The following is a 57,252-nucleotide window of genomic DNA, read 5'->3' as shown; positions in this document are numbered from 1 at the left end:
CCCTCGGGGTGGGCGCATGGATCCTCTACATCCCCTGGGTCACCGCGGTCCACGTGGCTCGCCTTCTGCTGATCCGCAGCTGGGATTCCGAGGCTCGCGGTTTCTCGGCACGAAACCTACTGCGGCGCAGAGTGGATCGCGTCGCCCCCTGATCGCAGGCGACAACGCCCGCGCCCATGGGGCGTCAGGCACGTCGCATGTAGACCCGGAGCGTCAACGGTGCGACGACCGCGAGAACGCACGCCGCACCGAGCAGCGACCATGCGATCTCGGCGCCGAAACGCCCGTCGGTCATCTGACGCACCGCCGACACCAGGTGCGAGACGGGGTTGACGTGGGCGAAGGCCTGCATCCATCCGGGCATGGTCGTCACCGGCACGAGGGCGTTCGACATGAAGGTCAGTGGCGTGAGGACCAACATCGACACCCCCTGCACGGTCGACGCCTTGTCCATCAACACCCCCATGAGGGCGAACACCCAACTCAGCGCGAAGGCGACGACCACGACGAGCAGGCAGGCGCCAATCGTCCCGATCACGCTGGCGGGACGGTAACCCATGATCAGTCCGACGATGATCGTGATGGTCGTGCCCACGACGTACCGCACCATGTCCGACAGCAGCGACCCGGCCAACGGCGCGATCCGTGCGATCGGCAGCGAGGTGAACCGGTCGAACACCCCTTTGTCCATGTCCTCGCGCAGCTGGACCCCGGTGGTCACCGATGCGGCGAGCACCACCTGCACCAGCACGCCGGGGATCAGGATCGGGAGGTAGCCGACGACGTCGCCGGCGATGGCGCCGCCGAAGATCGACGAGAACATCACGGTGAACACGATCGGCAGGATGATGACGTCGAACAGCAGCTGCGGGTTGTGTTTGATGCGCAGCAGCCCCCGCGCCGCCATCGTCAACGACTGCGACACCGCGTCGGCGAGGGTCACGCGGACGGCGATGGGGGCGGCCACGGCGTTGGTGGTGATGACGCTCATGCCGCGTCCTCCTCGGCGTCGATGGAATCCGGCGCGGCGGGACGGTCCGGCCGCGCGGTGAGTGCGAAGAAGACGTCGTCGAGACTGGGACGGGCGACCGACATCTCGGCCACCTCGACCCCGGCGGCGCTCAGCGCCACGAGGATGGTGCCGACCAGGGCGGTGTCGTCGATGGGGACCGACAGGGTCATCACACGGTTGCCGGAGCCCCGGCCCGGCTGCGCCTCGCCCGCGGTCACGATGGTCGACGTGTGCCGACCGATCACCCCGGCCGCCACCGCGTGGTCGCCCGGATCGGTGAGGGTCAGCAGCAGGCTCGACGAACCGACCGAGGACTTCAGTTCGTCGGCGGTTCCCTCGGCGACCATCGTCCCCCGGTCGATGACCGCGATCCGATCGGCCAGCTGGTCGGCCTCCTCGAGGTACTGCGTGCTCAGCAGGACGGTCGCGCCGTCGTCGACGAGCGACCGGACCGTCTCCCACATCTGCACGCGGGTACGCGGATCGAGTCCGGTGGTCGGTTCGTCGAGGAAGATCAACGGTGGACGCGACACCAGACTGGCCGCGAGATCGAGTCGGCGTCGCATGCCACCGGAGAAGGTCTTCACGATGGTCGAGGACGACTCGGTCAGCGCGAAGGACTCGAGCAGTTCGGCAGAACGCACCCTGGCGTCGGCCCGTGAGCGACCCAGGAGGCGGGCGAAGATCATCAGGTTCTCCCTGGCGGTGAGATCCTCGTCCACCGAGGCGTATTGACCCGTGAGACCGATCAACGAACGGACCTCGGTCGCGTGCGCGACCACGTCGTGACCGAAGATCCGCGCCGAGCCGACGTCGGGACGGAGCAGCGTCGCGAGCATCCGGACCAACGTCGTCTTGCCGGCACCGTTCGGACCGAGCACCGCGTACACCGATCCGGGCGGGACCGTGAGGTCGACACCGGAGACGGCCACCTTGCCGCCGAACCGCTTTCCCAGTCCCATCGTCTCGATGGCCGCGACATCGACATCGCTCACGATGTCCCCTCCCTGTCCACGTCGACGAGCCCGCGGGTTCGGTCGACCTCCGGTGGCGTGTTGGTGGGAGTCTATCCAGGGCACGGCATCCGTCCACGGCCTCCGCAGCGGGCACCGATCGCGCGGGCGCGTCAAAACCGCAGTGATCGAATCGATTTCACGGCTGTGTAACACCCCGGACATATATGGCACGTGCGTACCGCCGATCCGAGATCTCAAATACCCCTGCGATGCTGGGCTTTTGGCGCGCGGTGCACCTCTCGGCGTGGTGCCCGTCATCACGACCGCGGCCAGTGAGCAAGCACACTGGTTACTCGAGTGAACAATCTCCGCGGGCCGCCCTAGACTTGACCCATCGACTCCCCGGGTCGCCCCCAGCGGCACCACGGGGCTCTTTCGCCCGACGACGCGCGAGTGTGTCGACCCGACCCCCGCCCACGTCGCACATCGCGAATACCGAGAGGTGACAGTGGAATTCACCGAACTGGCCGACTACCCCCTCCCCGCGGGTGAGGTGACCGAGTGGATCCCGCGACTGATCGGCCGCGAGTGCGCCGACCGCACCTGGAGCGACGATCCGAGGCCGCTCAGCTATCTCCACGAGGAGTACTGCACCCGCGGCAGCATCGCCCGCAGCGCGCGCAGCGACGACGAGGGCCACCCCGGGTCGTGGCTCGGAGCGGTGTTCGTCGTCCCCCACCGCCACGACCGGGCCGCACTGGGACGGGCGCTGACGACCTGGATGCGCACCCACGAGGTGTTCCGCACGACGGTGGAACGGTCTCTCGACGACGACGGCCCGGTGTTGCGTCGACGTGGCACCGACCTCGATGTCGAGGTGACCGAGACGTCCGTCGGCACGCTGTCCAGCGGCACCGAGGTCCACCACCACCTGCTCGGACGGTTCGAGACGTTGTCGCCGCTGCACTGGCCGCACTGCGTTCTCGCGACCATCACCCCCGCCGGCGCCGACACCGGCGCCGACCATCTCGACGACCTCCCCGAGATCGGTGACGACGAGTTCCTCCTGGTGTTCGGCGCCGACCACTCGGTGATGGACGCCTACTCGATGTTGTTGGCGATCGGTGAGATCCAGGGACTGTATGCCGCCGAACTGGCCGGGACGCCGACGCGGCCCGCCGAGGTCGGAAGTCACGTCGACTTCAGCGAGCAGGACCGCAGACGTGGTGAGGATCTCCACGATCGACACGACGCCGTACGGACGTGGGAGGCGTTCCTGTCGCGCGAGGGCAACCGGTTCCCGGGCTTCCCGTTGCCGGTCACCGACGACCCTGTCACCGCACGCGCCCTCACCCGGCGTCGGAATCAGAGCGGGATGTCGTCGTGGGTGCTGTCGGCGGAGCAGGCCGACGACATCAACCGGTGGGCGCGCGCATCCGGCCACTCGATGCAGACGGCGGTGATGGCGGCGCTCGCGGTGGCCGTGCGCTCGCTGTCGGGTCAGGAGTCGATCCGGTTCGCCATGCCCATGCACACCCGCAGCGACACCCGGTACTCGTCGTCGATCGGATGGTTCGTCGGCGTCGTCCCGATCGAGATCGATCTCGCCGGCGCGCAGACGCTGGAGGAATGCCTCACGACCACCGGAGCCGCCATCGCCGACCGCAAGTCGTTGGCGCAGTTCCCGTTCCCCCGCGTCGCCGAGATCACCGGCATCGACGCGACGCCCCGGTTCGTCGTGTCCTACATCGACGCGAGGTACGTCCCGGAATCGTCGCACTGGTCGCGGTGGGGGGCACGCACACTCCGGGGTTCCGCGGACTCCGACGACGAGGTGTACCTGTGGATCGTCCGCTCCCCCAAAGGCATCTCGGTGTCGGCGCGGTTCCCTGGCAACCGGGTGGCGACGGAGAGCGTGCACGGCTTCCTGCACCGACTCAACGCCGTGCTCGCACTTCCCGTCGGACGCCGTGCCCGCCACGACACCGTCGGTGCCACCGACGTCTCGGCCGCGGGGTGATGACCCGGTGATGATCGACATGCTCGCCCACTGGAACCCCGGGCGAGGGACGGTGATGGAGGTGCTCGCCACCGAGGAATCGCGCGCGGCTGCCGCTGCCGCGCAGGCACATCCGGCGCCGGCGTCGTTCCTGCAGGAGAACCATCTGCGCGGGACACGTGCCGCCTCCGACCGCGGCGACCGGCACTGCGCCTACCTCACGGCCACCACCGAGGTCGACGGCGACTTCGACGCAGCAGCCCTCGTCGGTGCGCTGCGGCGCTTCACCACCCGCCACGACGGGCTGCGATGCTGGTTCGACGTCTCCGACGGTGTGGTCACCCGCCATCTCGTCGACGCGGACGACGTCGACTTCCGTGTCGAGCGTGTGGGCGAGGTCGACGACTATGGATACCTGACCGGGGCGGTGGACTCGAACCGCTTCCGCGACCACGTGACCGCCCGGTTCGCGCGCGAGGCGAACGCCCTGCACTGGCCCGGATTCTCCGTCGGGGTCGTCGTGCGACCACACGATTTCACGGTGTACATCGGGTGCGACCACGCCCTGAGCGACGGTGTGTCGCAGGCGTTGGCGCTGGCCGAGGTGGCCGACCTCTACTACTCCGAACGCGACGGGACCGACGTCGGCCCGTTCACCGACGCCCCGACCGGATCGGCGCTCGCCTATGCCGTCGCCGAGCGGGAACGTGCCGCACGGTTCACACCCGAGTCCCCCGAGGTGCAGGCGTGGTGTTCGGCGGCCGCGCCCACCGGAGGAGGGATGCCCCGGTTCCCCATCGATCTCGGCCTGGCCGACGGGGAGAGCGCACCGGTGAAGCCCGTGAAGTTCGACGTCCTCGACGCAGCCGGTGCCGCCGAGTTCGAGGAGATCTGCCGTGCACACGGGGCGCGGATGATCGGCGGCATCACCGCGGTGCTCGCGATCGTCGATCGCGAACTCGCCGGGGTCGACGACTACTTCACGATCACCGCCCTCGCCGACCGCGCCCTCGCCGACGTCACGCTGACCCAGGGCTGGTTCTGCCGATTCGCACCCGTCGCCTTCGGCGTCGACACCGCGCGCACCTTCACCGACCTGGTCGGCACGGCACAGTCCGCCTGCGAACGCGGCGCCGCGTGCTCCGAGGTCCCGGTGCCGACGGTGATCGGTGCACTGCTCGCCGCCGGGACCGCACCCGAACGGGTTCTCGTCACGCCACAGCTGTTGTCCTACATCGACTTCCGGCGGTTCCCGATGGCGGGCACACCGGCCTACGACCGCGGGATGCAATCGACCGGGGAGGGTCGGACGGCGAATGCCTCGATGTGGTTCAACCGTGACGACCGCAGCCTCTACCTGGGATCACAGATCCCCGACACGCCGCGCGCCGCGACGGTGCTCGCCGCCCACCACCGCCGCATCCGGGAGATCTTCGCCGACATCGTGTCGACCGGCGACCACGTGATCGGCGCCGTCGGCGACGCCGGTGTGAAGAGGTCGTCGCTTGCGCGTCACCACGATTGACCGATTCGCGCCGGCTCCGGGCACCGTCGTGCAGTGGGCGGTCGACGCGACCGCGAGCACCGGTGTGGTGTCGGCGATCCCACCGTCGTTCAACCAGAGCCACCACCTGGCCTCCGCGGCCGCCGATCCGGCCGGGGAGAGCACCTGGCTCGCGGCCTCCTTCGACGTCGACGGGCCCGTGGACCTCAAGGCGATCGAGCGCGCCTTCCTCTCCCTCATCGCCCGCCACGGCACCCTGCACAGCGGATTCGTCCGCGACGGCGGACGTGTCATCCGGCATCTGCACGATCCCGCGGCCCTGCGGGTGATCGTCACGGCCCCGAGAACGCTGACCACCGTGTCGGCGGTGCGCGGTGCGCTGCGAGAGGGACTGCGCCACGCCTGCACGCCGTTCGGCGGACCCGGTTGCCACCTCGCGACCATCGACCGCGCCGATCGCTCGACGATCCTCTGCGGCTTCGATCACGCGCACGTCGACGCGTACTCGATGGCCATCGTCGTCGACGATCTGGCGCGTCTCTACGCCGGGTACCGCGCCGAACCGGGTGCGTTCGACCCCCGCATCCTGCCGCCGGCGGCCAGCTTCGTCGACTACTGCGCCGAGGAGGCCGGCGACGACCGCGACTTCTCCCGACATCCCGGAATGGATCGCTGGGTCGAGTTCTTCGCCCGCCACGACCGCCGACCACCGGAGTTCCCGCTCGACCTCGGACTCGCGCCGGGTGCACGGGCGCGCCAGGCGGTGGATGTCCGCACGCTCCTCGGGCCGCGCGACACCGCCACCTTCGCCGCGTCGTGCGCGGAGTCAGGGTCGAGCGTCTACGCCGGGATCCTGTCCGCCATGGCCCATGCGGTGCATGATCTCGGTGGCGGCTCGGAGATGCCCGTGCTGTTCCCGATGCACACCCGGCGATCCCGCCGGTGGGAGAACGCGATGGGCTGGTTCACGACCAACGCCCCGGTCACGATCACCGTCGAGACCGACCTGCCCGCGACGATCGCCCGGGCCGGGCCGGCGGTCCGCGAGGCCGTCGCGCTCGGGGAGATCCCGATCCCCCGGGTGCTCGAGACGATCGGCGGTCTCCGGGCCGGTCGGACCGACATCTTCATGGTCTCCTACGTCGACTACCGCCGGCTGCCCGGCGCCCACGCGCACGATCTCCTCGATGCCCACCACATCTCCAACGTGACCTCGGCCGACGACGCGCAGTTCTGGATCTCGCGCACCGAGAGCGGACTCGCCCTGCGCACCCGCTACCCCGACACCGCGGTCGCCCGGGCGACGATGGACGCGTTCCTCGGCGGCGTGGGTCGACATGCCGCGGCGGAAACCCTGCGACAGAGCACAGCCAACCGGGCGACATGACTCGCGGGCGTGTGACGTCCGACGAGGGTGACCACTAGGCTCGGTGGGCAAGCAGCGCTCGATCATCTTCTAGACCGCGGGAGCCTCGCAGTGACAGTCCCCACCGATCCCCATCCCGGCTTCGCCGCCTACGCCCATCCCGAGCGGCTGGTGAGCACCGAATGGCTCAGCGCCCACATCGGCACCGAGGGCCTCAAGGTGGTGGAGTCCGACGAAGACGTGTTGCTCTACGACATCGGCCACATCCCCACCGCGCAGAAGATCGACTGGCACCTGCACCTCAACGATCCGGTCACACGCGACTACATCGACGGTGAGCAGTTCGCCGAGCTCATGCGCAGCAAGGGAATCCGTCGCGACGACACGATCGTCGTCTACGGCGACAAGAGCAACTGGTGGGCGGCCTACGCCCTGTGGGTGTTCACGCTGTTCGGCCACGCCGACGTGCGCCTGCTCGACGGGGGCCGCCAGGCCTGGTTCGCCGAGGACCGCGAGACCAGCTTCGACGTCCCCGACCTGCCCCGGTCGGACTACCCCGTCGTCGAGCGGGACGACACCACCATCCGTGCGTTCGCCGATCAGGTGCGCGACGTGCTGGGCACCGAACCGCTGATCGACGTGCGGTCGCCGCAGGAGTACACCGGCGAACGCACCCACATGCCGGAGTACCCGCAGGAGGGCGCGCTCCGCGGTGGCCACATCCCGACGGCGGTGTCGATTCCCTGGGCCAAGGCCGCCGCACCCGACGGGCGGTTCCGCGGTCGCGCCGAACTCGAGGAGATCTACGGCGAGTTCGCGCCCGACCAGCCGACCATCGCCTACTGCCGCATCGGCGAACGCTCGTCGCACACCTGGTTCGTGCTCACCCATCTGCTTGGTTTCACCCTCGTCCGCAACTACGACGGTTCCTGGACGGAGTGGGGCAACGCGGTCCGGGCGCCGATCGTGACCGGCCCCGAACCCGGCACCCGGTGACGCTGCCCGCCGCGCTCGCCGAGATCGTCGACGATTTCGGCGCGCTCGCCGAGTCCGATCGCGTCACCCTGCTGCTCGAGTTCGCGAACGAGTTGCCGGCCCTGCCCGGGCACCTTCAGACCGAGGCGATGGAACCGGTCCCGGAGTGCCAGTCGCCGGTCTACCTGTCCGTCGACGCGTCCGACGCCACCGCGGTGCGGCTGTATTTCAGCGCGCCGCGCGAGGCGCCGACCACCCGCGGGTTCGCGTCGATCCTGCACCAGGGACTCGACGGCGCGACCGCGTCGGACATCGTCGCGGTCCCCGGCGACTTCTACACCGACCTCCATCTCGACACCGTCGTGAGCCCGCTGCGTCTGCGCGGGATGGCCGGGATGCTGGCGCGCATCAAGAGCCAGGTCGCCGCACAGACCGCGACCGACCCCGCCTAGGTCCCGGAGCGCCGCCGGAGTGAAGTTCACCCAGATGATGGACCAGCCGGTGGAACCCGGTGGTCTCGTCGAGTGGTCGGCGCAGACCCCCGGTGGGTTCGCCCACTGGCACACCGATCCGCGGCCCACCTCCCACAACCACGAGCTGCACCTGCGCTCGGCCCTCGAATATCGCTGGCGCACCCGCCGCGAGGGTGGTCGTGAGTCGTGGTTGGGTCTGGCCATCGAGTTCGACGAACCGATGTCGGTGCCCGCGATCCGCGCCGCACTCACCCGGTGGATCGATCGTCACGAGGTGTTGCGCAGCCACGTCGTGGTCAAACACACCGGGATGCAACGGTTGTCGACGCCACCGGGGTCGGTAACGCTCAAGATGGGGCGGGTCGGCTGGTACACCGAGGCCGGCCCGTTGCTCGACCAGCTCGCCGGGGCCTTCGACCGGGCCACCGCGCCGCTGCAGTGGCCCGCATACCTCTTCGCGACCGTGGCGCGCGAGAAGACCTTCACCCTGCTCTTCGCCGGCGACCACTCGCTGCTCGACGGCTATTCGCTGATCCTCGCCCAGCACGAACTCATCGAGCTCTATCACACCGCCCGCGAGCGGCGCGACGACCGACTCGGCCCCGTCGGGAGCTACGTGGACTTCAGCGCCCACGAACGACGGGTCGCCGACGAGGCCGACGCCGACCACCCCGCGGTCGCGGCGTGGCGGGACTACCTCGCCGACAACGGCAACGAGATGCCGCGCTTCGACGTCTCGGGCGAGTCGCACACCCGGCCCGCGCAGGACGACGCGCCGAGCACCTCTCCGGAGGAGGGCAGGGCAACCGCCGAGGATCCCGGCGACGCCACGGGGCCACCGCAGTCGTCGGTCACGATGGAGCTGCTCGACGACGACGAGGCCAACCGGTTCACCGCCGTGTGTTCGGCGGCGGGCGGGAACCTCTTCGCCGGCATCCTGGCCGCGCTGGCCATCGCCTACCGCGAATGCGGCGGCGGCGTGTTCCGCGCGATCACCCCGCGCCACACCCGCGACGAGGGACGCTGGCTGGGGTCGCTGGGGTGGTTCGTGTCGACCACACCGCTACGCCTCGACACCTCCGGCCTGGTGGCCTTCGACCAGGTCGTCGCCCGCGCGACCGGCGAGCTGCGCGCCACCCGGACCGCGGCCGGACTGCCGTTCCTGCGGGTGGCCGAGCTGCTCGGCTACACCGGTGACCCCAAGTTCGTGGTGTCGTTCATCGACACCCGCCACGCACCCAACGCCGCCGCCGCCGACGCCGGCGCGGCGCGGGTCCTGCGCTCGCACAGCTACGCCGACGACGAGGTCTTCATCTGGGTCAACCGGACACCGTCGGGCGTGCGCATCTCCGCGCGGTTCCCCGCCCTCGGACGCACACATTCCGAGGTGAGCCGATTCCTCATCGAGTTCGGCAGGGTGGTCCGTGAAGTCGGCGACCGCAGCACCTTCGCGCAACGCGAGGACTGACAGGACCGATCAATCGCTCGGTGCGTTAGGGTGCTCTTCGGGGTCCGCCGGGAAGCCTTGCAGACGCCCCGACGACGACGCCCACCACGAAGATCCCCCGACACGAAGATCCTCAGTACGCAACAGGAGAAACAGTGCCCAGTCATGCCAGCTCGGTGATCAGCAAAGTCCTCGTCGCCAACCGGGGCGAGATCGCCGTCCGCGTGATCCGCGCGGCGCGTGATGCGGGACTGGGAAGCGTCGCGGTCTATGCCGAGCCCGACGCCGACGCGCTGTTCGTCAAGCTCGCCGACGAGGCGTTCGCACTCGGCGGTCAGACCTCGGCCGAGTCGTACCTGGTGTTCGACAAGATCCTCGACGCCGCGCGCAAGTCCGGTGCCGACGCGATCCACCCCGGGTACGGCTTCCTGTCCGAGAACGCCGACTTCGCCCAGGCCGTCATCGACGCGGGCATCACCTGGATCGGTCCGTCGCCGCAGTCGATCCGCGACCTCGGCGACAAGGTCACCGCCCGCCACATCGCACTCAAGGCGAACGCGCCGATGGCCCCGGGCACCAAGGACCCGGTGAAGGACGCCTCGGAGATCGTCGCGTTCGCCGAGGAGCACGGTGTCCCCGTCGCGATCAAGGCGGCGTTCGGTGGTGGCGGCCGCGGCATGAAGGTGGCCTACACGATCGCCGAGATCCCCGAACTGTTCGACTCCGCCACCCGCGAGGCCGTCGCCGCGTTCGGTCGCGGTGAGTGTTTCGTCGAGCGCTACCTCGACAAGGCCCGCCACGTCGAGGCCCAGGTCATCGCCGACCAGCACGGCAACGTCGTCGTCGCGGGTACCCGTGACTGCTCGCTGCAGCGGCGTTTCCAGAAGCTCGTCGAGGAGGCGCCCGCGCCGTTCCTCACCGATGAGCAGCGCGCCAAGATCCACTCCTCGGCCAAGGCCATCTGCCGCGAGGCCGGCTACTACGGTGCGGGCACCGTCGAGTTCCTCGTCGGCTCCGACGGCCTGGTCTCGTTCCTCGAGGTCAACACCCGCCTGCAGGTCGAGCACCCCGTCACCGAGGAGACCTCGGGCATCGACCTGGTGCGTCAGCAGTTCCGCATCGCCGCGGGCGAGGAACTCACCATCACCGAGGACCCGACCCCGCGCGGCCACTCGTTCGAGTTCCGCATCAACGGTGAGGACGCCGGTCGTGGCTTCCTGCCCGCCCCCGGACCGATCGCGGTGTACAAGGAGCCGACGGGCCCGGGTGTACGTGTCGACTCCGGTGTGGTGCAGGGCGATGTCATCGGCGGCGGCTTCGACTCCATGCTGGCCAAGCTCATCGTCACCGGTGAGACCCGCGATCAGGCGCTCGAGCGTTCACGTCGCGCCCTCGAGGAGTTCCAGGTGGAGGGCCTCGCGACCGTTCTGCCGTTCCACCGCCACATCGTGTCCAACCCCGCGTTCATCGGCGACGGGGAGGGTTTCGAGGTCTACACCAAGTGGATCGAGACCGACTGGGACAACCCGATCGAGCCCTACACCGGCGGACAGCCGATCGACGACGACGAGGTCGCACCGCGTCAGAACGTGATCGTCGAGGTCGGCGGTCGTCGCGTGGAGGTGTCACTGCCCGGTGACCTCGCCCTGGCCGGATCCAACGGTTCCGGCGGCGGTGGCGCGATCCGCAAGAAGCCCAAGTCGCGTACCCGCACCAAGGGCGGCAACGTCGCGGTGTCGGGTGACGTGATCGCCGCACCGATGCAGGGCACCGTGGTCAAGGTCGCCGTCACCGAGGGCCAGGAGGTCACCGCCGGCGAACTCGTCGTGGTCCTCGAGGCGATGAAGATGGAGAACCCGGTCACCGCCCACAAGGACGGTGTCGTCACCGGCCTGTCGGTCGAGCCGGGCTCGGCGGTCACCCAGGGCACCGTCCTGCTCGAGATCAAGTAGCGCGACACCTCGCGGCGCCCGACGGGCTGACCGACACCATGGAGACCGTCGAGATCAACGCCGGCGCCTGGTATCTGCGCGGGCTGCGCGACGACGACCGGGTCAGCGACGTGTACGCACTGCGCGACACCGGCATCGACTGGCCCGACGACGCCGCACCTGCGCGGTTCGTGACCGATGCCGCACGCACCTGGGCCGACGAGTCGCGCTTCGTGTGGGCGGTCTGCGAACCGACCACCGGTGAGCTCGTGGCCGCGGTGTGGTCCGATCCGGTCGACGACACGCGGGCGACGGTGGGCGGCTCGGCGCGTCCCGGACGCGACGACGCACTGGCCGCGGGCATCACCGTGGTCACCCGCTTCGTCACCGGGGCGCTGGGACTCGAGGTCGACGACACCCCGAACCCGCCCGGCGCATCGACCGATACCTGACCGAGACCGGTCGCCCCCGATACCGTGATCACCGCGGTGGGGCCACGACCGGGCCGCGCATCGTACGATCGACTCGACGACGTGGGGTGACACCCGTCCCGCGTGCCGCGATGTCTCCTCCACGTGCACCTGCGTGACGATCGAAAGGCTCCATCAGTGTTCTCGAGGACTCCTCGTGTGCGAACCGCGCCGCTGCGCGTCGCCGTGGTGACCGCCGCGCTCGCCGTCGGTCTGCTCGCCCCCCTGTCGACCGCGTCGGCCGCACCCGCCGACCTGCCCGCACCCGGCGTCACGTCGGCCGACGGCTCGTCGCTGGTGTCGGTGACCCCGGTCAACGACCGTCAGCTGACCATCGAGGTGCGCTCGGCGGCCATGAACCGCGTCGTGCCGCTGTCGGTGATCCTCCCCCGCGATCGCTCGGTGGCCCGCCCGACGCTGTACCTCCTCAACGGTGCCGGCGGCGGCGAGGACGCGGCCACCTGGGAACGACAGACCGACGTGGTGAAGTTCTTCTCCGACAAGAACGCCTACGTGGTGACGCCCAACTCCGGCGCCTACAGCTACTACACCGACTGGCAGCGCGACGATCCGGTGCTCGGCCGCAACAAGTGGTCGACCTTCCTCGGCGTCGAACTGCCGCAGGTGTTCGACAAGGCCTTCGCGACCAGCGGCCGCAACGCCATCGCCGGCATCTCGTCGTCGGGGTCGGCGGTCCTCGACCTCGCCATCGAACACCCCGGGGTGTTCTCGGCCGTCGGTTCCTACAGCGGGTGCGCGGCCACGTCGAGCCCGCTCGGCCAGGCGTATGTGCGCCTCGTGGTCGAGACGCGCGGCGGCACCACCGCCACCAACATGTGGGGCCCGTACGCCGGGCAGGGCTGGCGCGATCACGACGCCGTGCTCAACGCCGCGAAGCTGCGCGGGACCAGCCTCTATGTGTCGGCGGGCAGCGGCATCCCGGGCAAGTACGAGAACCCGGCGGGCGTCCGACCGGGCAACGACCTCGCCTCGCAGATCATCCTCGGTGGCCCGATCGAGGCCGCCACCGACGACTGCACCCAGCAGCTGCGCACCCGTCTCGCGCAGCTGAAGATCCCCGCCACGTTCCACTTCCCGGGCACCGGCACCCACTCGTGGGGCTACTGGGAGGACGAGCTGCACCGGTCGTGGCCGCAGCTCGGCCGGGCCATCGGCGCCTGACCGACAACAGCACAGACGACACGACCGCCGGGCCCCGAGGGCTCGGCGGTCGTGTCGTCTGTGCGCGTGCCTACTTCGGCGCGAGGAGTCCCTTGGCCACGTGGGTCACCTGGATCTCGTTGCTGCCCGCGTAGATCATGAGCGACTTCGCGTCGCGGGCGAGTTGCTCGACGCGGTACTCGGCCATGTAGCCGTTGCCGCCGAAGAGCTGCACGGCCTCCATGGCGACGTCGGTGGCCGCCCGCGACGAGTACAGCTTCATCGCCGACGCCTCGGCGAGGCTGATCGATTTCCGGTCCTTGCCGCGCTCGAGGGCGCTGAAGATCATGTTCTGCACGTTGATCCGCGCAATCTCCATCTCGGCGAGCTTGAGCTGGATGAGCTGGAACTGCCCGATGTTCTTGCCCCACAGGGTGCGGTTGCGGGCGTAGTCGACCGACAGGCGCAGGCATTCGTTGATGATGCCGAGCGACAGCGCGGCGATACCGACGCGCTCCATGGTGAAGCCGGCCTTCGCGCCCTCGCCGCCGCGGGTGTCGGCGCCGGTGTCCTCGGTCTCGCCGAGCAGACGGTCCGGCGACACGCGCACGTTGTCGAAGAACAACTCACCGGTGGGTGAGCTCATCATGCCCATCTTCTTGAACGGCTTGCCCTGGGTGAGACCCTCCATGCCCTTGTCGAGCACGAAGGACAGGACCTTGCGGTCGCGGATCGGGGTACCGTCGCCCTCGTCGAGCTTGGCGAACACGACGATGGTGTCGGCGTAGGGACCGTTAGTGATGAACGTCTTCTGGCCCTTGAGGATGTAGTCGTCGCCGTCGCGCTTGACGGTGGTCTTCATGCCGCCGAGAGCATCGGAGCCGGAGTCGGGTTCGGTGATGGCCCAGGCACCGATCTTCTCGAGGGTCACCAGCTCGGGCAGCCAGCGCTTCTTCTGCGCCAGCGTGCCCTTGGACCGGATGGTGCCGACGGTCAGCTGACAGACACCCAGCGACGCGATGATGCCCAGGCTGACGCCCGCGAGCTCGGTGTTGAGCAGCATGAAGGTGCTGTCACCCATGCCGCCGCTCACGGCACCGGGTTTGGCCTCCCCGGTCGCCTCGGACTCGAGTTCCTTCTCGAGGCCCTCGCGGGCCATCTGATCGACGCCGAAGGTGGTGTACAACTTCCGCGCGATGTCGTAGGGCGGGAGCACGCCGGTCTCGAGCTCGTCGAGGTGCGGGCGCACCTCCTTGTCGATGAAGCCCCGCAGAGCGTCGCGGATCATCAGATCCTCGTCGGACCACTCGTACATGCCCACTCCTCCTCGTGCCATCCACGACACAAAAAATGAATTCTGTTTCAGTTCCGCTCACCAGGGTGACAGTTACATCCGCGGATGTCTACAACCCGGCGCGCACGATTCCGCCCGAGACCGTGTGCAGCGAGGCGGGACGGACGTCGACCGCGAAGTACCCGGCCACCCCGGCCGTCCCCAGATGGGCGACGACGGCCTGCACGACGGGCTTGGCCACGACGACGACCGTCGAGGGTGGAGGCGGAGTCGACGGCGCCTCGGCCGGCGATCCGATGTGGTGTGCGAACCACGCGGCGACCCGCGCGACGAACGCGGCGACACTCTCGCCCCCGTGGGGGGTACTCGTCACGTCGGAGAACCAGAGTGCGAGCGCCTCGACCGGTATGTCCTCGGGAAGGCGGCCCGTCCACGACCCCAGGTCGACCGAACGCAGCCTCGGGACAACGTGCACGCGCTCGCCCAGGGCCCGAGCGGTCTGGCGAACCGACGCCTCCGGTCCGCTGAGGACCACGTCGGGAACGGCGCCAAGGGACTCGCCGAGTGTGCGCGCGTCGCGCCGACCCCGGTCGTCGAGATCAGACGACTCCGCACCGAACCGCAGGGCGCGGTTCGGTGCGGAGCGAGCGGCTGCGACGAGCCGGATGGTCAGCGGACCTGCGCGGCGTCCGGCCGGGTGCCCTGCGCACCCGTCGACCGGCGGGACAGGCGGGTGAGGACCACCGCGAACACGAGCCCCAGCACCGCCCAGAGGATCATCTGGTTCGCGATCGAGTAGAACCGGAATGTCCCGACCACGTCCCCGGGGAAGCCCGGGAACACGATCGTGCCGTCCGGCGACCTCAGGGCGGTGGGGACCTCGTCGAAACTCGGCAACACCGCCATCGCGACACCGACCACCGCCAGGTAGCCGACCGTCGACACGATCAGCGCGTAGAGACCGCCGATACGCGGCAGCAACCAGAACGCCAGCACCACGGCGGCGATCGCGACGGCCAGCGACACGAGCGTCATCGTCAGGTAGGACCCGCTGCGCGAGCCGATGGTGTCGTCGTTGCCGACGGCGGGCGGGTTCGCCGGGTACTTGCCGAACGGCACCAGGTACACCGCGACGAAACCGCCGAACGCCAGCAGACCGGCCACCAGGCGCGGGTCCACCAGCGGGTACCGCCGACCGACGTAGGCCCACAGCACGGTGAACACGACCGCGAAGATCGCACCCATCGCCAGGCCGAAGACGATCGAGCCGACGCCGGCTCCGATGTTCTCCTGCACCGACCGGGTGAACACCTCACCGTGCTCATGGGCCCCGTGCTCCCCGGCGAGCATCTCCTCGGCGTGGCTGCGACCCGACTCGTAGTCGATGGCCTTCGCGACCTGCGGTTCGATGAAGATGCGGGCGAACACGAACGCGAACAATCCGGCGACCAGACCCGAGACCAGGCCTGCGCCGATGAACTTCTTCTCCATGGAGTTGTCGGTTTCCTTCTCTGCGACCGGGAGGGGATCAGTGGCAGGGGAAGCCGAGGAAGTGACGAGCGTCGTGGACGAACTCGTGGACGTGGGTGTCGGCGCCGAAGACCGAGACCGCTCCCTGGTCGTAGCCAAGGAAGTAGTAGGCGAGCGCGGCGACCGCGGTGGTGGCGGTGAGCCACAGCGCGGTGTTGATCACCGAGACGTCGGGGGTATCGAGGACCAGCGGGCCCGAGGCCCTGCGGGTGGCGACGGATGTGGTGGACATGGATCTCCTCTCGCGGGATGACGCGTCCCGCGTGGTGTGGATGGGATGACCGTGCATCGGATATCTGACTCGAGTCCCCTGACCTGCAGGGGACCACACAGTGGCGCGACCGTTCCGGAATGTCACCGGATTCTCCGTGTGCTCGGCTGGGTGAACTGTATGGGTGGCGATCGCCGCTGGTCAACACCAGTGCGCTCCGGTGTGGCGCCGGTCGACCTCATCAGACGGCAGACGCGGGCTGTCGGACCGGTGGTGGATCATGGACCGATGACCACATCCACGGACGTCGAGGTGCTGGAACGCTTCAGCGCGCCGACCCGTGACTGGTTCACCGGAGCCTTCCGCGAACCCACGCCCGCCCAGTCGGGGGCGTGGAGCGCGATCGCCGACGGGTCACACACCCTCGTCGTCGCCCCCACGGGGTCCGGCAAGACGCTCTCGGCGTTCCTGTGGGCGCTCGACCGGCTCGCCCGCGAGCCCGCTGCACCGGCGACACCCGCCGGATCCACGACGTCGACGAAGGACGGGGCGGCCAAGCGGCAGACCAGCGTTCTCTACATCTCCCCGCTCAAGGCACTCGCGGTCGATGTCGAACGCAACCTGCGTGCACCGTTGGCGGGTATCACGCGGTCGGCGGCGGCCCTCGGTCTGCCGGTACCCGAGATCACCGTCGGGGTGCGCTCCGGCGACACCCCGACCGCGCAGCGTCGGCTCCTCCTCAAGACCCCGCCCGACATCCTCATCACCACGCCCGAGTCGCTGTTCCTGATGCTCACCTCGTCGGCCCGCGAGACGCTGACGTCGGTGCACACGGTGATCATCGACGAGGTGCACGCCGTGGCGAGCACCAAGCGCGGCACCCACCTCGCGCTGTCGTTGGAACGTCTCGACGACCTGCTCACGACACCCGCGCAACGCATCGGCCTGTCGGCCACGGTGCGGCCCGCCGAACGTGTGGCCGGGTTCCTGGCCGGTTCGGCGCCGTGCACCATCGTCTCGCCGCCCGCGGCCAAGACCTTCGACCTCACCGTCGACGTGCCGGTCCCCGACATGGCCAACATCCCGGCGCCGCCGGGACCCGACGAGTTCGACGACGAGGCGGCCCCCACGGCGGGATCGTTGTGGCCGTTCGTCGAATCGAGCATCGTCGACCTCGTCGAGAAGAACCGGTCGACGATCGTGTTCGCCAACTCGCGTCGTCTCTCGGAGCGGTTGACCGCCCGCCTCAACGAGATCCACGCCGAGCGGACCGGCGCGGGCGGCGACGAGGAATCGAACGACGCCGTCCCGGGCGGCGCGCCGGCACTCGTGATGGCCAGCGGCACCAGCCAGGGCGCCGACCCGGTGCTGGCCCGCGCCCACCACGGGTCGGTGAGCAAGGAGCAGCGCGCGCTCATCGAGGATGATCTCAAGGCCGGCCGTCTGCGGTGCGTCGTCGCCACCAGCTCGCTGGAACTGGGCATCGACATGGGCGCGGTCGATCTCGTGATCCAGGTCGAGACGCCGCCCTCGGTCGCCAGCGGCCTGCAGCGAATCGGGCGCGCGGGCCACCAGGTCGGCGAGATCAGCCGCGGCGTGCTGTTCCCGAAGCACCGCGCCGACCTCATCCACGCGACCGTCGCGGTGTCGCGGATGAAAGACGGCCTCATCGAGGAGATCCGGGTACCGGCCAACCCCCTCGACATCCTCGCCCAGCAGACGGTCGCGGCGTCGGCCGTCGACGACCTCGACGTCGAACAGTGGTATTCGACCGTTCGCCGTGCCGCGCCGTACGCGACGCTGCCGCGCTCGGCCTACGACGCCACCCTCGACCTGCTCGCCGGCCGCTACCCGTCCGACGAGTTCGCCGAGCTGCGTCCCCGCGTGGTCTGGGATCGCGACGCCGGCACCATCACCGGACGGCCCGGCGCCCAACGTCTCGCCGTCACCTCCGGCGGATCCATCCCCGACCGAGGCCTGTTCGGCGTGTTCATGGTCGGCGAGAAGGGCACGCGCGTCGGCGAACTCGACGAGGAGATGGTCTACGAGTCCCGCGTCGGTGACATCTTCGCGCTCGGTGCATCGAGCTGGCGGATCGAGGACATCACCCACGACCGGGTCCTGGTCTCCCCCGCCGCCGGTTCGCCGGGTCGCCTGCCCTTCTGGATCGGTGATGCCGTCGGTCGCCCGAGCGAGCTCGGCGAGGCCATCGGCAAGTTCGTGGGCGAGATCGGCCAGGGCCTCGGCGGTGTCGGGGCGCGCGGCGAGGGCTCCGACGGTCTGACCGCCGCGTCGTCGAGCGCACTCGACACCCGAGCCCGCGAGCTCGGGCTGACCACCTACGCCCGCGACAACCTCGCCACGCTCATCGCCGAACAGAAGGACGCCACCGGGTTTCTCCCCACCGACAAGACCCTCGTCATCGAACGTTTCCGCGACGAGCTCGGTGACTGGCGCGTGATCCTGCACTCGCCCTACGGATTACGGGTGCACGCGCCCTGGGCGAGTGCCATCGGGGCCCGCCTGCGCGAGCGGCTCGGGCTCGACGGCGTGGTCACCGCGTCCGACGACGGCATCATCGTGCGTCTCCCCGACACCGACGACGAACCGCCGGGCACCGCGATGTTCACCATCGACCCCGACGAGGTCGAGCAGCTCGTGACCGACGAGCTCGGCGGATCGTCGTTGTTCGCCAGTCGTTTCCGCGAGTGCGCGGCGCGGGCACTGCTGCTGCCCCGCCGCAACCCCGGCCGCCGGGCACCGCTGTGGCAGCAACGCCAGCGCAGCGCTGCCCTGCTGCAGGTCGCGGCACGGTATCCGCAGTTCCCGATCATCCTCGAGACGTTGCGCGAATGCCTGCAGGACGTCTACGACCTGCCCGCGCTGACCGATCTCCTCACCGGCATCTCCTCGCGGAACATCCGGATCGTCGAGACCGAGACCACCACGCCGTCGCCGTTGGCGGCCTCGCTGCTGTTCGGCTACGTGGGCGCGTTCATGTACGCCGACGACGCACCCCTCGCCGAGCGGCGGGCCGCAGCGCTGTCACTCGACACCGCGCTGCTCGCGCAGCTCCTCGGACGGGTCGACCTGCGCGAATTGCTCGATCCCGGCGTCATCGCCGACGTCGAGGCGAAACTGCAACGGACGCATCCCGATCGGCGTGCGCACGACATCGAGGGGATCGCGGATCTGCTGCGGTGGCTCGGGCCGCTCACCGACGCCGAGATCGCCGATCGCTTCGCCGATCCGACGGCCCAGTCCACCGAAGCCCAGCCCGACGACTCCGCGACAGACGGTGTCCGCACACCACCGGATCCGACACCACTGCTCGCGACGCTGCAGACCACCGGGCGCATCATCTCGGTCAACCACGGCGGGCGCGTGCTGTGGGCGGCCGTCGAGGACACCGCGCGCCTGCGTGACGCACTGGGTATCCCGGCCCCGCTGGGCATCCCGGCCGCCTTCACCGAGCCCGTCGACGATCCGGTCGGCGACATCGTCGCCCGCTACGCGCGTACCCACGCGCCGTTCACCGTGGCGGAGGCGAGCACCTCCACCGGTCTGCCCGTCGCGGTCGTCCGCGACACCCTGGCCCGCCTCGCTGCGGCGCGACGCGTCATCGAGGGCGACTTCCGCCCCGAGCCCGCCGGTACCGGCGTCGACTCGCAGCAATGGTGCAACACCGACGTGCTCGCGCAGATCCGTCGCGGCTCACTCGCCGCGAGCCGGGCCGAGATCGCCCCGGTGACGACCGACGCGTTCACACGCTTCCTGCTCGACTGGCAGCACGTCGCCCCGAACGCGAAGTCCCGCCTGCGCGGCATCGACGGTGTCGCGACGGCCATCGACCAGCTGGCCGGACTGCCCGTCCCGGCCTCGGCTCTGGAATCACTGGTGCTGCCCAGCCGGGTCGTCGACTACCAGCCCGCGATGCTCGACGAGTTGTTCGCCTCCGGCGAGATCGCGTGGGCCGGCCACGGCCGACTCGGCACCTCCGACGGGTGGATCAGCCTGCACCCCACCGACCTCGCGCCGGTCACCCTGCCCGAGCCGGTCGACATCGACACCACCGCCACCCACGAGGCCATCATCGAGACGCTCGCCCGCGGAGGGGCCTACCAGTTCCGCCAACTGGCGACGGTGCCCTCGGCGGCGGTCGATGCGTCCCAGGACGGTCCCGCCCAGAACGATCCCCCACAGAACGATCCCGCCCAGAAAGATCCGGCACCGCCGGTCGCCGCACCGGCCGACGAGGACGTCGAGCGGTCGCTGTGGGACCTGGTGTGGGCCGGGCATGTCAGCACCGATTCGTTCGGCGCGGTGCGGGCCCTGCTGAGCCCGCGGCGGGTGGGCAGCGCACCCCGCGGCAACCCGACACACCGCAGTCGTGGGCGGGCTCCTCGACTGCGCGCCCACCGCCTCACCACGCGCTATCTCACCGAGAACCAGCTCGGCACCCGTACCACCCCGCCGACGGTGGCGGGCCGCTGGTTCGCGCTGCCCGGGCGTGTCGACGACGCGACGGTGGCGGTCCACGGCACCTGCGAGCAGCTGCTGGAACGCTACGGGGTGGTCACGAAGGGGTCGGTCACCGGCGAGGAGGTGCCCGGCGGTTTCGCCCGGGTCTACAAGGCGCTCAGCGGTTTCGAGGACAGCGGCAAGGTCCGTCGCGGCTACTACATCGACGGACTCGGCGGCGCCCAGTTCGCGGCGGTCGGCACCGTCGACGCGCTTCGCGAGCATTCCGTCGACACCACCGACGACCGTTCCGAGCCCCCGGTCCCCGTCGTGCTCGCCTCGACCGACCCGGCCAACCCGTTCGGTGCCGCGCTGCCGTGGCCCGAGTCCACACAGACCGAGGGCAGTGGTCACCGTCCGGGCCGCAAACCCGGTGCGCTGGTGGTGATCGTCGACGGCCACCTCACGCTGTTCGTCGAGCGCGGCGGAAAGACCGTGCTCACCTTCGGCGATACCTCCGACCGCGTGGCCCCGGCCGCTGCGGCCCTGGCCGAGGTGGTGCGGTCCGGGCGCGTCAGCAAACTGCAGATCGAACGCGTCGACGGTGAGGCGGTCCACGGCACCGAGATCGCCGCGGCATTCGTCGAATCCGGTTTCACCGCCACCCCGCGCGGGATACGACTGCGGCACATGGCGCGCTGACATGCCCGAGGGTGACACCGTGTATCAGGCGGCGGCGCGTATCCGGCGTGCGTTCGAGCAGAAGACGCTGGAGTACACGCAGTTCCGTGTGCCGCGATACGCCACGACCGACCTCACCGGACGCACCGTCGAATCGGTCCGGTCGATCGGCAAGCACCTGCTGATCGACGTCGGTGACGACCTGGCCATCCACTCTCATCTCAAGATGGAGGGCGCCTGGCACGTCCACCGGATCGGGACCCGCTGGCGCAAGCCGGCGTACACGGCCCGCATCGTGCTGCGCACCGATGCCGCAGAGGCGGTCGGCTTCGACCTGGGGACGACCGAGATGCTGGCCGCACCCGACGCGGCGTTGGCCTACCTCGGCCCCGACCTGCTCGGTCCGGGATGGGACGCCGACCGCGCCGTCGCGTTGATCTCCGCCGATCCGGCGCGGCCCGTCGGGCTGGCCCTGCTCGACCAGCACCTGATGGCCGGGGTGGGCAACGTCTTCCGCTGTGAGGCCTGTTTCCTGCGGGGCGTCGATCCGCGCCGTCCGGTCGGTGATGTCGACATCCCGGCCATGGTCGATCTGTGCCATCGGCTCCTCCAGGCCAACCGCACCAATCGCGTCCGTACGACCACCGGGGTCACGGTCAGCGGCAGGCGGTATCACGTCTACGGGCGCGGCGGTCGGCCGTGTTTCCGATGCGGGACGCCGGTGAGTCGCGACTTCCTGGGCGAGCCCGACGGCTTCTCCGACACCGACCGCGTGCTCTACCACTGCACCACCTGCCAGACCTGACCGTCGAGGGCACAACCCCGGAATGGACGCGGCACCCACGCGTTGATCTCGGCATGAAACTCGACGAATCGGCACGGAACCTGATCGGCTCGGGAGCGGATGCGACGCTGGTGACGATCGACCCCGACGGCAGCCCGCAGGTCTCGGTGGTGTGGGTCGCCCTGAGGCGGACACCCGACGGCGACGAGTTGCACACCGCCCACCTGGGTGTCTACCGCAAGGTGCGCAACGTCCGTCGCGACGGACGGGTCGCGCTGACCATCCTGGGGTCGGACCCGGGATCGATGATGACGCCCTATCTGTCGATCAGCGGCACCGCGGAGATCATCGAAGGTGGTGCGCCGGAACTCCTCACCGAACTCGCCGCGACCCTCGCCCCACCCGGCACCGCGTTTCCACCGCCCGACGCACCTCCCGGCTTCATCACCCGCATCCGCATCGACAAGGTCGGTGGGGTCGGCCCCTGGGCGGCCTGACCTGCGAGGGTGAGTCCGCCTCTACTGTGGATCGCATGGCAGGCGATCAGCAGTGGACACCCGCACGACTCGGCGACCGGAGCGGTCAGCGGGTGATCGTGACCGGCGCGACCAACGGCATCGGGCTCGCGACCGCCCACGCCCTGGCCCGGGCCGGCGCACACGTCATCCTCGCGGTGCGCAACGTCGAACTCGGCGAACGGCGAGCCGCCGAGATGGGTGGGTCCACCGAGGTCTCCCACGTGGACCTGTCCGACCTCGCGTCGGTGCACGCGTTCGCCGACCGGCTCACCGATGACGTCGACGTCCTCGTCAACAACGCCGGACTGGTCGCGCAGAAGCGCGAGACGACCACCGACGGTTTCGAGATGTCGATCGGGACCAACTTTCTCGGGCCGTTCGCCCTGACCAACCTCGTGGCACCGCGTGTCCGTTCGCAGATCGTCAATGTCGGCTCCGACGCCCACAAGTTCGCGACGCTCGACCTCGACGATCTGCACCTCACCTGCTCGCGGTGGAACCCCATGGGCGCCTACGGGCGTTCGAAGCTCGCCGTCATGCTGTGGGGTCTCGAACTCGATCGACGCCTCCGGGAGTCGGGCTCGACGGTCACCACCGCGCTGACCCACCCGGGGTGGGTCGCGTCGAATCTCTCGAACGTCTCCGACGCACCGCTGATGTCGGTGTTCCACACCGTGACCCAGACGATCGCCAAGACCCTCGCCAACGACACCGACGCCGGCGCGGCACCCACGCTCTACTGCATGACCGAACCGATCCCGCCGGGCAGCTACGTCGGCATCGACAGCCGCCTCGGGCTCAAGGGCGGTCCCACCCTGGCCGGACGAACCGCCCAGGCCAGTGATTACGCTCTCGCGCAACGCCTCTGGCAACGCGCCGAGACCGAGACCGGCACCTCTTGGCCGCGGCTGTGACCTACCGCGGTTCAGCGCTTGCGCGTGGCGACCGACAAGACGAGATCGGTGACACGCGTCGGGGTCACGGCGCTGAGCGTGACCTGGGCACGACTCGGTGCGTCGCAGAGGTAACGCGGCTTCGGCCGCCGATCGGTCAGCGCCTTCTCGACGGCGGTGGCAACCTTCTCCGGCGGCACGGCGGTCTTCTGCATCCGCGGGAGGAGTCGCCGCATACCTGCGTTCTGTGAGGCGTAGAGGCGGCGGTGCTCGTCGCTGAGCCCCGACACCATGGCATCGAAGTCGTCGAGCATGCCGGTCCAGATGTCGGTGTGTGTGGTGCCCGGCTCGATGAGGCTGACCCCGATCTTCCACGGACGCAACTCGATCCGCAGGGCGTCGGCCAGTGATTCCAGCGCGTACTTCGATGCGCTGTACACGCCGGTACCCGGCGTGGTGACGCGCCCACTCACCGAGGAGATGAACACGATCCGACCCGCGCCCGCCCGCAGCAACGGCAGCACCGCCTGCGTCACCGCGATCTGACCCGTGACGTTCACGTCGAGTTGGCGGGAGATGTCGGCCGGCGCGACACCCTCGACCGGTCCCTGCACCACGATCCCCGCATTGTTGACCACGGCGTCGAGACGCTCGGGCAGAACGTCGGCGAGAGCGGCGACGTCATCGGGATCGGTGACGTCGAGGCGGACCGGGTGCACGTCGGCGAGCGCACCCAGGGCCGCGAGATGGTCGGCCGACCGCGCTCCGGCGTAGACCTGCCAGCCCGCCGAGGCGAGTCGCTCGGTCGTCGCGAGACCGATTCCGCGACCGGCTCCGGTGACGAGAACTGTGGGCATGGGTGCTCCTTCACGACCGGACACGACGAGCGGGCACCTCACTCTAACCAGCGGCCGTCGCCGCGTGTAGCCGGCCCGCTGCCGTGCGCAACTGATCCTCGGTCAACGTCGCGAAGCTGAGACGGAGTCGATCGGACAGATCTCGACGCACCGAGAATGCCTGTCCCGGAACGTATGCCACCCCATGATCGACCGCCGCGTCGAGCAGCGCTGTGGTGTCCACGCCGGGAAGCCGCGCCCAGCAGAACATGCCGCCGTCGGGGACCGACGTCTCGATGGCCTCACCGAAGACGTCGGCGAGGGCAGCGACGAGTGCATGGGCACGCCGGCCGTAGGCTCCGGCGACCGCGGCGATGTGCGCGGAGAGCCAGTCCGTGTCGTCGAGCAGGTCGCCGACGACGGCCTGGCACAGGGCCGAGCCGCACAGGTCCGCGCTCTGGCGCAGCCGCTCGACGAGTGCGACGACCTGCGGCGGGGCGATCAGCCATCCGACGCGGAGGGCGGGTGCGAGGATCTTCGACGCCGAACCGAGGGTGATGACGCGGTCGCCGAAGCTGCGCGTGGGTGCCGGCACGTCACCACGGAATCGCAGGCGGCCGTATGGGTCGTCGTCGATGACCCAGAAGCCGTGACGATCGGCGAGCTCGGCGAGGTCACGTCGTCGAGCCGCGTCGGCGCTCACGCCCCCGGGATTGTGGAAGGCGGTGACCGTGTGCACGATCGTCGGCCGAAGCCCGTCGGCGCACCACCGCGCGAGCAGCGACACGTCGATGCCCTTCTCGGTCAGGGGCAGCCCCCGGATGTCGGCTCCGACCGATGCGAAGACCTGCATCGCGCCCACGTAGACCGGGTCATCGACCACGACGACGTCGCCGGGGTCGACCAGCGCCGCGGCGAGCAGCGACAGCGCCTGCTGCGAACCATGGGTGACGAGGACCTGCTCGGGAGCCACGGCCTCGTGGCGGGCGATCGACTCGCGCGTGCGCCGCAGACCCGCACTGGCGGTGTACTGCAGCAGATCTCGGTCACCGACGGCCGAGGCGGCGGCGGCGGCGATGCGCTGCGCCGGTATCAGCTCGGTCGCGGGCAGTCCTCCGGCCATGCTCAGGACCGCGGGCGATTCGGTCAGCCGCAGGAGGTCTCGGATGGCCGATCCCCGCACGGCGGCGGCCGAACGCGACGGATGGACAGACGGCGGGACGAGGGAAGAAGAGGTGGGCACGACACACTCCGACAGGGGCGAGAAGAATCGGTGATGCGTGTGGTCACCAGAGAGGGTGGGGATGTCCCGTCGGTGACGCTACGCCCATCCCGCCACAGAATGGAATGCGTTTCCCGATATGTGAGAAAGGTCAGTCGAGGTCGTCGTGGCGGATCAGCTGCCGCGCCGCCTCGGTCACCGAACCCGTGAGCGACGGGTACACCGAGAACGTCTGCGCGAGATCGTTGACCGGCAGCTTGTTCTGTACGGCCAGAGCGATGGGAAGGATGAGCTCGGATGCGTTGGGCGCCACCACGACACCACCGATCACGACACCGGTCGCGGGTCGGCAGAAGATCTTCACGAATCCACGACGGAGCCCGCTCATCTTCGCGCGGGGGTTGGTCGCCAGCGGCAACATCACCGTGCGGGCGGGGTACTCGCCGTCGTCGATGGCCTGTTGGCTCACACCGACGGTCGCGATCTCGGGACGGGTGAAGATCGCCGACGCGACGGTCTTGAGCTTGATCGGCACGACGCCCTCGCCGAGGGCGTGGTACATCGCGATACGGCCCTGCATCGCCGCGACCGAAGCGAGCGGCAGCAGTCCCGTGCAGTCGCCGGCCGCGTAGACGCCCGACGCCCCGGTACGAGAGACCCGGTCGACCGACAGGTAGCCGCCGGCCGACAGTTCGACCCCGACCTTGGCGAGCCCCAGGTTCTCGGTGTTGGGCACCGATCCGACCGTCATCAGCACGTGCGATCCGGTGATGACCCTCCCGTCGGCGAGGTGGACGTCCACACCGTCGTCGGTGCGTCGGACGGCGTCGGCGCGGGCGTGCTTGATCAGCGTGACACCGCGTTCGGCCAGGACGTCCTCGAGGACCAGCGCCGCGTCCTCGTCCTCACCGGGCAGCACGCGGTCGCGACTGGAGACCAGGGTCACCTGCACGCCGAGCTCGGTGTAGGCGTGCACGAACTCCGCGCCGGTGACACCGGATCCGACGACCACGAGGTGCTCGGGCAACTCCTCCAGGTCGTAGAGCTGACGCCACGTGAGGATCCGTTCACCGTCGGGCTGGGCCGAGGGCAGCACGCGCGGCGATGCCCCGGTCGCGATGAGGACCACGTCGGCCAGGACCGTCTGCTCCTCGGCGTCGGCGGCACCGTCGTCGCCCACCGGGGTGACGATCACGGTGTGGGTGGACATGCCCGTCTCGACGTCACCGAGTCGGCCGCGTCCGGCGATCACCGTCACGCCCTCGCTGAGCAGTCGCGAGCGGATGTCGGCCGACTGCGCGTAGGCGAGGTCGCGTACCCGCTGGTGGATCTGTGGGAGAGAGACGACCGCGTCGTCGTGGTGGAGGTTGATGCCCAGGTCGACCGCACGGCGCACCTCGGTGCGGATACCGGTCGAGGCGATGAACGTCTTCGAGGGGACGCAGTCCCACAGCACACACGCGCCACCGATGCCGTCGGCGTCGATCACGGTGACCTCGGCCCCGTACGCGGCGGCCACCAGGGCCGCTTCGTAACCGGCCGGTCCGCCGCCGATGATCGCGATGGTCGTCACGTGTGCATCACTCCTGGATTCTCGAATCCGACGTCGTCCAGGGCGCCGGGTTGTGCCCGCCCTGACCCAGAACCTAGTCGATCCGGCACCAGAGCTCGATCGGTGACGACTTCACCCACCGCGCCCTGTCCTGTGCGGACGGGACCATCTAGGCTTTCGCCGTGCCGATTTACGCCGCGTACGGATCGAACATGCATCCGGACCAGATGATGGAACGCGCCCCGCACTCCCCCATGGCCGGCACCGGCTGGCTCAACGGGTGGCGCCTCACCTTCGGTGGCGGCGACATCGGCTGGGAGGGCGCCCTCGCCACGGTCACCGAGGACAAGTCCGATCCCGACGCGCGCGTCTTCGTCGTCCTCTATGACGTCACACCCGAGGACGAGAGTTCGCTGGACAGCTGGGAGGGATCCGAACTCGGGATCCACCGCAAGATCCGCGCACGCATCGACACCGCCGACGGCGCCGTGCTCGCGTGGCTCTATGTACTCGACGCCTTCGAGGGCGGGCTGCCCTCGGCCCGCTACATCGGCGTGATGGCCGAGGCGGCCGAGATCGCCGGTGCACCCGCCGAGTACGTCCACGCCCTGCGCGTGCGCGACGCCCGGAACGTCGGTCCCGGCCCCGGGGAGAGCTTCAACACCTGACCGTCAGGCGGCGGGAGCGCCGAGCACGAGTCCCGCGAGGGTGCGGACGCCCACGGCCATGGCGCGTTCGTCGAGGTCGAAATTCGGCTGGTGCAGGTCGACCTGCGCACCGTCACCGCTCCACACGCCGAGACGGCCCATCGACCCCGGGACGTGTTCGAGGTACCACGAGAAGTCCTCGCCACCACCGGATTGCGCGGTGCCGGCGACGGTGTCGGGACCCACGGCCTGCGCGCTGCGCCGCAACATCTCGGTCGCCTCGGGATCGTTGACCACCGGCGGCACGCCGCGGTGGTAGTTCAGCTGGTGACGCACACCGAGCGGGGCCAACAGACCCGCGATCACCTCGGTCACCAGCGGCTCCAGCAGAGCCCACGTCGCGTGGTCACCGGTACGAACCGTGCCGCGCAGACGCCCCTCCTGGGGAATGGCGTTGGCGGCGTTACCGGCATGGGCCGACCCCCAGACCATCACCGTGCCGGTGCGCGGGTCGATACGGCGCGACAGCACGGCGGGCAGGCCGGTGATGACCGTCCCCATGGCGTGCACGAGGTCACCGGTGAGGTGTGGCCGCGAGGTGTGGCCGCCGGGCGAATGCAGCTGCAGATCGATGTGGTCGGCTGCCGAGGTGATGGGGCCGACCCGCAGTCCCACCTTGCCGACCTCGAGCTTCGGGTCGCAGTGCAATGCGAAGAATCGTGAGATGCCCTGGGTGACACCGGCTTCGACGGCGTCACGAGCGCCTCCGGGCATCACCTCCTCCGCGGCCTGGAACACCAGACGCACACCGACCGGGAGATCGCCGGCGGCGGCCAGGATCTTCGCGACGGCGACCAGGATCGCGGTGTGTGCGTCGTGGCCGCAGGAGTGCGAGACCCCGTCGATGGTGGAGGTGAACGGCAACCCGGTGCGCTCGGCGATCGGCAGCGCGTCCATGTCGGCGCGCAGTGCGATACGTGGGCCCGCCGGACCGAGATCGCACACGACACCGGTGCCGAGCGGCAACCGTTGGGGGTGCAGACCGACGCTTGTCAGCTCGGCCATCACGAACTCGGTGGTGCGGTGTTCCTGGCGTGACAGCTCGGGGTGGGCGTGGAGGTCTCGGCGCCAGCCGATCATCTCGGTCTCGTGCGTCGCGAGCCACGCGTCGACGAGGTCCATCACGACGTCTGCGGCGCGAGGTCGGCGAGCAGAGCCCGACGCATCCCCTTCTTGATGGCGTGGAGGTTGGCGCCGGCGAATGCGGTGCGTTCGGCGGCCACGGCGCGGGCGCGGGTGAGCAACTCGTCGACGTCGACGGCCTCCTCGACGATCCCGAGCTGCGCCGACTCAGAGCCGCCGTAGCGGCGTCCCGTCGTCATCGCCTCTGTGCGGACCGACTCGGGCAGCCGTTCGTGCAGCAGTGACGCCATTCCCAGCGGGAACGGCATGCCGAGCGCCACCTCGGGCAGCGACCAGTAGCCGCGCTCGGTGCGCATGACGCGGTGGTCGGCGCACAGTGCGAGCATGGCTCCGGCACCGAAGGCATGGCCGTTGACCGCGGAAACCGTGGCCACCGGGAGCGTGAGGACCCGGGCGTAGATGTCGTGCACCGAATCGATGTAGCCCTCGAGCTTCGTCGGATCGGCGACCTCGGCGATCTCGAGTCCGTTGCTGAAGAACTTCCCGGTCGCGGTGATCACCAGTGCCCCGGTGGCGTCGTCGGCGACGGTCTCGAGCAGGCCGCGGACCTCGGTGATCCACGAACCTGCGAATCGGTTCTCCGGGTTGTCCGGATCGAGTTCGGATCCCTCGGCACCCAGGTAGAGCTCCCAGATGTCATCGGTGCGGGTCAGATACGGCATCGCACGACCATATCCTCCCGCGGCGCAGGCGTCGGCGTCGATCTACCCTCGACCCATGAGCAGCGGACCCGCGTCCAGCGATCCCGACCCGACCGTTGACCCCACCGCCGCCGCCGACGCGGCCGCCGCCGCGATCGGCGAGGCGACCGGCGTGCCGACACACGACGTCGCCGTCGTGCTGGGCTCGGGATGGGCGCCGGCCGCCGACGCCCTCTGTTCCCCGGTCGCGACACTCGCGATGGCGGACCTGCCGGGCTTCACGGCACCGAGCGCCGCCGGACACTCCGGCCTCGTCCACTCGGTGCGCATCGGTTCCCGATCGGTGCTGGTCCTGCTCGGACGCACCCACGCCTACGAGGGCAATCCCCTGGCGCGTGTCGTGCACGCGGTGCGCACCGCCGCCGCCACCGGGGCGACGACGGTCGTGCTCACCAACGCCGCGGGCGGGCTGCGCGACGACATGTCGGTCGGTCAACCGGTCTTGATCAGCGACCACCTGAACCTCACCGCTCGATCACCGCTCGTGGGCGCACAGTTCGTCGACCTGGTCGATGCCTACTCGCCGCGCCTGCGCGCGATCGCCCGCGACGTGCGCGGTGACCTCGTCGAGGGTGTCTACGCCGGACTGCCCGGCCCGCACTACGAGACCCCCGCAGAGATCCGGATGTTGCGCACGATGGGCGCCGACCTCGTGGGCATGTCGACCGTGCACGAGACCGTCGCCGCCCGCGCCGCGGGCATGGAGGTCCTGGGCATGTCGCTGGTGACCAACCTCGCCGCCGGGATCACCGGGGAGCCTCTCGATCACACCGAGGTCCTCGATGTCGGCCGTCGGTCGGCGGGCGACATGGGTCACCTGCTGGCCCAGGTCATCGAGCGCCTGTGACCTCGAACCACACGACAGCCGTCGAGGCGTGGATCGCCGCCGATCCCGACCCGGTGACGCGCGACGAGCTCACCGGACTCGATCCGACCGCGCTGGCGCAGCGCTTCGCCGACCGTCTGCATTTCGGGACCGCAGGACTGCGCGGGCCGGTCCGCGGCGGGCCCGACGGGATGAACCGCCTGGTTGTGATCCACACGACCACTGCTCTCGCCGACTGGCTGATCGACGCCGGTCACGCCGGCGGATCGGTCGTGGTGGGGCACGACGCCCGCCACGGTTCGCACCCCTTCGCCGCCGACGCCGCCGGCGTGCTCCGCGATCGCGGGTTCGACGTCATCGCCTTCGCCACACCGGTTCCCACGCCTGTCGTCGCGTTCACCACCCGCCGGTTCGACGCGGTCGCCGGGGTGATGATCACCGCGTCCCACAACCCGCCGGCCGACAACGGGTACAAGGTCTACCTCGGTGGTGGGCCGATGGACGCCGGGGCGCAGATCATCCCGCCCGTCGACGCCGAGATCGAGGAACGTATCGCGCGGATCGCCGTCGACTCGCTCGTGGTGCCCGCCGCCGGAGCGGCGGTCTCCGATCCGCGGGCCGTCGACGCGGTCGAGGCCTACCTGTCGCGGCTGCTCGAGCGACACGGCTCCCGCTCGTCGACCCTCCGCGTGGCGTTGACGCCGATGCACGGTGTCGGCGGTGATCTCGCTCTCCGCGCGCTGGCCGCCGCGGGTGTCACCGATGTGGTGGTGGTCGACGAGCAGTTCACCCCCGACCCCGACTTCCCCACCGTCGCCTTCCCGAACCCCGAGGAGCCGGGGGCGGCGGATCTGCTGCTGGAGCTGGCCGCCCGAACCGACGCCGACATCGCGATCGCACTGGATCCCGACGCCGATCGGTGCGCCGTGGGCGCCGTCGTCGACGGCGCGTGGCGGATGCTGACCGGCGACGAGACGGGTGCGCTGCTGTCCACGACCGCACTGTCGCAGCACGATTCGTCGACCGATGCAGGCATTCCGTTGGTCGCCACGACCATCGTGTCGAGCACCCTCCTCGGCCGCATCGCCGAGGCCGCCGGCGCGCGGCACACCCGCACGCTCACCGGCTTCAAATGGCTGGTCCGGGCCGGTGAGGGCCTGCGCTACGCCTACGAGGAGGCCATCGGGCACTGTGTCGATCCCGACGCCGTCCGCGACAAGGACGGCATCAGTGCGGCGGTGGCTCTCGCGGTGCTCGCGCACGAACAGAGATCTGCCGGACAGGATCTCGCCGCAGCCCTCGACGAGCTGTTCGCGCGCCACGGCGTCCACCGCACCGGGCAGGTGTCGGTCCGCACCGACACCGCCGACGACATCACCGCCATCATGACCCGCCTGCGCAACCGTCCCCCGGCGACGCTCTGCGGCGTCGCCGTCGCCCGTTGCGACTTCGCCACGCGCACCGACCATCTGCGCACCGACGCCGTCGAGTTCACCGGCCACTCCCCCGGCCACGACGTCCGCGTGATCGTCCGCCCCTCGGGCACCGAGCCGAAGGTCAAGTTCTATCTCGAGGTCGTCGTCGCGGCGGGCGGCCCCGAACGTCTCGACGAGGACAAGCGTCGCGCCGACACCCTGCTGGACGACCTGCGCGCCGCAGCGCGCGAACTCGGTGACCTCCGATGATCGGCCCGGTCGTCGCGGTGTCGGGGGTCGACGTGGTCCGCGGGGGGCGGTTCCTGTTGCGGGACATCTCGCTCGAGGTCTCCGCCGGGGAACACTGGGCGCTGCTCGGTCCGAACGGCGCGGGGAAGTCGACGCTGCTGCACATCCTGGGCGCCTTCGGACATCCCACACACGGCACGGTCGACGTCCTCGGGGCCCGGCTCGGACGAGTCGACATGCGGGAGCTGCGCACCCACATCGGCCACGTCGACCCACGCCATCGGCTCGACCTGCCGCTGCCGGTCCACGACGTCGTCCTGACCGGCCTCACCAACACCCCCGAGCTCGACCACCGCCGCACCTACACCCGCGCCGAGCACGAGCGCGCCGATGACCTGCTCGCCATCCTGGGCATGGCCGACCGGCGTGAACTGCGGTGGACCACGATGAGCCAGGGCGAGCGGGGACGTACCCTCGTCGCCCGTGCCCTCATAGCGCAACCGTCGCTGCTGCTGCTCGACGAGCCGGCGACCGGCCTCGATCTCGCCGCCCGGGAGCAACTCCTCGCCGGGATCGATCAGTTGCGTTCTCAGGTCGCCGATCTCGCGAGCATCCTGGTCACCCACCACCTCGAGGACCTGCCGACGTCGACCTCACACGCCCTGCTCCTGCGCGACGGTCGCAGCGTGGTGCAGGGTCCGGTCGCGGACTCGTTGACCTCGACGACGATCACCGAGTGCTTCGCGCACCCGGTGGAGTTGCGCCGCACCGACGGACGGTGGTCGGCCACCTCACCGGGTCAGCGCGGGCCGAACTGACGGTCGCCGGCGTCGCCGAGGCCGGGCACGATGTAGGCGTCGCCGTTGAGGCCGTCGTCGACGGCCGCGGTGATCAGTCGCATCGGATGGCCTGAATCCTCCAGCGTGGCAACACCCTCGGGAGCGGCGACGACACACACCGCGGTCACGTCGACCGCACCGCGCTGCCGCAGCAGGTCGATGGTGTGCAGCATCGACCCCCCGGTCGCCAACATGGGGTCGAGGACGAACACCGGCGTCGACGAGAGGTCCGCGGGCAACGACTCCAGGTACGGGACCGGCTGATGTGTCGCCTCGTCGCGGGCGATGCCGACGAAGCCGACGTTCGACTCGGGAACCATCGCGTGGGCCTGCTCCACCATGCCCAGTCCGGCACGGAGCACCGGCACCAGCAGCGGCGGGTTCGCCAACCGCGCGCCCACGGTGTCGGAGACCGGGGTGGTGATCGAGACGTCGGCGACCTCGGCCGACGCCAGCGCCTCGTAGATCAGCATCTGGGTGAGGTCGGCGAGCGCCCCGCGGAACGACGCGTTGTCGGTGCGTCGATCACGCAGGGTGGTGAGTCGAGCTCGGGCCAGTGGGTGGTCGACGACCGTCACGTCCATGGGGCGATCCTAGAGCCGTCGCGACGACGAACGGAGATCCGCGGGAACCGCGCGGGCCACCACCCCGTCGTAAGGGGCATGGATTCCGTATCGGTCACCCCGGATGCACTGTCGCAGTTACATCACACCGTCACCGCGCTCGCCGCGTCCGTCGTCGCGCCGCACGCCGCGGTCGCCGCCATGGCGCCGTTCGCCGCCACCGTCGGCCCGATCGGGGCCGAGTTCGCCGAGGCCATCCTCGACACCACCACCCGACACACCACATCGGTGGCCGATCACGGGCGTCGGCTCGCCCTGATCGGCGCAGCCGTCGAGGCGACGCGGGTGGCGTACCTGCGCTCCGACACCGATGCGGCACGGTCCCTCGACGGGAGGCTCGCATGAGCAGCCCGATCGATCTCCTGGCCACGCCGATCCGCACGCTGTTGGCCTCGGTCGGAACCGGCGAGATGCCGGGCGCCGATCCCGCGGCGGAACTGCGCGACTGCTGCTGCCGTCTGGAGGGATCGTCGCGCGACCTCGAAGGTGCGACGCAGAAGGCGTTGTCGCAGTGGCGGTCACGGGCGGCCGACTCCGCCGAGCAGACCATCGGGGCACACCGCCGCCATGGCCGGCAACTCGCCGACGACAGCGCCGACCTCGCCGACCTCCTCGACGAGGGGCGGGCGGAGGTCGCCGCGGCCGCCCGAGAGCTGCGGACCGTTCTCGACTCGTTCGTCTCCGCGGCCGACGCCCTCGGGCCGTCGGTGTACACCCCGAACGGTGTCGCCGCGCTGATCCCGATCGCCGCCGAACACCTCCGACGCGCCCTCGCGGTGGTGCGGCGCACCCACGATCGCCTCGGTGCGCTGGCCCGGCGCGCGCAGCGCCTGGGTCGGCAGGCCGCACCGGCATCGATGCCCGATCTCGCCACGCTGATGAAACAGGTCAGCACGTCTGCCGGACCGTCGTCGTCGCGACCCGGTCGACAGACCGACCGTCCCGCCACCTCGTCCGGCGCGTCCACCCACGCGGCGTCGGCCGGCGATCCCCACGCGACCGCGCCCGCTGGGCGCCCACCCACCCCCGGCGCGGTACCGGTCACGTTGCCCGACGGCTCGGTCGCCTGGGCGCCGAACCAGCGTGCGGCCACGGCGGTTCGTGCCGCGTTGAGCCAGCGTGGCGTCCCCTACGCCTGGGGCGGCACCACACCGGGGCGCGGACTGGACTGCAGCGCCCTGACCCAATACGCCTATCGCCAGGCCGGGGTCGAGCTCCCTCGGCTCGCGCAGGACCAGGACACGGCGGGGTTCCGCGTGGACCGGTCCGAACTGCTACCGGGAGACCTCGCCGTCTGGTCGGGGCATGTCGCGATGATCGTCGGAAACGGCCAGATGATCGAGGCGGGCGATCCGGTCGGGTTGTCACCCATCCGGACCACGAATCTCGATCAGACCTTCGAGGGCTTCTACCGTCCGCGATGACCGGGCATACGGCGCGAACGAGACGCGCACACGATGTTCACCAGGGCACGTGGCCGCTCATCAGAATCGGTGGCTAGGCTTCGTTCCCATGGCCGGAGACATCGTACCGATCGAACTCGGATTGACCGACGGGAACGCCTTCACCCTGTGGGCGCCTCGGTGGCGTGAGGGTGACGACGAGTGGGAGGCCTTCCTCGGGCTCGACGAGGACCTCTACGGCTTCGGTGATGTCGCCCATCTCGTGGCGTTCATCCGCACCAACGACGACAACGATCTCGTCGAACACCCCGCCTGGGAGACCGTGGTGGGGTTGCAGGCCGAGGAACTGGTCCCCGCGGAGGACAAGTCGTACGACCTGATCGGTGTGCCCGAACTGGCCTCCGAGGACCCCTCCCCCGAGGTGATCGCCGAGCTCGAGGACGTCCTGGAGATCGTGCGGATCATCGGCGAGGTCTGCGAACTCACCACCGTCACCAAGTTCTTCAACGGCAACCCGATCCTCGGTGCGGTCACCACCGGCACCCGCAACTTCATCGGCAAAGAGGGCCAGGAGCTCTGGGGACGCATCGGCGGCCTGATCGACAAGCACTGGGACGACGTGGTCGACGCCATCGACGACGTGATCTCCACGCCCGAGGTCGACGCATCGGCGGTCTCGGTGGCCGAAGCCGAGCTCGAGGCCGCGGCGAGCGCCGAGGACGAGGACGAGCCCGGCGAGGACGACGACGTCGAGATCGTCACGCCCGGTGAGGATTCGGACGCGTCGGAGTCCCGCGGCCGCCACGCCGCGGCCGCCGACGACGAGGACGACGCCGACGAGCAGGAGCTCGAGGACGACTTCTGGGGTGGGGTAGGCATCGACCCGATCCGCATCGTCACCGACGCCTCGGAGTACTTCACGCTGCGCTGCTACCTCGGTGACGACCCGATCTTCCTGGGCAAGGACGGTTCGATCTACGTCTTCACGTCCGAGCGCGCGCTCGTCCGGTACCTCGCCGACAACACCGACCACGAGTTGTCGGAGGTGAGCACCTACCCGGAGATCCAGGTGGCCGCCACCGACGGCTCCCTCGAGGTCGACGTCTTCGACGAGAACGTCTACGTGCTCCCCGGGCTCGCCGAGGACATCACCGACGGCCCGCGCCGCATCGACCGCAAGCAGCTCGAGCTCGCGGTCGAACTGCTCAACGACGCAGCCGACTTCGCCGACGACGACTCGGTGTCCGAGGCGTTGGGATCGACCACCCCACTGGGGTGGTTCGTCAACTACGCGATCAACCCGGACCCGAAGCGGCTGGCTCCCAGCGGACCCTTCGACAACGAGTCCGAGGCGTGGCGCGCGCTGGTGCACGAGCTCGAGGACCGCCTCACCGTGAAGTGAGCGGTCGGCGCCACGGGGCCGGTCAGCCGATCAGCACCGCGTAGCCGGGCTTGATCACGTCGTCGATGAGCGCGAGGCGCTCGTCGAAGTGCACGAACGCGGACTTCATCGCGTTGACCGTGAAACGTTCGAAATCGGCCCAGCCGTAACCGAACTGGTTATGCAACGTGATGAACTCCTTGCTCATCGACGTGTCACTCATCAGTCGGTTGTCGGTGTTCACCGTCACACGGAAACGCAGACGCGCCAGCACGTTGAAGGGGTGCTCGGCAATACTCGCGACCGCGCCGGTCTGCACGTTCGAACTCGGGCACAGTTCCAGCGGGATGCGCTTGTCGCGCACATAGTTCGCGATGACGCCCAGTTCCGCACCAGCGAACTGGTGGGCGGCGAGATCGGTCCCGGCGGGCAGCGTGATGTCGTCGATGACCCGCACCCCGTGGCCCAGCCGGTCGGTGCCGCAGAAGCTGATCGCCTCATGGATCGAGGGCAGTCCGAACGCCTCGCCGGCGTGGATCGTGAACGGCGCGTTGTTGGCCCGCATGTACTCGAAGGCGTCGAGGTGTCGACTCGGCGGGTAACCCGCCTCGGCGCCGGCGATGTCGAAGCCGACGACCCCCCGGTCACGGAACCGCACCGCCAGCTCGGCGATCTCGCGGGACCGCGCGGCGTGGCGCATGGCGGTGACGAGGCAGCGGACCTCGATGCGGCGTCCTGCGTCGGCGGCCTCGGCGGCGCCCTCGTCGAACCCCAGCAGAACGGCCTCGACGACCTCGTCGAGACTCAGGCCGGTCGTCAGGTGTTGCTCGGGGGCGAAGCGGATCTCGGCGTAGACGACACCGTCGTTCGCGAGATCGAGCGCGCACTCGCGGGCCACCCGCGCCAGGGCGGGGGCGGTCTGCATCACCGCGACGGTGTGGGTGAAGGTCTCGAGGTACCGCACCAGCGACCCGCTGTCGGCCGACTCGCGGAACCAGCGGGCCAGACCGTCGGCGTCGTCGGCGGGCAGCTCGGAGTACCCGACCTCGTGCGCGAGATCGAGGACGGTCGCCGGACGCAGACCACCGTCGAGGTGGTCGTGGAGCAACACTTTCGGGGCCAGCGCCACCGACGACAGATCCATCGCGGCGGGGGTGGGTGAGAACGACGGATCAGCGGCGGCGGTCATGACCCGACGGTAACGCGCTCGATGATCAACGGCCCGCCGATCGTGGCCGACATCGCATCGCTGTCGCCGGCGGGCACGGGCCCGATGTCGACGGCGTCGGCGAGAGCGGCACGCGCGGCGTCGAATCGCTCGGGGGTCTGCGTCGCCAGCGTCATGAGCGGTTGGCCGCGCCGGACACGATCACCGGGCACCACATGCCATCGCACCCCGGCCTCGGCCTGCACCGGTGCCCCCTGGCGTGCGCGACCCGCCCCCAGGCGCCAGGCGGCCACCCCGACGGCCATCGCGTCGAGCCGTGTCACGACGCCGTCGTCGGCGGCGAGGACGTCCTCGGTGTGGTGCGCGGTCGGAAGCGGGGCGTCGGGATCGCCGCCCTGGGCGGAGATCATCGACCGCCAGCTGTCCATCGCCCGTCCGTTGCGCAGGTGCTCGGCGGGATCGACGTCGACGCCGGCCGCCGCGAGCATCTCGCGCGCCAGGGTGACGGTCAGCTCCACCACGTCCGCGGGGCCGCCGCCGGCGAGTACCTCGAGGGACTCCCCGACCTCGAGGGCGTTGCCGGCGGTCCGTCCCAGCGGTGTCGACATCGCGGTCAGCAGCGCCACCGTCGCGACGCCCGAGTCGGCGCCGAGAGCGACCATGGTCTGTGCGAGCTCGCGTGCGTCGTCGAGGGTCTTGATGAACGCGCCGGTGCCCACCTTCACATCGAGGACCAGTGCGCCGGTGCCCTCGGCGATCTTCTTGCTCATGATCGACGAGGCGATGAGCGGGATGGACTCGACGGTGCCGGTCACGTCACGCAGGGCGTAGAGCTTCTTGTCGGCCGGGGCGAGACCCGCTCCCGCCGCACAGACGACCGCGCCGACGTCGCGGAGCTGCGTCATCATCTCGTCGGTGGTGAGGTCCGCCCGCCAGCCCGGGATCGCCTCGAGCTTGTCGAGGGTTCCGCCGGTGTGGCCCAGGCCCCGACCGGACAGCTGCGGGACCGCCACCCCGTACGAGGCGACCAGGGGTGCGAGCGGGAGCGTGATCTTGTCCCCGACACCGCCTGTCGAGTGCTTGTCCACCGTCGGCAGCGCGCGGTCGCCGCGCCGCAGACCCGAGAAGTCCATCCGCTCACCGGAGGCGATCATCGCCGCGGTCCATCGCGCGACCTCCCGACGGTCCATACCGCGCAGCAGGATCGCCATCGCGAGCGCCGACATCTGCTCGTCGGCGACGTCGCCGGTCGTGAAGGCGTCGACGACCCAGTCGATCTGCTCGTCGGTCAGTGCGTGGCCGTCACGTTTGGCCGCGATCACCGACACGGCGTCGGGGACCGTCATGACCCCGTCGCCGGGTCGGTCGCGCGGCCGGCCGACAGGTCGTCGGGGCCGAACGCGTCGGGCAGCAGCGTCGCCAGCGGGCGTGGTCCCCCACGGTGGTCGACGAGGAGCTCGCCTCCGCCGTGCTCGAACAGGATCTGTCGGCACCGGCCGCAGGGCATGAGGATCTGACCGCGCCGATCGGCCACGCTGACCGCTCTCAGACGCCCTCCACCGGTCCGGTGCAGGTCCGCGGCCAGGGAACACTCCGCGCAGATCCCCAGACCGTATGAGACATTCTCCACATTGCATCCGACGACGACACGTCCATCGGAGGTGAGTGCGGCCGCGCCGACCGGATAGTCCGAGTAGGGCGCATAGGCCGTGCGCATCACCCCTGTCGCCTTGTCACGCAACAGATCCCAGTCGATTTCTGCGGTCACCGTGGGCCCTCCCCGTCCGGCCGTCGCGGGGCGTCCGGGGCGACTCCCGGCGCCGAAACTCAAGTAAGGCAAGCCTTATTCGCAAACACCGCTGTTCGCGCTTCGACTCATACCGATTCTTACCGCCGTCAGCTTAGGTTTAAAGTCGGTGAGGTAGGTCGACGATTGAGCCGGAGCACGCCGGGTTCATCGCATCCACCGCCGATGTTGGAGGCCATTTTCTCGATGAGTACTCAGACCGAGGTTGCGCCGGAGCCGATCCGCCGCCGCTCCCTGTACCGCGGTGATCCAGGCATGTGGTCCTGGGTCCTGCACCGCATCACCGGCGTGTCGATCTTCTTCTTCCTGTTCGTCCACGTCCTGGACACCGCGATGATCCGCGTGAACCCGGACACGTACACGCAGATCATCGACACCTACAAGTCGCCGATCATCGGTCTCATGGAGATCGGTCTGGTCGCCTGCGTGCTCTACCACGCGCTCAACGGCGTGCGGATCATCCTGGTCGACTTCTGGTCGAAGGGCCCGAAGTACCAGCGTCAGATGCTCTGGACGATCCTCGGCATCTTCTTCGTCGTCTTCGCCGCAGCCGCAGTCCGGCTGCTCGCGATCCTGATCGATCACGTCTAGGAGGGGAGGACAACGATGACCACCTCAGAAGCACCCAAGCTCGCCAAGACGGTCGGCACCGCCCACGACCGCCCCGCCAGTCTCGACAACCCGCGGTCGCCGCGGCGTCCGAAGAGCGGCAACTTCGAGAAGAACGCATGGCTGTTCATGCGCTTCTCCGGCATCGCGCTGATCTTCCTCACGCTCGGCCACATGACGATCATGCTGACGCTCGACAGTGGCGTGCATCGCATCGACGCATCGTTCGTCGCCCAGCGGTGGAGCCAGCCCTTCTGGCAGATCTGGGACCTCAGCATGTTGTGGCTCGCACAGCTGCACGGCGGCAACGGCGTCCGCACGGTGATCGCCGACTACTCGCGCAAGGACTCGACCCGCTTCTGGCTCAACGTGGTCCTCGCGCTGTCGATGATCCTGACCGTCGGACTCGGCACCTACGCGATCCTCACCTTCGACGTGAACTCGGTCAGCTGACATCCGTCTGACATCCAGCCATCAGCCACAGGCTCCAGAGGGGAACCACAGATGCAAGAACATCGCTACGACGTCCTCATAGTCGGTGCCGGTGGCGCGGGTATGCGCGCAGCCATCGAGGCCGGCCCCCGAGCGCGGACCGCCGTGCTCACCAAGCTTTATCCCACGCGCAGCCACACCGGCGCGGCCCAGGGCGGCATGTGTGCCGCGCTGGCGAACGTCGAAGAGGACAACTGGGAGTGGCACACGTTCGACACCGTGAAGGGCGGCGACTACATCGCCGATCAGGACGCGGTCGAGATCATGTGCAAGGAGGCGATCGACGCCGTCCTCGACCTCGAGAAGATGGGGCTGCCGTTCAACCGCACCCCCGAGGGCAAGATCGACCAGCGTCGCTTCGGCGGCCACACCCGTGACCACGGCAAGAGCCCCGTCCGCCGGTCCTGCTACGCCGCCGACCGCACCGGCCACATGATCCTGCAGACGCTCTACCAGAACTGTGTGAAGAACGACGTCGAGTTCTTCAACGAGTTCTACGCGCTCGACCTCTGCCTCTCGGAGAACGAGGCCGGCGAACAGGTCGCCACCGGCGTCGTCGCCTACGAGCTGGCCACCGGAGAGATCCACGTCTTCCACGCGAAGTCGGTCATCCTCGCCACCGGTGGTTCGGGCCGCATGTTCAAGACGACGTCGAACGCCCACACCCTCACCGGTGACGGCATGGGCATCGTCTTCCGCAAGGGACTCCCCCTCGAGGACATGGAGTTCCACCAGTTCCATCCGACAGGCCTCGCGGGTCTCGGCATCCTCATCTCCGAGGCGGTGCGCGGTGAGGGCGGCATCCTCCGCAACGCCGACGGCGAGCGGTTCATGGAGCGCTACGCCCCCACCATCAAGGACCTCGCGCCTCGCGACATCGTCGCGCGATCGATGGTCCTGGAGGTCCTCGAGGGCCGCGGTGCCGGACCGAACAAGGACTACGTCTACATCGACGTGACCCACCTGGGTGCCGAGGTGCTCGAGGAGAAGCTCCCCGACATCACCGAGTTCGCCCGTACCTACCTCGGTGTCGACCCGGTGACCGAGTACGTGCCCGTCTTCCCGACGTGTCACTACGCCATGGGTGGTATCCCGACCAACATCCGCGGCGAGGTCCTCTCCGACGCCGACACCGTGGTCAAGGGTCTCTACGCCGCCGGCGAGTGTGCGTGCGTCTCGGTGCACGGCGCCAACCGTCTGGGCACCAACTCGCTGCTCGACATCAACGTGTTCGGTCGTCGCGCCGGCATCTACGCCTCGGAGTACGCCGAGAAGGCCGAGTTCGTCGCGCTGCCCGAGAACCCGACCTCGATGGTCGACAGCTGGCTCGAGCTGGTGCTGTCCGAGCACGGTCACGAGCGTGTCGCCGACATCCGCACCGAGCTGCAGGCCTCGATGGACGCCAACGCGTCGGTGTTCCGCACCGAGGAGACGCTCAAGCAGGCGTTGACCGACATCCACGGCCTCAAGGAGCGGTACAACCACATCCGGGTGCACGACAAGGGAACCCGGTACAACAGCGATCTGCTCGAGGCCATCGAGCTCGGGTTCCTGTTGGAGATGGCAGAGGTCACCGTCGTCGGTGCGCTCAACCGCAAGGAGTCGCGCGGCGGACACGCCCGTGAGGACTACCCCGATCGCGACGACACCAACTACATGCGCCACACGATGGCCTACAAGAAGGGCAGTGAGCTGCTCTCGGACATCGAACTGGGCTGGAAGCCCGTGGTGCAGACCCGCTACGAACCGATGGAGCGCAAGTACTGATGACCATCGCACCCGAGGTCTCGAAGACCCCCGCGTCCGACGATCCGCCGTTGCCGCCCGTCCCCGACGAGGCGACGATGGTGACCTTGAAGATCGCCCGTTTCGATCCGGAGAACCCGGACGCCCACGGCTGGGAGAGCTTCCGTGTTCCGGCTCTGCCGACCGACCGCATGCTCAACCTGCTGCTGTACGTGAAGGGCTACCTCGACGGCACCCTCACCTTCCGTCGCAGCTGTGCACACGGCGTCTGCGGCAGCGACGCGATGCGCATCAACGGCGTGAACCGCCTCGCCTGCAAGCTGTTGATGAAGGACATGCTGCCGACCGACAAAGACGGCGCCTTCAAAGAGGGCAAAGAGGTCACCATCACCATCGAGCCCATTCGTGGCCTGCCGGTCGAGAAGGACCTGATCGTCGACATGGAGCCGTTCTTCGACGCGTACCGCGCCGTGAAGCCGTTCTTGATGACCAGCGGCAACGAGCCGACTCGCGAGCGCATCCAGAGCCAGACCGATCGCGCGCGGTTCGACGACACCACCAAGTGCATCCTGTGTGCCTGCTGCACCACGAGCTGCCCGGTGTTCTGGAACGAGGGCAGCTACTTCGGTCCCGCTGCCATCGTCAACGCGCACCGGTTCATCTTCGACAGCCGCGACGAAGGTGCCGCCGAGCGTCTCGACATCCTCAACGACGTCGACGGCGTCTGGCGCTGCCGCACCACCTTCAACTGCACCGACGCATGCCCCCGCGGCATCCAGGTCACCCAGGCGATCCAAGAGGTCAAGCGCGCGCTGATGTTCTCGCGCTAGACGACCCGCGAATCCCCACCCGATCCCGGCGACCGAACAGGTCGCCGGGATCGTGCGTTCCGGGACACAACCGGGTCCGTGCGATCAGCCGCGAGGGCTGTCGTCGTCGGGATCCTCGGGCGGTGGGCGTTTGTCGAAGGTGACGTCGATCTGTTCGAAACCCTTCGCGCGCTGCGCCTTGGCCTGATTGGTGTAGGCGCGACGGTCGCCACGGGTGAGCACGACGTCGTCGGTGAACGGGGTGAGAAGGGCGCGGGGATAGAGCTTGTCGACGCGCACGCTGTTGATCTCGGCGGTGAACACCACCGAGATGGCCGTGAGGTAGAGGAACGCCATGAGGCCCAGCACCACGGCGAAGACGCTGTTGGTGGCGCTGGCGTTCCGGACCACCCGTTCGACGTAGTAGGCGCCGAAGGTCTGCAGGAGTTGCCACACGACCGCCATCACCGCCGCACCCGGGAGCACCTGACGCATCGCGAGGTCGCGTGACGTCCCGATGCGATATCCGTAGGCGAACACGACGGCGTTGATGACGACGGCGCCGACCACGGAGACGGCGGTCCACACCGATCCCAATGAATCGAAGATGTTGCCCAGCAACGACAACGTCGTCGTCCCGGCGAGCGCGACGACCAACACCAGCAGCAACCGCACACTGCGGATGCGCGCGAGGAACGGGTTGGGGCGGCTGTTGCGCGGGACCGCCCACACCGTGTTCATGGCGTTCTGCGTGGCCTGCCCGATACCCGACGCGCCGTACAGGGCACCGATCACACCGATGATGACGCCGGTCGACCCGCCACCGAGCCGACGCGGTTCGCCGAGCTGGTCGCCGATGATCGGGAATTCACCCAGCGCCGAGTTGAGAAGCCGCTCCTGCAGCCCGGGATCGCCGGCGAGGACGAACCCGAGAATGGTCGTCGACAACAACAGCAGCGGGAACAGCGACAGGAAGGCGTAATAGGTGACCAGCGCCGCGAGGTAGCCACCCTGGTCGTCGACGAACTTGTAGATCACCGCGAAGACGAAACCCACACCGCGGTTGCGCCGCTGCAGGGCGTCGAGCCGTTTGAACACTCCCACCCCTCGTCAGCAGTGCCCATCCACCGTGGACATGTCCACGCTATAAGAGGCCGCACAGTCGCCCCGCAGTCGGTTGCCAGGTCGGCTCCCTACACTCGCCGTCGATGACCACCCACCGCCTGCGTCGCGCCGCGTCTGCGCTCGTGGTGTCGGCCGCGGTCCTGTCCGGATGCGCCACCGCACTCCCCCACGACCTCGGCGGCTCCGCCCCCGCCATCGCGGGCGTCGCGGCCACACCACCGATGGGGTGGAACAGCTGGAACACCTTCGGCTGCGACATCGACGAGACGACGATCCGGGCGCAGGCCGATGCCCTCGTCTCGTCCGGACTCGCCGCGGCCGGCTACCGCTACGTGGTCGTCGACGACTGTTGGTACACCCCGGCCCGTGACGCCGCAGGCCGACTGACCGCGTCGTCGTCACGGTTCCCGTCGGGGATGGCCGCACTCGGCGCCTACCTGCACGCCCGGGGTCTTCGATTCGGCATCTACGCCGGCGCGAGCGATCGCACCTGTGCACAGTTGTCGGGGACCTATCCCCGGGCCACGGGCAGCCGCGGCCACGAGGCCACCGACGCCGCGACCTTCGCCTCCTGGGGCGTCGACTACGTGAAATACGACTGGTGTTCGTCGGAGTCCGATGTCGGCGACCAGCGCGACGCCTTCGTGGCCATGCGTGACGCGATCCGCGCGACCGGACGGCCGATGGTCTACAGCATCAACCCCAACAGCGGGATCGCGCTCCCCGCCGATGCCGACACCGCCGCGGTCCCCGGCTCGGCCCACGACTGGGGCGGTGTCGCGACGATGACGCGCCTCACCAACGACATCACCGCGCAGTGGAGTACGTCGGCGGGTGTCTCGGGGTATCAGGGGGTTCTCGACATCGCCGCGGCGTCGGCGAGCGCATCGGCCGATACCCGCGCCGGACGGTGGCTCGATCTCGACATGCTCGAGATCGGTGTCGGCACCGCGCTCACCGAGGCTCAACAGCGGTCGCATCTCGGGCTGTGGGCGATGGCGGGGTCACCGCTCATCGCCGGCAACGACCTCACCCGCATGGACCCCGCGACGCGAACGCTGCTCTCCTCGCCCGGCATCCTCGCGATCGATCAGGACACGACCGCCCCGGCGCGGTCGGTGTCTGCCGACGGCTTGACACGGACCAAGCGGATGGCCGACGGGACGACGACTGTGTCGGTCACGAATTCGTCCGCCGACGCCCGGACTGTGACGGTCGATCGCTCTGCCGTCGGTGCGCAGGGAGCGGTGACCGACCTCTGGACCGGACGTCAGATCGTCGCCGCGGGTGCACCGATCCGCATCACCGTCGCCGGCGGCGACACCGCCATGCTGCGGATCGGCTGAGGTTCGCCGCCCACCGGATGCCGTTGCGCGGGAACGAATGCGCAGCCTCAGTAGTGGTAGGTGTCCGAGGGCGCCGGGGCGTGATCGGGGTCGTCGTACTCGGCGTGCACCTCGGTGCCGTAGGACCGCGCCAGGTCGACGATCTTGGTCGCACGAGCGATGCGGGGAAGATCCGAGCCGTTGCGGATCTCACCTCCGTCGCGTTCGAACTCACCGAAGAACTCACGCGCCCAGGCGATCTCCTCCTGCGAGGGCGAGAGTCCCTCGTTGACCGAGGAGCACTGGTCGGGGCTCAGGCAGATCTTGCCGGTCATCCCGAACTCGCGGCTGACCGCGGTGGCCTCGCTGAGCTTCAACGCCGACGACCCCACCGTGGGGCCGTCGATGGCGCTCGGCAGGTGCGCTGCCTTCGCCGCGATCGTGAAACGCGAACGGGCGTAGGCGAGAGTGGCGGGATGCTCCCCGAAGCCGGTGTCGCGGCGGAAGTCACCGATGCCGAAGGCGAGACGGAATGTGCCCTTCGCCGAGGCGATCTCACTGATCCGCTCGAGGCCGCGCGCGGTCTCCACCAACGCCACGATCGGGATGCCGGGCAGCTTCTTCGCGGTCTCGGTGACGTGGTCGACCGATTCGACCATCGCGAGCATCACGCCGCCCAGGTTGTCACCGACGTCGTGGAGCGCCGCGAGATCGGCCTCCCACCACTGGGTGCCGAACCCGTTGACGCGCACCCAGTCGCGATTGCCCGCCTCGAGCCATCGGACGACGTTCTCCCGCGCGGCGACCTTGTCCTTCGGGGCGACGGCGTCCTCGATGTCGAGCACCACGATGTCGGCGCGGGAATGTGCCGCGGCCTGGAAGCGATCGAAGGCGATCCCGTTGACCAGGAGCCAGCTACGGGCGAGCACGGGGTCGATGCGGGAACCGATATCCTCGGGTTCGAGATCGGCGGCGGGTGTCGGTGGCGGGTTCATCACGGCATATCGTCCCACCGGTACCGACCGGGCGGAAATCGGGTTCGACGTGTGCCGACGGGACAGACCGGAGCGGGGACGAGGAGCGCCACAGGTGACGAACGACGACAGGCCCGCACTCGGCCACTTCCCGGTCGCACGGCCGATGACGACGCGCTGGGCCGACAACGACATGTACGGCCATCTCAACAACGCCGTCTACTACCAACTGTTCGACACCGCCATCAACGCCTGGATCATCGAGGCGACGGGGGTCGACCCGACGCGATCTGCCGCGCAGGGCGTGGTGGTCGAGTCCGGCTGCCGCTACTTCTCGTCGGTGCAGTTCCCCGAACCGGTGACCGTCGCCATCGCCGTGGCCCGTCTCGGTTCGTCGAGCGTCACCTACGACCTCGGGCTCTTCGCCGGGCCGACCGACTCCGAGGCCGCACCACCCACCATCGCCGCACGGGGGCGGTGGGTGCACGTCTACGTCGACACCACCACGCGCCGACCCGTCCCGATCCCCGACGAGATCCGCGCACTCCTGACCACCGCCGACATCAGCGGACCTACGACGGCGTCCGACGAGACCGACACACGAGACAGGGACGACCGATGAAGATCGACGCAGCAGTTCTGGTGGAATCGGGCCGATCGCGGCCCTACACCGACTCGACCCCGATGGTGATCCGCGAGCTCGACCTCGACGAGCCCGGCCCCGGGGAGATCGGCGTCCGCATCGAAGCGGCAGGCGTCTGCCACTCGGATCTGTCGGTCGTCGAGGAAACCGCCTGCGCCCCCTGCCCATGGCCCTCGGACACGAGGCCGCGGGCATCGTGGAATCCCTCGGCGAGGGCGTCGACGACATCGCGATCGGCGACCGCGTGGTCATGGCGTTCCTGCCCCGCTGCGGCGAGTGCGCCGAGTGCGCCACCGACGGACGGCTGCCGTGCGCGCCGGGATCGGCGGCCAACAACGCCGGCACCCTCCTCGAGGGCGACCGTCGCCTGCACGACCCCGCCGATCCCGAGGCGACCGTGCACCACCACCTCGGGGTCTCCGGTTTCGCCACCCACGCGGTGGTCGACCGTCGGTCGGCGGTGGTCGTGGGCGCCGACGTACCCGCCGAGATCGCCGCGGTCCTCGGATGCGCCGTGCTCACCGGAGGCGGCGCCGTCATCAACGCCGGCAAACCCGAGCCCGGGCAGTCGGTGATGGTGGTCGGACTCGGCGGCGTCGGCATGGCCGCGGTGTTGACCGCTCTCTCCTTGGAGACCGGTGACGTGATCGCCGTCGACTCCCTGCCCGAGAAACTCGCCGCCGCCACCGATGCCGGCGCCGCTGCGGTCTACTCCCCCGCCGAGGTCGCCGAACAGGGCATCACCGCACCGATCGTCATCGAGGCCGCGGGCAACGCGAAGGCGTTCGAGACGGCCGTCGCCGCGACCGCACCCGGCGGGATCACCGTCACCGTGGGCCTGCCCTCACCGGATGCGCGGTCGTCGATCGCCCCGCTCGGACTGGTCGCCGGTGCGCGCACCATCGTCGGCAGCTACCTCGGCTCGGCGGTCCCGGCCCGCGACATCCCGGTGTACGAGCAGCTGTGGCGCGAGGGGCGGCTACCGGTGGAGAGGCTGATCTCGTCGCGGATCCGCCTGAGCGACATCAACTCGGCGATGGATGCTCTCGCCGATGGGACGGCGATCCGTCAGGTCATACTCTTCGACTGATCGGCGGCCTGCGGATTCGACTGCGGTGCACGGCGGGCCCGCACGCGGTGCCGGATGTAGAGGCCGAGTGCGACGACGACGAACAGTGCGATGAAGACGTACGAGGTGTACCCGAGATCCTTCTCGACGGTCTTGTAGGACTTGCCGGCGATGTAGCCGAGTGATCCGACCACGCACGCCCAGATGGTGCCACCGATGGCGTTGGCGATCACGAAGGTCCGTAACCGGACCTCACTCATCCCCGCGAGCCCCGGGATCAGCGCTCGCAGGGCCGCGATCCATCGGCCGAACAGCACCGCGACGGCACCGCGCTTGCGCAACGCCTCCCGGCCGCGATCGACGTGCTCGGGTTTCACGAGGCGTTCGGGCAGCTTCTCGAGCAGGGTGGTGCCCCACCGGCGACCCACCTCGAACCCGATGAAGTCGCCGATGATCGCTCCGGCGACGGCGGCGACGAGGACTTCCCACAGCTCGAGTCGGCCGCCGTTGGCGATGACGCCGGCGATGAGAACCGCGATCTCGCCGGGCACCACCACGCCGATGAAGATCGAGGCCTCGAGGGCCGGGAACAGAAACGCCATACCCAACGCCACCCATGGGGGCAGGTCGAGCAACCATTCGACGAGTGCATCGATCACCCATAGACAGTAGCCGCGCCGGAACGCGGTCGACGAAAACTACCGCCACAGGTCGTGAGACGACTGAATCAGTCGTCGTGTTACCGCACAGAAAACAAATCCGTCGTTGTCACGCGTGATCACGACCGAAACCGTACTGTTCCCACATGGCAGTATCGAAGCCGTCGCCCATGCTCCCGGCCCCCGCGTCCGACAAGGGTCTGCGCGCCGGTTCCCTGGGGCTCGTCGGCAACGTCGTCATCGGACTCTCCGCCGTGGCACCGGCCTACAGCCTCGCCGCGACGCTGGGCTACGTCGTGGCCGAGGTCGGCACGAAAGCGCCGGCCATGTTCGTCCTCGCGTTCATCCCGATGCTGCTCATCGCCTTCGCGTACCGAGAACTCGGCGAGGACACCCCCGACTGCGGCACCACCTTCACCTGGGCGACGAAGGCTTTCGGTCCCTGGATCGGGTGGATGGGCGGCTGGGGCCTGGCCGTGTCGGCGATCATCGTGCTGGCCAACGTGGCCGAGATCGCCGCGATCTACCTCTTCAAGTTCCTCGGACTGGAGTCGCTGGCCGACAACCTCCTCGTGAAGGTCGGCGTCGGGTGCTTCTTCATCATCGCGATGACCTGGGTCAGCATCCGCGGGATCCTCATCAGCGAGCGGATGCAGAACGTCCTCATCGCGGTGCAGTTCGGGGTCCTGATCGTCGCCAGCGTCATCGCGCTGGTGAAGATCGGCTTCGACAAGGCCGGACCGCAGGCGATCTCACCGAGCTGGGACTGGCTGTGGCCGAGCGGGGTGACCTCCTCGCAACTCGCGGCGGCGATCATCCTGTGCATCTTCATCTACTGGGGCTGGGATGCCTGTCTCGCCGTCGGCGAGGAGACGAAGGACTCGACGAAGACCCCCGGTCGTGCGGCCGTCCTGACGACACTGATCCTCGTGTGCACCTATGTGCTGGTCGCCTACGCGGTGCAGTCGTTCGCCGGATTCGGCGAGACGGGTATCGGCCTCAACAACCCCGACAACGCCGACGACGTGCTGACCATCCTCGGTGATCCCGTTGCCGGAGTGGTCATGTCGTCCCTGCTGCTGCTGACGGTGTCGATCTCGGCGTTGTCGTCCACACAGTCGACGATCCTGCCCACGGCGCGTGGCACTCTGTCGATGGCGGTCTATCAGGCTCTACCGCAACGTTTTGCCCGCATCCACCCGAAGTACATGACGCCCGCGTTCGGTACCGCGGTCATGGGTGGAGCCGCCCTGTTCTTCTACCTGGTGCTCGCCCTCGCCAGCGAGGACACGCTCGGCGACTCGGTGTCGTCGCTGGGGCTGGCGGTCGCCTTCTACTACGGCATCACCGCCTACGCCTGCGTCTGGTATTTCCGTCGCACCCTGTTCGCCTCGGTGCGGAACTTCCTGATGCGCGGGCTGTTCCCGCTGCTCGGAGCACTCGCGATGACGTGGGCGTTCGTGCAGAGCTCCATCGACATGATCAAGCCCGACTACGGGTCGACGTCGTTCGGCGGCATCGGCGGGGTGTTCATCCTCGGCGTCGGGATGCTGGTGCTCGGTATCCCCCTGATGTTGCTGTGCGTGGCCGGCGGCCGGGAGTTCTTCAGCGGCCGCTCTCTCAACGCCGGCACCGAGGTGAAGGTCCCCGATGTCTACTGACACGACGAACTCCGTCGACTCCCCCGCGACGCCCGCGCGCATCACCGTCGGCTATCTGGCCACCGCATCCGGCGACGACGGTGTCGCACTCGCCGTCGCCCTGGCCCGCGCCACCGGGGCCTGCATCGATCTCGTGTGCGTGGTGCGGTCGGAGGAGCCCGACGGGACGCCGGGCCGCGCCTCGTACCAGGACATGTTGATCCGTCGCGCCCGCGAGTGGGTCGCGGCGGGTGCCGATCTCGTGCCCGACGACGTCACCGTCGAGGTCCACACACCGGTCGCGGAGTCGTTCACAGAGGGGTTGATCGACTTCGCGGACGCCTCCGGTGCGCGCCTGATCGTGGTCGGCGGGACGCGCGACGGACTGCTCGGCCGCCACACGCTGGGCTCCATCAGCTCCGAACTCGTGCACTGGTCACCGCTGCCGGTGGCGTTGGCACCCCGGGGGTACGCCGAGCGTGACGAAGTCGTCCTCGACTCCCTCACCGTCGCGGTACCGACGACCGGTCGCAGCGACAACCCACTGCCGTTCGCGGTGGCCCTCGCCGAGGAGGCACATCTCGCGCTGCGCCTGGTGTCGTTGGTGTCTCTCGACGACGCAGGCGATCTCGACACCGAGACGTCGGCGCAGACCCGTGCTCGCCACATCTCCGCGGCGACCGACATCCTCGACGAGGCGACACGGCGCGCGCCGTCGACGCTGTCGGTGGAATCGGTGGTCGCCGACGGCGACACCCTCTCCGAGGCACTCGACAGCCTGCGCTGGGGTGAGGGTGATCTCGTCGCGGTCGGTTCGGCGCGCCTGGGCCCGCCGAGTCGCGCGTTCCTCGGATCGACGGCGGCTCGCATCCTGCGGAACACCACCGCGCCGATGATCGTGGTGCCCAAGGCCGCCGACTGAGGCGTCGGCGTCCTCGGTGGCCGGGCGACTAGCCGGTCGTCGCGGCCGCGAGGCGGCCGAGGCTGTCCTCGAGTTCACCCTCGCTGACGAGCGGGAACTTGATCTGCTCGAGCAGCTTCTTGTCGGTCACCTTCGACCAGTCGTAGGTGAGATGAACGAGGGTGGAGTCGGGGCCCTGGGAATCGAGCTCCCACAGCCATTCCCATCCGGGCGGCTCGGTGCCGGCGGGCGCGGTCTTCCACGCGATCAACTTGTCCTTCGCGAAACCGCTGACGTGGTTGTCGGTCTTGTACTCGCCACCCATGTGCGGGCCGTCCATGTTCATCGTGAACACATCGCCCACGGCACTGATCCGCTCGCCGTTCTCGTCGCCACGAACGAAACCGGAGCCGTCGAGTTCGACGTGGCGCTTGGGGTTGGACAGGATGTCGAAGACGTCCTTGGCGGATGCGTCGATGAGACGCTCGACGGTGACGCTGGTCTGATCGGTCATGAGGGGATCCTCCGGTCGACGGTGACGTACCCCACCAAACGTACGCGAGGTCGTTCGCCGTACATCCGATCGCGGAGCGATCAACTGTCGAAACCGATCGCGGAGCGATCAGCTGTCGAAGCCCAGCCCGACCTTGTCCATGGTGCGCAGCCAGATCCCGCGGCGACCCTGTGAGCGGTCGGCGCGGGCGAACTGTCGGCGGGTGATGGTGATGCCGATCCAGCGCAGCGGTTCGGGTGGGAACGGGATGGGCCGGGTGCGCACCATCTGCAGGCGGGTGCGTTCGGTGTCGTGACCGTCGACGAGGTCGAGCGCGGTGCGGGCGCCGAAATGCGATGCGCCGACGCCCAGCCCGGTGAATCCGAGCACCGACACGACCCGTCCGCGCATGCTGGTGTGCCAGTAGGCGCAGAACCGCGAACTGGTGTCGATGGCCCCGCCCCATGCGTGGGTGATCTCGATGCCCTCGAGCTGCGGGAACATCTGCAGCAGATGTTCGGCGAGGACGGCGAACTCGTGGTCGTCGCTGCTGTGGCGGTCGTCGCGGTCGGATCCGTAGCGGTACACCGCATCCCATCCCCCGAAGAGGATCCGGTTGTCGGTGGTGAGCCGGAAGTAGTGGAAGCGGTTGCCGCCGTCGGCCAGCCCCTCGCGGCCGTCCCAGCCGATCGATGCCCGTAGGGCGTCGGTGAGCGGCGCGGTCATCAGCACGTAGTCCCACACCGGGACCGTCCCCCACCGGTTCCATCGCCGCAGGGGCCGCGCCGCGGCCGTGGCCACGATGACCTTGTTCGCGGTCACCGACCCCCGCGGCGACTCGGCGTGGACACCTCGGCCACGGCGACGGAGGCCGGTGATCTCGGTGTTCTCACAGATCACGACGCCGAGGCGCTCCGCGGCGGCGGCGAGCCCCCACGCGAGCTTGGCCGGGTCGAGCATGATGACCGCCGGGTCGTGGGCGGCGGCCGCCACCATCGGCGAGCGCACCTTCGATCGGGCTTCTTCCTTGTCGTGGAAGGTGGTGTCGCGTTCCAGGGCGACGGCCTCCTCCACCCCGTCGCGGACCGCATCGACCTGCCAGTCGAAGTTGGCGATGTCGAGTTCACCGGTCCGTTCGAGGTCGGCGTCGACACCGAGGCGGTGTACCGCCTTCTCGATCTCGTCGAGTGTCTCGTCCCCCATGCGTAGCAACGTCGGCAGCTCGTCGGCGAAGCGCGACATCCCGTTCGACAGCCCGTGGGTGATGCTCGCCGAACAGAATCCTCCGTTGCGTCCCGACGCCTGCTCGGCCACCCGGTCGCGATCGACGAGGATCACCTGGCGGTCGGGGTCGGCCTCGATTGCCTGCACCGCGGCCCACAGTCCGGTGAAGCCGGCGCCGATCACCAGCAGATCGCATCGACGGTCCCCGCGCAGCGCCGGACGGGCCTCGGGGCGTTCGGGACGGTCGAGCCAGAACGGTCGGCGCGCGGCGTCGGCGATCATCCGACGGCCACGTTCGGTCGGTTCCTCGGCCCAGGCGGAGACGGTCACGCCTCCTCCGCTGCCGCGAACACCGTTCGATGCCAGGGCTTGCGGGCCACCCCGGTGATGTCGCTCATCACGTGCTTGATCGAGAGGTACTCGTCGAGGGAGTAGGCCGACATGTCCTTGCCGAATCCCGATGCCCCGAAACCACCGTGCGGCATCTCGCTGACGATCGGGATGTGGTCGTTGATCCACACGCATCCGGCACGGATGTCGCGTGCAGCCCGCTGCGCGCGGTAGACATCACGTGTCCACGCCGAGGCCGCCAGCCCGTAGTCGGTGTCGTTGGCGCGCCGGATGCCGTCGTCATCGTCGTCGAAGGTGCTCACGGTGAGCACCGGACCGAACACCTCGTCGCGGTACACCTCCGCGTCCTCGTCGACCTCGGCGAGCAGGGTCGGCGGATAGTACGCGCCCGGACCCGACGGGACGGTCCCGCCGGTCACCACGCGGATGCCCGAAGCGGCTGCGCGCGAGACCATCCCGGCCACCTTGTCGCGATGGGTGCGGGAGATGAGCGGGCCCATGTCGGTGGCGGGATCGGTGGGGTCGCCCATTTTCACCTGCGACATCACCTCGGCGACGCCGTCGACGAAGTCGTCGTAGAGGGGCCGCGCGACGATGGCGCGGGTGGCCGCGGTGCAGTCCTGACCGGAGTTGATGAGCGCCCCGGCGACCGCTCCGTGGACGGCGGCGGTGAGGTCGGCGTCGTCGAACACGAGGAACGGCGCCTTGCCGCCGAGCTCGAGCTGTACGCGGGTACCCCGTGTGGCGGCGGCCGCCATCACACGCCGTCCCACACCGGTCGAGCCGGTGAAGGTCACCACGTCGACGCCGCGGTGACCGGCGAGTGCGGCGCCCACCTCGGCGCCGGTACCGGTGAGGACGTTCAGGACTCCGTCGGGGACGCCGGCCTCGGTGGCCAGGCGCGCGAGGGTGAGCGTGGTGAGTGGCGTGAGCTCGGCCGGTTTGAGGACGACGGTGCACCCGGCGGCCAACGCGGGCATCACCTTCCAGACCGCCATGCCCAGCGGGTAGTTCCACGGCGTGATCGACGCGACGACGCCGACGGCCTCCCGGCGGATCGAGGAGGTGTGGTCACCGGAGTACTCGGCGGCGGCCTTTCCCTCGAGTGCGCGGGCGAGGCCGGCGAAGAAGTCGGTGTTGTCGACCGCGCCCGGGAGATCGAACTCGGTGGCCAGACGGATCGGTTTGCCCGTCTGGCTCACCTCCTGCGCGGCCAGGGCAGCGGACTCGCGCTCGAGGATGGCGGCGAGACGCCGCAACACGGCACTGCGCGTCGCCGGCGTGGCACCCGACCAGCCGGGTAGAGCGGCGCGCGCCACGGTGACAGCGGTGTCGACGTCGGCGGCGGTCGCCAAAGCCATCTGCGCGACGGGTAGGTCGGTCGAGGGGTCGACGACGGTGTGTACGGGGCCCGCGGCGACGAAGTCCCTCCCGGACATCCATCCGGCGGGCAGAGTTGACGGCATGCGTTCGATCGTAGGGGAATGACGACGAAATGCACCATCAAATCTGGTCGCAAACCACTGGATCGGTGGTTTTTGTTGCACGAATCTGCGGAATCCGTCACGATGGCGCTGTGGCCAAAGACCTCGATCACGTCTCCAAACAGATCATCGAAGCGTTGCAGACCGACGGCCGTCGGTCCTACGCCTCGGTGGGCAAGTCGATCGGGTTGTCGGAGGCCGCGGTGCGCAATCGCGTTCAAAAGCTCAGCGACAGTGGCGTTCTGCAGATCGTCGCGGTGACCGACCCGTTGCAGGTGGGATTCGCCCGGCAGGCCATGATCGGCATCCGCTGCACGGGCGACTCGGTTGCACTGGCCAAGAATCTCGCCGAGATCCCCGAGATCGACTACGTCGTCCTCACCGCGGGGAGCTTCGACATCATGATCGAGGTCGTCTGCGAGGACGACGACGGCCTGCTGGACCTGCTCAACCGCACGGTCCGCACCCAGCCCGGTGTCACCGCGACCGAGACGCTCGTCTACCTGAAACTCGTCAAACAGCAATACAACTGGGGAACCCGATGACCACCACAGCAATGCCCGTGAGCTCCTCCTCCGATGCCGCGGGTTCCGACCTCGGCGCCCGCAGCGCCCGACACCTCTGGGGCCACTTCGCCCGTCACGGCGAACACATCACCCCGCCGGTGATCACGCGCGGCGAGGGGCATCGCATCTTCGACGACCGCGGTCGCAGCTACATCGACGGACTGTCGGGGCTGTTCGTCGTGCAGGTCGGCCACGGTCGTGAAGAGCTCGCGCGCGCCGCCGCGAATCAGGCTCAGACGCTCGGCTTCTTCCCGCTCTGGTCCTACGCGACACCGCCGGCGATCGAGCTCGCCGAACGACTCGCCCACCACGCCCCCGGCGACCTCAACCGCGTCTTCTTCACCACCGGCGGTGGCGAGGCGGTCGAGAGTGCGTGGAAGCTGGCCAAGAAATACTTCAAGCTGACGGGGAAGCCGTACAAGCACAAGGTGATCTCCCGTGCCGTCGCCTATCACGGCACGCCGCAGGGAGCGCTCGCCATCACCGGCATCCCGGCGATGAAGCAGGACTTCGAGCCGCTGACACCCGGGGCGTTCCGCGTGCCCAACACCAACTTCTACCGCGCCACCGAACACGCCGACGACCCGAAGGCGTTCGGGCGCTGGGCCGCCGACCGCATCGCCGAGGCCATCGAGTTCGAGGGCCCCGACACCGTCGCCGCGGTGTTCCTCGAACCCGTACAGAACGCGGGCGGCTGCTTCCCGCCGCCGCCCGGGTACTTCGAGCGGGTGCGCGAGATCTGCGATGAGTACGACGTGCTGCTGGTCTCCGACGAGGTCATCTGCGCCTTCGGGCGCATCGGCTCGATGTTCGCCTGCGACGACTTCGGCTACGTGCCCGACATCATCACGTGCGCCAAGGGCATGACCTCGGGGTACTCGCCCATCGGCGCGATGATCGCCAGCGACCGGCTCTTCGAGCCGTTCGACGACGGCGTGACCTCGTTCGCCCACGGCTACACCTTCGGCGGGCACCCGGTCTCGGCGGCCGTCGCGCTGGCCAACCTCGACATCTTCGAGCGCGAGGGCATCACCGACAACGTCAAGAACAACGCCGGCGCGTTCCGCTCGACCCTGGAGCGACTCAAGGATCTGCCGATCGTCGGCGACGTCCGCGGAGAGGGCTACTTCTACGGGATCGAACTGGTCAAGGACCAGGCCACGAAGGAGACGTTCACCGCCGACGAGTCCGAACGGGTCCTGCGCGGGTTCCTGTCGCACGCGCTGTTCGAGGCCGGGCTGTACTGCCGCGCCGACGATCGCGGCGATCCCGTCGTGCAGCTCGCGCCGCCGCTCATCTGCGGGCAGCGCGAGTTCGACGAGATCGAATCGATCCTGCGTGGCGTCCTCACCGAGGCCTACAGCAAGATCTGACCGGTTCACCGGGAAGATCTGACCGACTCACCGGGGGGATCTGACCGGGTGCCGACGCACAGCGGGCCGCCCACCCCGATCGGGGGTGGACGGCCACGCGGAGGACGGACCCGCCATTGCGCCTCTCGGCAGAAGGCCGCTCGTGGCGGCAAATGGGGTGGTACCCGGGGCAGTGAATCGGGCCCGTCGGGTGATGTAACGCCATCCGGGCCGAGGATTGTTCCCGAGCCC

Annotated in this window: 52 protein-coding genes and 1 pseudogene (1 of these 53 cut by a window edge); 32 read left to right on the top strand and 21 right to left on the bottom strand. The window is 69.3% G+C overall.

Features of this window, described 5'->3' with window-relative positions:
• Positions 1-152 carry the end of a glycosyltransferase family 2 protein gene (locus TU34_RS07245; protein WP_045822145.1) on the top strand. It extends 751 nt beyond the left edge of the window, so the window shows 152 of its 903 coding nt (coding positions 752-903); the start codon falls outside the window, past its left edge; its stop codon occupies positions 150-152.
• Between the two features lie 32 nt (positions 153-184).
• Here TU34_RS07245 and TU34_RS07240 read toward each other — a convergent pair whose 3' ends face one another.
• Together TU34_RS07240 and TU34_RS07235 are read right to left on the bottom strand one after the other, a co-directional pair.
• Positions 185-991 (bottom strand): ABC transporter permease, encoded by an 807-nt coding sequence (locus TU34_RS07240; protein ID WP_045822144.1) that lies wholly within the window; start codon positions 989-991, stop codon positions 185-187.
• Positions 988-1,974, bottom strand: coding sequence for a daunorubicin resistance protein DrrA family ABC transporter ATP-binding protein (locus TU34_RS07235; RefSeq protein ID WP_045822280.1), 987 nt, complete (start codon positions 1,972-1,974; stop codon positions 988-990). Before TU34_RS07235 ends, TU34_RS07240 begins: the two co-directional genes overlap by 4 nt.
• A 502-nt stretch (positions 1,975-2,476) precedes the next feature.
• Here TU34_RS07235 and TU34_RS07230 point away from each other — a divergent pair.
• From TU34_RS07230 to TU34_RS07190, 9 genes are all read left to right on the top strand, one after another.
• Entirely contained in the window at positions 2,477-3,988 is a 1,512-nt protein-coding gene (locus TU34_RS07230) for a condensation domain-containing protein (RefSeq protein ID WP_045822143.1), read from the top strand.
• A gap of 10 nt (positions 3,989-3,998) precedes the next feature.
• On the top strand, positions 3,999-5,492 hold the full coding sequence (locus TU34_RS07225) for a condensation domain-containing protein (RefSeq protein WP_150116436.1): 1,494 nt from the start codon (positions 3,999-4,001) through the stop codon (positions 5,490-5,492).
• On the top strand, positions 5,473-6,858 hold the full coding sequence (locus tag TU34_RS07220) for a condensation domain-containing protein (RefSeq protein WP_045822142.1): 1,386 nt from the start codon (positions 5,473-5,475) through the stop codon (positions 6,856-6,858). Before TU34_RS07225 ends, TU34_RS07220 begins: the two co-directional genes overlap by 20 nt.
• Positions 6,859-6,948: 90 nt before the next feature.
• A complete protein-coding gene (locus TU34_RS07215; protein WP_045822141.1) occupies positions 6,949-7,833 on the top strand; it encodes a sulfurtransferase in 885 nt (294 codons plus the stop codon).
• The gene (locus TU34_RS07210) at positions 7,830-8,264 is read left to right on the top strand and encodes a SufE family protein (RefSeq protein WP_045822140.1); all 435 of its coding nucleotides are present in this window, start codon (positions 7,830-7,832) and stop codon (positions 8,262-8,264) included. The genes TU34_RS07215 and TU34_RS07210 overlap by 4 nt, the downstream gene beginning before the upstream one ends.
• A 19-nt stretch (positions 8,265-8,283) precedes the next feature.
• Complete coding sequence (locus TU34_RS07205; protein WP_045822139.1) at positions 8,284-9,753, top strand: condensation domain-containing protein; 1,470 nt, start codon at positions 8,284-8,286, stop codon at positions 9,751-9,753.
• 134 nt (positions 9,754-9,887) lie between these two features.
• Positions 9,888-11,684, top strand: coding sequence for an acetyl/propionyl/methylcrotonyl-CoA carboxylase subunit alpha (locus TU34_RS07200; protein WP_045822138.1), 1,797 nt, complete (start codon positions 9,888-9,890; stop codon positions 11,682-11,684).
• Positions 11,685-11,722: 38 nt separating this feature from the next.
• Positions 11,723-12,115 carry a hypothetical protein gene (locus TU34_RS07195; RefSeq protein WP_045822137.1) on the top strand — a complete coding sequence of 131 codons (393 nt, stop codon included), beginning with the start codon at positions 11,723-11,725 and terminating at the stop codon, positions 12,113-12,115.
• Positions 12,116-12,292: 177 nt separating this feature from the next.
• Complete coding sequence (locus TU34_RS07190; protein WP_150116435.1) at positions 12,293-13,315, top strand: alpha/beta hydrolase; 1,023 nt, start codon at positions 12,293-12,295, stop codon at positions 13,313-13,315.
• Between the two features lie 70 nt (positions 13,316-13,385).
• Here the strand turns inward: TU34_RS07190 and TU34_RS07185 are convergent, their stop codons facing one another.
• The 4 genes from TU34_RS07185 to TU34_RS07170 form a co-directional block, all read right to left on the bottom strand.
• Positions 13,386-14,609: an acyl-CoA dehydrogenase family protein gene (locus tag TU34_RS07185; protein WP_045822136.1), complete on the bottom strand. Its 1,224-nt coding sequence runs from the start codon at positions 14,607-14,609 to the stop codon at positions 13,386-13,388.
• Between the two features lie 88 nt (positions 14,610-14,697).
• The gene (locus TU34_RS07180; protein WP_238981214.1) at positions 14,698-15,213 is read right to left on the bottom strand and encodes a histidine phosphatase family protein; all 516 of its coding nucleotides are present in this window, start codon (positions 15,211-15,213) and stop codon (positions 14,698-14,700) included.
• 44 nt (positions 15,214-15,257) lie between these two features.
• Positions 15,258-16,079: a CbtA family protein gene (locus tag TU34_RS07175; RefSeq protein WP_045822135.1), complete on the bottom strand. Its 822-nt coding sequence runs from the start codon at positions 16,077-16,079 to the stop codon at positions 15,258-15,260.
• 37 nt (positions 16,080-16,116) lie between these two features.
• Positions 16,117-16,350, bottom strand: a complete 234-nt coding sequence (locus TU34_RS07170; RefSeq protein WP_045822276.1) for a CbtB domain-containing protein — start codon at positions 16,348-16,350, stop codon at positions 16,117-16,119.
• A gap of 267 nt (positions 16,351-16,617) precedes the next feature.
• On the opposite strand from TU34_RS07170, the gene TU34_RS07165 reads away from it, so the two are divergent.
• From TU34_RS07165 to TU34_RS07150, 4 genes are read left to right on the top strand one after another with little or no spacing between them, the layout of a single operon-like run.
• Positions 16,618-21,492, top strand: a complete 4,875-nt coding sequence (locus tag TU34_RS07165) for an ATP-dependent helicase (RefSeq protein ID WP_045822275.1) — start codon at positions 16,618-16,620, stop codon at positions 21,490-21,492.
• 1 nt (position 21,493) lies between these two features.
• The gene (locus TU34_RS07160) at positions 21,494-22,276 is read left to right on the top strand and encodes a DNA-formamidopyrimidine glycosylase family protein (RefSeq protein ID WP_045822134.1); all 783 of its coding nucleotides are present in this window, start codon (positions 21,494-21,496) and stop codon (positions 22,274-22,276) included.
• A 53-nt stretch (positions 22,277-22,329) separates the two neighbouring features.
• On the top strand, positions 22,330-22,752 hold the full coding sequence (locus tag TU34_RS07155; RefSeq protein WP_045822133.1) for a PPOX class F420-dependent oxidoreductase: 423 nt from the start codon (positions 22,330-22,332) through the stop codon (positions 22,750-22,752).
• 35 nt (positions 22,753-22,787) lie between these two features.
• Positions 22,788-23,687, top strand: coding sequence for an SDR family NAD(P)-dependent oxidoreductase (locus TU34_RS07150; RefSeq protein ID WP_045822274.1), 900 nt, complete (start codon positions 22,788-22,790; stop codon positions 23,685-23,687).
• A gap of 11 nt (positions 23,688-23,698) precedes the next feature.
• Here TU34_RS07150 and TU34_RS07145 read toward each other — a convergent pair whose 3' ends face one another.
• The 3 genes from TU34_RS07145 to TU34_RS07135 all read right to left on the bottom strand — a co-directional run bounded on the left by TU34_RS07145 (position 23,699) and on the right by TU34_RS07135 (position 27,297).
• A complete protein-coding gene (locus TU34_RS07145) occupies positions 23,699-24,523 on the bottom strand; it encodes an SDR family oxidoreductase (RefSeq protein ID WP_045822132.1) in 825 nt (274 codons plus the stop codon).
• Positions 24,524-24,566: 43 nt separating this feature from the next.
• Positions 24,567-25,745 (bottom strand): aminotransferase-like domain-containing protein, encoded by a 1,179-nt coding sequence (locus tag TU34_RS07140; protein WP_150116434.1) that lies wholly within the window; start codon positions 25,743-25,745, stop codon positions 24,567-24,569.
• Between the two features lie 130 nt (positions 25,746-25,875).
• Positions 25,876-27,297: an NAD(P)H-quinone dehydrogenase gene (locus tag TU34_RS07135; RefSeq protein WP_045822130.1), complete on the bottom strand. Its 1,422-nt coding sequence runs from the start codon at positions 27,295-27,297 to the stop codon at positions 25,876-25,878.
• Positions 27,298-27,458: 161 nt separating this feature from the next.
• Between TU34_RS07135 and TU34_RS07130 the strand changes: the two genes are divergently transcribed.
• Positions 27,459-27,944, top strand: a complete 486-nt coding sequence (locus TU34_RS07130) for a gamma-glutamylcyclotransferase family protein (protein ID WP_045822129.1) — start codon at positions 27,459-27,461, stop codon at positions 27,942-27,944.
• 3 nt (positions 27,945-27,947) lie between these two features.
• Here TU34_RS07130 and TU34_RS07125 read toward each other — a convergent pair whose 3' ends face one another.
• Both TU34_RS07125 and TU34_RS07120 read right to left on the bottom strand, forming a co-directional pair.
• Entirely contained in the window at positions 27,948-29,105 is a 1,158-nt protein-coding gene (locus tag TU34_RS07125; RefSeq protein ID WP_045822128.1) for an amidohydrolase, read from the bottom strand.
• Positions 29,105-29,788: an enoyl-CoA hydratase/isomerase family protein gene (locus TU34_RS07120; RefSeq protein ID WP_045822127.1), complete on the bottom strand. Its 684-nt coding sequence runs from the start codon at positions 29,786-29,788 to the stop codon at positions 29,105-29,107. The genes TU34_RS07125 and TU34_RS07120 overlap by 1 nt, the downstream gene beginning before the upstream one ends.
• Before the next feature lie 55 nt (positions 29,789-29,843).
• On the opposite strand from TU34_RS07120, the gene TU34_RS07115 reads away from it, so the two are divergent.
• From TU34_RS07115 to TU34_RS07105, 3 genes are read left to right on the top strand one after another with little or no spacing between them, the layout of a single operon-like run.
• A complete protein-coding gene (locus tag TU34_RS07115) occupies positions 29,844-30,674 on the top strand; it encodes a purine-nucleoside phosphorylase (RefSeq protein WP_045822126.1) in 831 nt (276 codons plus the stop codon).
• Positions 30,671-32,338, top strand: a complete 1,668-nt coding sequence (locus tag TU34_RS07110) for a phospho-sugar mutase (RefSeq protein ID WP_045822125.1) — start codon at positions 30,671-30,673, stop codon at positions 32,336-32,338. The genes TU34_RS07115 and TU34_RS07110 overlap by 4 nt, the downstream gene beginning before the upstream one ends.
• Complete coding sequence (locus tag TU34_RS07105; protein WP_045822124.1) at positions 32,335-33,135, top strand: ABC transporter ATP-binding protein; 801 nt, start codon at positions 32,335-32,337, stop codon at positions 33,133-33,135. The genes TU34_RS07110 and TU34_RS07105 overlap by 4 nt, the downstream gene beginning before the upstream one ends.
• On the opposite strand, the gene upp is transcribed toward TU34_RS07105, so the two are convergent.
• Positions 33,117-33,740: a uracil phosphoribosyltransferase gene (gene upp, locus TU34_RS07100; RefSeq protein ID WP_045822123.1), complete on the bottom strand. Its 624-nt coding sequence runs from the start codon at positions 33,738-33,740 to the stop codon at positions 33,117-33,119. The genes TU34_RS07105 and upp overlap by 19 nt on opposite strands.
• A 78-nt stretch (positions 33,741-33,818) precedes the next feature.
• Between upp and TU34_RS07095 the strand changes: the two genes are divergently transcribed.
• The 3 genes from TU34_RS07095 to TU34_RS07085 all read left to right on the top strand — a co-directional run bounded on the left by TU34_RS07095 (position 33,819) and on the right by TU34_RS07085 (position 36,584).
• On the top strand, positions 33,819-34,124 hold the full coding sequence (locus tag TU34_RS07095) for a type VII secretion target (RefSeq protein WP_045822122.1): 306 nt from the start codon (positions 33,819-33,821) through the stop codon (positions 34,122-34,124).
• Positions 34,121-35,203 carry a C40 family peptidase gene (locus TU34_RS22665; RefSeq protein WP_045822121.1) on the top strand — a complete coding sequence of 361 codons (1,083 nt, stop codon included), beginning with the start codon at positions 34,121-34,123 and terminating at the stop codon, positions 35,201-35,203. The genes TU34_RS07095 and TU34_RS22665 overlap by 4 nt, the downstream gene beginning before the upstream one ends.
• A gap of 88 nt (positions 35,204-35,291) precedes the next feature.
• On the top strand, positions 35,292-36,584 hold the full coding sequence (locus tag TU34_RS07085; protein ID WP_045822120.1) for a hypothetical protein: 1,293 nt from the start codon (positions 35,292-35,294) through the stop codon (positions 36,582-36,584).
• Between the two features lie 22 nt (positions 36,585-36,606).
• Here TU34_RS07085 and TU34_RS07080 read toward each other — a convergent pair whose 3' ends face one another.
• The 3 genes from TU34_RS07080 to TU34_RS07070 are packed head-to-tail and all read right to left on the bottom strand — an operon-like array spanning position 36,607 to position 39,499.
• Positions 36,607-37,707, bottom strand: a complete 1,101-nt coding sequence (locus TU34_RS07080) for an adenosine deaminase (RefSeq protein ID WP_045822273.1) — start codon at positions 37,705-37,707, stop codon at positions 36,607-36,609.
• Between the two features lie 41 nt (positions 37,708-37,748).
• Entirely contained in the window at positions 37,749-39,077 is a 1,329-nt protein-coding gene (locus TU34_RS07075) for a thymidine phosphorylase (RefSeq protein WP_045822119.1), read from the bottom strand.
• On the bottom strand, positions 39,074-39,499 hold the full coding sequence (locus TU34_RS07070) for a cytidine deaminase (RefSeq protein WP_045822118.1): 426 nt from the start codon (positions 39,497-39,499) through the stop codon (positions 39,074-39,076). The genes TU34_RS07075 and TU34_RS07070 overlap by 4 nt, the downstream gene beginning before the upstream one ends.
• Before the next feature lie 225 nt (positions 39,500-39,724).
• Here TU34_RS07070 and sdhC point away from each other — a divergent pair, with 225 nt between their 5' ends.
• The 4 genes from sdhC to TU34_RS07050 are packed head-to-tail and all read left to right on the top strand — an operon-like array spanning position 39,725 to position 43,215.
• On the top strand, positions 39,725-40,129 hold the full coding sequence (gene sdhC, locus TU34_RS07065; RefSeq protein WP_082079961.1) for a succinate dehydrogenase, cytochrome b556 subunit: 405 nt from the start codon (positions 39,725-39,727) through the stop codon (positions 40,127-40,129).
• A 15-nt stretch (positions 40,130-40,144) separates the two neighbouring features.
• The gene (locus TU34_RS07060; protein ID WP_045822116.1) at positions 40,145-40,600 is read left to right on the top strand and encodes a succinate dehydrogenase hydrophobic membrane anchor subunit; all 456 of its coding nucleotides are present in this window, start codon (positions 40,145-40,147) and stop codon (positions 40,598-40,600) included.
• Between the two features lie 51 nt (positions 40,601-40,651).
• Entirely contained in the window at positions 40,652-42,406 is a 1,755-nt protein-coding gene (sdhA, locus tag TU34_RS07055) for a succinate dehydrogenase flavoprotein subunit (protein ID WP_045822115.1), read from the top strand.
• Complete coding sequence (locus tag TU34_RS07050) at positions 42,406-43,215, top strand: succinate dehydrogenase iron-sulfur subunit (RefSeq protein WP_045822114.1); 810 nt, start codon at positions 42,406-42,408, stop codon at positions 43,213-43,215. Before sdhA ends, TU34_RS07050 begins: the two co-directional genes overlap by 1 nt.
• A gap of 84 nt (positions 43,216-43,299) precedes the next feature.
• Here the strand turns inward: TU34_RS07050 and TU34_RS07045 are convergent, their stop codons facing one another.
• On the bottom strand, positions 43,300-44,298 hold the full coding sequence (locus TU34_RS07045) for a YihY/virulence factor BrkB family protein (RefSeq protein ID WP_338062989.1): 999 nt from the start codon (positions 44,296-44,298) through the stop codon (positions 43,300-43,302).
• Between the two features lie 104 nt (positions 44,299-44,402).
• Between TU34_RS07045 and TU34_RS07040 the strand changes: the two genes are divergently transcribed.
• Entirely contained in the window at positions 44,403-45,665 is a 1,263-nt protein-coding gene (locus tag TU34_RS07040; RefSeq protein WP_045822112.1) for a glycoside hydrolase family 27 protein, read from the top strand.
• 47 nt (positions 45,666-45,712) lie between these two features.
• Here the strand turns inward: TU34_RS07040 and TU34_RS07035 are convergent, their stop codons facing one another.
• A complete protein-coding gene (locus TU34_RS07035) occupies positions 45,713-46,639 on the bottom strand; it encodes an HpcH/HpaI aldolase/citrate lyase family protein (RefSeq protein WP_045822272.1) in 927 nt (308 codons plus the stop codon).
• Between the two features lie 145 nt (positions 46,640-46,784).
• Here TU34_RS07035 and TU34_RS07030 point away from each other — a divergent pair, with 145 nt between their 5' ends.
• Both TU34_RS07030 and TU34_RS07025 read left to right on the top strand, forming a co-directional pair.
• Entirely contained in the window at positions 46,785-47,240 is a 456-nt protein-coding gene (locus TU34_RS07030; RefSeq protein ID WP_082080006.1) for an acyl-CoA thioesterase, read from the top strand.
• Positions 47,237-48,351: pseudogene (locus tag TU34_RS07025) on the top strand (alcohol dehydrogenase catalytic domain-containing protein). Before TU34_RS07030 ends, TU34_RS07025 begins: the two are co-directional and overlap by 4 nt.
• Here the strand turns inward: TU34_RS07025 and TU34_RS07020 are convergent.
• On the bottom strand, positions 48,330-48,989 hold the full coding sequence (locus TU34_RS07020) for a DedA family protein (protein ID WP_052688793.1): 660 nt from the start codon (positions 48,987-48,989) through the stop codon (positions 48,330-48,332). The pseudogene TU34_RS07025 and the gene TU34_RS07020 sit on opposite strands and share 22 nt — an antisense overlap.
• 146 nt (positions 48,990-49,135) lie before the next feature.
• On the opposite strand from TU34_RS07020, the gene TU34_RS07015 reads away from it, so the two are divergent.
• Positions 49,136-50,650 carry an APC family permease gene (locus tag TU34_RS07015; RefSeq protein WP_045822110.1) on the top strand — a complete coding sequence of 505 codons (1,515 nt, stop codon included), beginning with the start codon at positions 49,136-49,138 and terminating at the stop codon, positions 50,648-50,650.
• The gene (locus TU34_RS07010) at positions 50,640-51,551 is read left to right on the top strand and encodes a universal stress protein (RefSeq protein ID WP_045822109.1); all 912 of its coding nucleotides are present in this window, start codon (positions 50,640-50,642) and stop codon (positions 51,549-51,551) included. The genes TU34_RS07015 and TU34_RS07010 overlap by 11 nt, the downstream gene beginning before the upstream one ends.
• A 28-nt stretch (positions 51,552-51,579) precedes the next feature.
• Here the strand turns inward: TU34_RS07010 and TU34_RS07005 are convergent, their stop codons facing one another.
• From TU34_RS07005 to TU34_RS06995, 3 genes are all read right to left on the bottom strand, one after another.
• Complete coding sequence (locus TU34_RS07005; protein ID WP_045822108.1) at positions 51,580-52,044, bottom strand: SRPBCC family protein; 465 nt, start codon at positions 52,042-52,044, stop codon at positions 51,580-51,582.
• 108 nt (positions 52,045-52,152) lie between these two features.
• Entirely contained in the window at positions 52,153-53,577 is a 1,425-nt protein-coding gene (locus tag TU34_RS07000; protein WP_238981200.1) for an NAD(P)/FAD-dependent oxidoreductase, read from the bottom strand.
• Positions 53,574-55,037 (bottom strand): gamma-aminobutyraldehyde dehydrogenase, encoded by a 1,464-nt coding sequence (locus tag TU34_RS06995; RefSeq protein WP_045822107.1) that lies wholly within the window; start codon positions 55,035-55,037, stop codon positions 53,574-53,576. Before TU34_RS06995 ends, TU34_RS07000 begins: the two co-directional genes overlap by 4 nt.
• A 137-nt stretch (positions 55,038-55,174) precedes the next feature.
• On the opposite strand from TU34_RS06995, the gene TU34_RS06990 reads away from it, so the two are divergent.
• Positions 55,175-55,627 carry an Lrp/AsnC family transcriptional regulator gene (locus TU34_RS06990; RefSeq protein ID WP_408068710.1) on the top strand — a complete coding sequence of 151 codons (453 nt, stop codon included), beginning with the start codon at positions 55,175-55,177 and terminating at the stop codon, positions 55,625-55,627.
• On the top strand, positions 55,624-57,021 hold the full coding sequence (locus TU34_RS06985) for an aspartate aminotransferase family protein (protein WP_045822106.1): 1,398 nt from the start codon (positions 55,624-55,626) through the stop codon (positions 57,019-57,021). Before TU34_RS06990 ends, TU34_RS06985 begins: the two co-directional genes overlap by 4 nt.
• The last annotated feature ends 231 nt before the right edge of the window (positions 57,022-57,252 follow it).

It is taken from the genome of Williamsia herbipolensis (assembly GCF_000964005.1).
Taxonomy (GTDB): Bacteria; Actinomycetota; Actinomycetes; order Mycobacteriales; family Mycobacteriaceae; genus Williamsia_A; species Williamsia_A herbipolensis.
This window is presented reverse-complemented; position numbering and strand designations above follow the sequence as displayed.

What these genes read in the sequence shown, in the direction of transcription:
- TU34_RS07125 (WP_045822128.1), bottom strand. Translation starts at nt 29,105, where the DNA reads ATGGACCTCGTCGACGCGTGGCTCGCGACGCACGAGACCGAGATGATC.
- TU34_RS07005 (WP_045822108.1), bottom strand. Translation starts at nt 52,044, where the DNA reads ATGACCGATCAGACCAGCGTCACCGTCGAGCGTCTCATCGACGCATCC.
- sdhA (WP_045822115.1), top strand. Translation starts at nt 40,652, where the DNA reads ATGCAAGAACATCGCTACGACGTCCTCATAGTCGGTGCCGGTGGCGCG.
- TU34_RS07235 (WP_045822280.1), bottom strand. Translation starts at nt 1,974, where the DNA reads ATGGGACTGGGAAAGCGGTTCGGCGGCAAGGTGGCCGTCTCCGGTGTC.
- TU34_RS07040 (WP_045822112.1), top strand. Translation starts at nt 44,403, where the DNA reads ATGACCACCCACCGCCTGCGTCGCGCCGCGTCTGCGCTCGTGGTGTCG.
- TU34_RS07195 (WP_045822137.1), top strand. Translation starts at nt 11,723, where the DNA reads ATGGAGACCGTCGAGATCAACGCCGGCGCCTGGTATCTGCGCGGGCTG.
- TU34_RS07165 (WP_045822275.1), top strand. Translation starts at nt 16,618, where the DNA reads ATGACCACATCCACGGACGTCGAGGTGCTGGAACGCTTCAGCGCGCCG.
- TU34_RS07175 (WP_045822135.1), bottom strand. Translation starts at nt 16,079, where the DNA reads ATGGAGAAGAAGTTCATCGGCGCAGGCCTGGTCTCGGGTCTGGTCGCC.
- TU34_RS07155 (WP_045822133.1), top strand. Translation starts at nt 22,330, where the DNA reads ATGAAACTCGACGAATCGGCACGGAACCTGATCGGCTCGGGAGCGGAT.
- TU34_RS07015 (WP_045822110.1), top strand. Translation starts at nt 49,136, where the DNA reads ATGGCAGTATCGAAGCCGTCGCCCATGCTCCCGGCCCCCGCGTCCGAC.
- TU34_RS07145 (WP_045822132.1), bottom strand. Translation starts at nt 24,523, where the DNA reads ATGCCCACAGTTCTCGTCACCGGAGCCGGTCGCGGAATCGGTCTCGCG.
- TU34_RS07085 (WP_045822120.1), top strand. Translation starts at nt 35,292, where the DNA reads ATGGCCGGAGACATCGTACCGATCGAACTCGGATTGACCGACGGGAAC.
- TU34_RS07150 (WP_045822274.1), top strand. Translation starts at nt 22,788, where the DNA reads ATGGCAGGCGATCAGCAGTGGACACCCGCACGACTCGGCGACCGGAGC.
- TU34_RS07170 (WP_045822276.1), bottom strand. Translation starts at nt 16,350, where the DNA reads ATGTCCACCACATCCGTCGCCACCCGCAGGGCCTCGGGCCCGCTGGTC.
- TU34_RS07075 (WP_045822119.1), bottom strand. Translation starts at nt 39,077, where the DNA reads ATGACGGTCCCCGACGCCGTGTCGGTGATCGCGGCCAAACGTGACGGC.
- upp (WP_045822123.1), bottom strand. Translation starts at nt 33,740, where the DNA reads ATGGACGTGACGGTCGTCGACCACCCACTGGCCCGAGCTCGACTCACC.
- TU34_RS06995 (WP_045822107.1), bottom strand. Translation starts at nt 55,037, where the DNA reads ATGTCCGGGAGGGACTTCGTCGCCGCGGGCCCCGTACACACCGTCGTC.
- TU34_RS07095 (WP_045822122.1), top strand. Translation starts at nt 33,819, where the DNA reads ATGGATTCCGTATCGGTCACCCCGGATGCACTGTCGCAGTTACATCAC.
- TU34_RS07050 (WP_045822114.1), top strand. Translation starts at nt 42,406, where the DNA reads ATGACCATCGCACCCGAGGTCTCGAAGACCCCCGCGTCCGACGATCCG.
- TU34_RS22665 (WP_045822121.1), top strand. Translation starts at nt 34,121, where the DNA reads ATGAGCAGCCCGATCGATCTCCTGGCCACGCCGATCCGCACGCTGTTG.
- TU34_RS07240 (WP_045822144.1), bottom strand. Translation starts at nt 991, where the DNA reads ATGAGCGTCATCACCACCAACGCCGTGGCCGCCCCCATCGCCGTCCGC.
- TU34_RS07105 (WP_045822124.1), top strand. Translation starts at nt 32,335, where the DNA reads ATGATCGGCCCGGTCGTCGCGGTGTCGGGGGTCGACGTGGTCCGCGGG.
- TU34_RS07225 (WP_150116436.1), top strand. Translation starts at nt 3,999, where the DNA reads ATGATCGACATGCTCGCCCACTGGAACCCCGGGCGAGGGACGGTGATG.
- TU34_RS07035 (WP_045822272.1), bottom strand. Translation starts at nt 46,639, where the DNA reads ATGAACCCGCCACCGACACCCGCCGCCGATCTCGAACCCGAGGATATC.
- TU34_RS07120 (WP_045822127.1), bottom strand. Translation starts at nt 29,788, where the DNA reads ATGCCGTATCTGACCCGCACCGATGACATCTGGGAGCTCTACCTGGGT.
- TU34_RS07060 (WP_045822116.1), top strand. Translation starts at nt 40,145, where the DNA reads ATGACCACCTCAGAAGCACCCAAGCTCGCCAAGACGGTCGGCACCGCC.
- TU34_RS06985 (WP_045822106.1), top strand. Translation starts at nt 55,624, where the DNA reads ATGACCACCACAGCAATGCCCGTGAGCTCCTCCTCCGATGCCGCGGGT.
- TU34_RS07115 (WP_045822126.1), top strand. Translation starts at nt 29,844, where the DNA reads ATGAGCAGCGGACCCGCGTCCAGCGATCCCGACCCGACCGTTGACCCC.
- sdhC (WP_082079961.1), top strand. Translation starts at nt 39,725, where the DNA reads ATGAGTACTCAGACCGAGGTTGCGCCGGAGCCGATCCGCCGCCGCTCC.
- TU34_RS07160 (WP_045822134.1), top strand. Translation starts at nt 21,494, where the DNA reads ATGCCCGAGGGTGACACCGTGTATCAGGCGGCGGCGCGTATCCGGCGT.
- TU34_RS07080 (WP_045822273.1), bottom strand. Translation starts at nt 37,707, where the DNA reads ATGGATCTGTCGTCGGTGGCGCTGGCCCCGAAAGTGTTGCTCCACGAC.
- TU34_RS07030 (WP_082080006.1), top strand. Translation starts at nt 46,785, where the DNA reads ATGACGACGCGCTGGGCCGACAACGACATGTACGGCCATCTCAACAAC.
- TU34_RS07010 (WP_045822109.1), top strand. Translation starts at nt 50,640, where the DNA reads ATGTCTACTGACACGACGAACTCCGTCGACTCCCCCGCGACGCCCGCG.
- TU34_RS07185 (WP_045822136.1), bottom strand. Translation starts at nt 14,609, where the DNA reads ATGTACGAGTGGTCCGACGAGGATCTGATGATCCGCGACGCTCTGCGG.